The organism is Ralstonia sp. NFACC01, from assembly GCF_900115545.1.
GTDB lineage: Bacteria > Pseudomonadota > Gammaproteobacteria > Burkholderiales > Burkholderiaceae > Ralstonia > Ralstonia mojiangensis.
This window is the reverse complement of record NZ_FOWV01000011.1, coordinates 1-55,272: the sequence shown is the minus strand read 5'-3', so window position 1 is coordinate 55,272 and position 55,272 is coordinate 1. Positions and strand designations below refer to the sequence as shown.

Genomic DNA, 55,272 nt, shown 5'->3' with positions numbered 1-55,272 from the left:
GTAGTTCTCGACTCGCCACATGTCGATTGGCTTTGCCGAAACCGGCAACCGAATCGACTGGCCCGGCTTGAGAAGCACGGTCGTGCCACCCATGCCGAGTGTTACCTTGATGGTGTTATCGGCGCCGCCTGCGCTGCCGCTCAAGTAGTAGATGAACGTCCCTTGCGCCTCAACGATCTGTTGTTTGTTGGCTGGGATGTTGATGTCGTAGTACTGCATGCGTTACCCCTTGTGGACCATCACCACGGCCGCGATGGCGACCACCGTCATGCCCACCAGCAGGATTGCCCGGTTTGGGTCGTTCAGCTTTCCCGGCTGCGCTGCCAGCGCCTGCACGACCTGCAACGCCGATTGGTTCTGCGCCATGGCGCTCTCCACGGCGTTCTGCGTGTTCGCGAACAGGTCGCGCGCCAGGCTGTTGTTGCTTGAGTTCAGATCGCGGGTGAGCTGGATATTGCTGTCCAGCATGTGCGATCCAGCCTGCGTCAGTGCTTTCGACGCATCGAGCGCAGCCGTTCCCAGATCAACGCCCGCGCGTATTGCGCCTTGGTCGCTGTTCGTGATGAACACGCTCGACTGATCCGCGCTCACCACCGTTGAGCCACCGTCCGCCACGTTGCGGCGGTCCTGATAGCTGGTGTTCGTCGTCGTGTTTGTGGTGTTGGTCGACGCCGAAGACGACGACGACTCACCGCCCACATTGCACGGCGTATGGGGCAAGCCCATCGCCATCAACCTGATCTGTGCCGGCGTGCGAATCACAGTTCTTTCTCCAATTCCACGAAGCGCGGCACGAAGCCCGCTTCTGTCATTCGCTTGACCATGCCCGGGCGCATCGTGCGCAGGCCCAGCCGGTTTGCCCCGTGCTCGCGCGCGATCCGCTCACACTCCGGCAACGCCTGTTGCATCCCCTCGCCCGCACACGCGGTCACATACGCGCGCACGCCTTTTCGGTCCCGCCGAATGTCCATCGTCCACGCAAGCTTCAGCGCGCCGGCCGCATCGCGCACCGAGTAGACGTGCGTGCTGGCCATGGCGTCTTCCACCGTGTAGCCGCCGCCGCTGGTGTCGTGCTTGAACGCACGCGCCAGCAGCGCGGCCACCTCGGCAGAACGTTCGGCCGCGATGATCATTTGCGATGCATCAGGTAGACCGCGCCCAGGGCGATGCCGCCCAGGATCAGGATGGTGTTCATGTTCAGCCCCGCCCCCGTGGCCTTGCTGCTGCCCGTGGAGACGGTCCACCCCGACCCGTCAAAGCCTGATCGCGCGTTCGACGTTCCCGACGAATAGCCATCCGCGTGCGACGGGCCGGCAGGCGGCGTTTGTGCCGCCTTGCCAGCCGCGCCAATCGCGGCAGCTGCGAGCATTGGCCACATGTGTCAGTGCTCCAACATGTGGAACACGACGAGGCCGAGCAGCACCATCGCCGCCAGCGTCAGCGGCTTGGCGCTTGCCGGCGTCGTGCGCAGGCCGCCTGCGAAGGCACCCTGTTGGAACAAGCCGCCGTTGGTCGCCTCGTACTTCTTGTAGTCGTAGAAGTCTTTGCGCGCCTGATCCTGCTGCCACGTGCCAACGCCGAACTTGAGCACGTCCAGCACCTGTTGGCTGTAGTTGCCGTTCGCCCCGCCACTGGTATCCCAGGGTTGGTTGTTCGGTTGCGCGTTTGCCGGGTAGCTGTAGGTGCCATCGCTCTGCGGCCCCACAGACGAACCGGCATCTTGAAAAATGCCGCTCGTGTTGTCAGTCCCGGTGTACTGACTCCAATCGAAAGTTGGGTCCATCGCTCTCTCCCTGGTGGAAACCAGCGGCCGGCACGCGCCGGCCGCCCTGCTTTACATGTTGCCCAGCAGGTCCAGGGTTTCGATGACGGCCGTCACCGTGTCGGCGGCACTGAAGGTCGGGTTGAACTCCATCGACACCATGTCGGCCGTCTTGACCGCGTTGGTGTAGTTGTTGTCCGCGCATGGGTCGAACGTGTACAGGTTCGTTTGCTGCGTCTTCTTGTAGTCGGCTTGGTAATAGCCGAGCACCGACGTGAGGATGTTGTCGTGGATGACGATGCCGTTTTTCTTCACTTCCAGGGCGGTCATGTTGCCGCCGTGGGCGAAGTGAACCCGCTTGATCACCGCGCCACGGTTGGCGAGGTCGATCAGCTTGAAGGCGAACTTGCCGGCGCCGCCGAACGAGTTGGTGAACGGCAGATGCTTGGCCAGCACGCCCAGGGGTTGCGGCGGGCCGAGTTCGGCGTAGCTGTCCAGCGTCGGCGCGGTGGCACCGGCAATGGTCACTTCCACCGTGAGCGACGAGACGCCTTGCGCGGTGTTGATGTTTCCGATGTACTGCTCGCTCATCAGCTTGGCGTACGGTTCCGTGAAATCGAGCGTCAGGAAACCGGCGTTCGAGGACAGGCCGCGATATTGCTGGATCAGGTCCAGGCGCGAGCCGGTGCCTTGCATGATCACCTTGCCGTTCACCCGAACTTTGAAGTCCGTGATCATCGACTTGGTGAAGGAAGTGCCGCCCAGGGCCAGGATGATTTTGTTGTAGCTCATCCCGATGGGCAGGCTCACCGTCGCGACGCCGTTGGCGACCACGTTGGTGAAGGGCAGGTTTTTAACCAGCAGCATTTGTGCGTTCTCCTGAAGGGTTGCGGAAAGGGAAGCGCGCCGATTAGGCGAGCACGTCTTTCAGCAGCGGCACATTCAGGTTCTGCGCGATGGGCGCCACCACGATTTTGGTGACGGCCAGGAAAGCGACGAAGGTGATGTAGCTGTGAACGTATTGCTTCATGATGTCCTCTTGCGAGTTGGATACGAGATCGGCGCAGCCCCCCGCGCACAGGCCAAAACTTACGGTCGTACCCTCGCAAGGCGTTAGAACACTCCCCAATGGATAGCGCCCCATTGGGGAGGTCCCCAGGCACCCCACCTCCCTACCCCTTACCCCCTACTTTTTTTCGCGCTGGCGGCCCGGAAATTCCGGTTTTCACCACCTTTGCAACGTCTCCAATGTGCAACTCTCTGGCCGGTGGCTGGATGGCCCCCACAGACACCTCCCCAGTAGTCACCTTCCCAGTGGTCATGTCCCGCTCGATGTACTCCATCGGCTTGAGCGCCTGGATCAGTTCGACCGGCACACCCAGCACGTCCGCCATTACCTTCTGGTCGGTCGCGTAGTTCAGCCGTCCGCACCGGATGCGCGTCGCGTTGCCGAAGAAATCCTTATCCACGCGCGCCGGCCGCTGCGTGGTGCCATACACCACCAGCCCTTTGAGACGCCCGCGCAGGTTGACCAGCATCCAGCCCGGCTCGCCGCCGCTGGGCCGCGTCACGAAGGCCAGTTCTTCGGCCACCAACGCGATATGCCCGGCCGCGTGCGCCATCCGGCAGATGGCATCGAATTGCTGTCGCGCGACCTTCATGTCGGCCGACGGTCGGAACACGATCTGCACCTGCCCCCTGCCCGCCTCCATGAGCATGCGATGCACGTCCGCCAGGGTGTGCGTGACGGCGCCGTACATGTCGTATTCGTGCTGGGTGTCGAAGATGATCGACCGCGTGTGCCGCGCCGCCTTGAATTGGGCTTTCAGGGACGTGGATTTGCCGGCGCCCGACGCCCCGATGTAGGCCAGGATGTTCGGGCGCATGTCCGCGCCCTGGGTTGGGCGCACTTTCATTGGTAGAGCGCCATCTGCGGATGGACAGCGGCGGCCGGCGCGTCATCCGGTGCCTTCGGTGCCGGCAGGCCGGCAGCGTTGCGCGCGGCGGCCTGCTGCTGCGCTTCCGCAGCCTTCACCTTGTCCTCTGCCATCTGGGCGCCGATGATGCGGGCCGACTGATACAGCACCGGCCCGCACACCACCAGCGCGGTCAACTCGACCGGCATGGCGCCGAACGAGAAGCCGTATTTCTCCATGACGGGCGCCACCGACATGGCCATGCGCTGCTTGGTTTCCGTGCCCCACAGCGGCGCGCACGCGGGCGAGTAGCCGCAGATCATCGCGCCCAGCATGTCCACCATGCCGGCCGCCTCGGTGGCGTAGTCCGGCCCAGGCGGCGCCAGTTCCGGCGCTGTCGGGTCGCCGGGCGCAGCAACGCCAGCGGCAGCTTGATCGGCTTCGGCGGCGATGCCAGCAAGGCCCGCCAGTTCGTGATTTTGGTCTTCCATGGTCCACCTGTTGGGTTCGAGTTCCGCGCGGGGGGCGTGCGCTGGTCTCGAATCCTTCAGGCGGCCGTCAGAACAGGATGCGCCTGGGTGCGGGCGCCGGTGTCGGCGCGGGTGCCTTGGCTGGCGGCGCGGCCGGCGTTGGCGTGGGTTGCGGCGCTTGCGCCGTCTTCACCAGCGGTAGCGCGTCTCCCTCGCGGGCTGTCATCTGTGCGCGGATGATCCGCGCGGCCTCGGTGCCGTGCTTGGCGTAGGCGCTGAAGTCGCACCACTGGCACGACACGTTGAGCGTTCCTGTGTCAGCCTCGCGCACCGGGATATGCCGATGGCAACAGCGGCACTCCATGGTGCCGACTTGGTTTTTCGGTTTCGTCGCCATCAGTCGCGCTCGCTTCTGCCGGCCATGCCTTCGGCGTGCACGATGGCGGCCTGCATCGATGCGAGCGTGACGAACAACTGATCGAAGAAAAACTTGCCCTGCATGCGCACCACCAGCGGAATTTCCGCGTACTGCTCGCGCAGCTTCTTCAGTTCCTTTTCCATGTGACCCCCTTCTTTTGTTTTCCCGTCAGGGCAGCGCGCGCAGTTGGTCGGGCGGCACCAGAAACGACTTGGTGCCATCCTCCCGCACGCATTCCACCCAGATGGCGCCCGCTTGGCGCCCCGACACGTAGCCGACCCAGCCATCGATGAATCCGTAGAACTCATCTTTGGCCACGATCAGCACGCGCCGCCCGGTGTGGAACGGCGCCACGATCAGCGGCCCAGCAGCTTCAGTTGGGCTTCTTTGTAGGCGACGGTGGCGCCGTCGGCGTCCATCTTCACCGTGAGCTGCTTGTCGTCGCCCGTGCCCTTGGTGGCGATGACGAGACCGGCTGCGCCATTGCGCGGGTCGTTGGCGTCGGTAACTTGAACTTGGTCCCAGGGTTGCATTTGAACTACTCCATGCCGCAGGTTGGAGGCGTTTCCAGCGCGTGCGGCGGCGCGCTGGCCTCAATTTCTTCCAGCCAGAACGGTTTCCCGTCCTTGGCGCCCTTCCGGCGCGTACAGTTATTGACACGAGTCCGAGTGCTCGCGGCTGCGCCGCTGCGCGACACCTCCCGCCATTCGTAGCGTGTCGCCGGAACGAAAATCTGTGTCGTGCGCCAGTAGTCGCACATGCCATCTACGATGTGTGCGCGTCCCACGGCCTGCACGCCCTGCGGCACTTGACGCACGGCCATGCCGTAGCGCCCCTCTTCCATGCGCTCCACGAACTTGATGGCGATGCGCCGTCCCTCGCCGGCAACGCCGCCCATTGCGCGGGCGTAGTCGGCCCAGCTCGCGCCCTTCTCTTCCGTCTTCTGCGCGGCGGCCCAGGCTGCACGGATTTCCGGGCTTTCCTCTTCGGTCGGCAGGTCCGCTTCCTTCACGCGGCGCAGCTCGCGCCACACGCCGACCGGCGCGCCGCCGAACGCCTGAAACTGGCGAATGCCCCACGTTGCCGCCCAGGCTTCCACGCGCTCACTCGGCGTAATGACGTCATCGCCCAGGAAGTCCGCTTGCACCACGTAGCCCTCTGCCGTCTTGTGGTCGCCCACGGCGTGGCCGTCGATGTTCTTGGAGATGTACTTGGCGATGTAGCCCACCGCGCTGCCCTTGGCGCTGTCGATGTGCTCGAAACGGCAGCGGCGCAGCGATGCGCCGGCTTCCTCGGGGGAATCCTTCAGCGCGTGCTTGCGGATGACGGCACACACCACGTCGATGCGGTTGGAGAAAATCAGGCCGTGCCAGTGCGGGCACCCGTCATGGTGCGGCTCTGCAACGCGCAGGCCGAAGTACACAACGCCCAGGCGCTTGAGCTCCGCGCGGATGCGTGCCCACACGCGGCGCAGGTAGCCTTGGCCCTCGCGCGGGTCCGCGCCCTCATATTTGGCGTTGGGTTGCCACTTGTTGCCCATCTGCTTCACGGCATGGAACCGTGATGGGCATGTCTTGGTGAACATCACGCCGGCGAACTTCACATCTTCGGCCAGCTCTTCCATGCCCTTGAGGCGCGTCATCAATTCGCCGCGGCGAAGTGCCTTGTTGGCGATTGACTTGTCGGCCAGCTCCGCCAGCGTGAATCGCTGCCCGTGCTCGTTCTCGAGCGAGGTCCGCTCGAGCGTTTGGCGGTTGCGGCGGTTCTGCGCGAGGCGCCGGCGCACCGCGTCATTGCTGGCGTACGGGTCGCTGCGATAGTGGACGTAGTGCAGATGGATGTTCGAGCGCTCGAGCGCGCGAATGTGTTTCGTGCGCAGACGCCGGCGCCACCACAATTCGCATTTGACTCGAGCCACGCGATCCGCCGCCGCGCTGAAGTCGGGCAGCTCGACACCGTAGCGCTCGCACGTCGAAGCGCACACCACCAGCGCTTCCTCCAGCTCCAGGCCGTGCACCTTGAGTTGCACGTCGCCGGCGATGCGGCGCGCCTTCATGCAGATTTCGTAGTCTGTAGCGTCCGGGCGCACCGGCAGCGTGCTCGGTGCGTGCTCGTTCATGAACGCCGCGACTGCGCCAGCAGCGGCACCCAGGTCGAACATGTCTGGTCTGCCCGCGCGCTGCGCGCTTGCGCGGCCGGCCTTGTCTGCGGCCTTGAGCGCGCGGTTATACCAGCGCATCGGCACCCTGCCCCGCGCTTCCTTCATTTCTGGAAGCGCGGGGACCGCCTCTGCCGCGTCACGAAGGTATCCCCACATCAGGCGCACCGCCTGGCTGTCTCGCACAGCCATTCGGCCAGTGCTGGCGGCGTGTGCTCGCGCTCCGCCTTGGTAATCTCTGGCCTCCACCCACGGTCACCCTTACGCAGGCGCCCGCCGTCGCGGCGCCGCCCAGAGCTGGCAACGATGTGCGTTGCCTCGCCCAGGACAAGCGGAATTTCCGGCAGATCGGCCGGCGCGCACCCAACGATGTAGAGCCGCGTCGCCTTCTCTGCTCTGTGCCCCCACCAGTGTTGATGTATTGGCAGCGTCCATCCGCCCCAGGGGTCCCGCTCGCCTGGCTCGGGCAATCCCGCCTCACGCCACAACGTTGACCCTGCCGGATGCTCCAGCACGCCGCCAAACCGCCGCACCTGCTCCACAGCGAACAGGGCAAGCGCCTTTTCATCCGGTCGCGGATTGGCGAGCGCGCGCAGCACGCCCCAGGCGCGGCATGGCGGGTGCGCCACTACTGGCTTGCCGCCTGGCCAGCGCCGCGCGTCGCGATCTGCATCCCATACGTCGCAGTCCGGCAGCGTCTTGTAGATGCTGTCCGCGCGCGCGAAGAGAACCGCCACCTCGGCCGGCATCATCGTGCTGGGTTGATGCGCGGCTTGTGCCGCTTGAGGATGGCCAGCGCGTTTGCGATGGCCGCATCAGCCATGGCGCGCGACATTTCTGTCGGCGCTGCTGGCGTGGGGATCGATGCCGGCAGGTGTGCTGCTGCTGCGCCGTCGCGCGTGCTGCCCGGTCGGTAGCCTCGCGCCATGGTCACGCCCCCAGAAAATGGAAGAAACGCTCTGCCAGAACGGCCAGGGAGCGACGGCGGCGATAGTACGGGCCGTCGATGGTGAAACCGCCCAGAGCGGTGCGGTGGATGGGGGTCGGTTTCATCGAGCGGCCCCCTTCATGAAATTCGCTTCTACGGCCGCGCCTTGCTGCAGCTTCTCGACCGCCTCTTTGAAGATCACAGCCTGACGCATCGCGTCCACTTCTGTGATGCGCTCGTCTCCCAAGCCGTTGAAGCAGAACAGCGCGTACGTAATCGGCCCTGACACGCTGACATATCCCTGGTCCGGCTTCCCGCTGGCCCGGAACGTCGAAATTTGTAACTTCATGTGACTCCCCTTTGACGCTACCCCTGTTGCGCGAAGCCCCTTTCGGGGTGCGCACCGCCTGCCAGCGGATCAGGCCGGCCCTGGCGGGGTAGCGTCCAGGCGGCGGTGCGTCTGGGAACGGATCATAGTCATCACCCTGTGAACAGTCAACATGCAAAGAACGTTCGCTTACAGATGACGTTGCGCGTTCGTTGACCGTTGACTACGCTTCAGCCCGGGTAGACGTTTTTCTTAGGGGTAAATGTGATGAAAACCACTCTTGATTTTCTGGAGGCGGTAAGCCGAAAGCTTGGCGGCGCCTCCGACTACGCAGTCGCAAAGGCGCTGCGCATCTCACGCTCTGCCGTGAGCAAGTACCGGAACGGCCAAGGTAGCTTTGACGATGAAACGGCAATGCGGATCGCGGAAATCCTGGGCATTGACCCGGCCGCCGTTGCAGCAGCCTCACACGCTGAGCGCGCCAAATCGCCCGAAGTCCGGCAAATGTGGGCGTCGATTTTTGACCGCCTCGCCGTAAATTTTGAAGACCTGCTGAGCCTTGTGGGCCAGCGTCGGGGCACTGCCCTGGCGTAGTTCAGCAGGAAGGCCCGGGGGGGCAGTTTGTGTTATGTAAAATAATATAGATGCATCCTAGCGACACGACGGCGGGCCCTGGAACTCGGCGATTTCCCCAAAAAACCTTATGAGCACAGTTTGACGGCATGCCGTGCTGCCACCCACTCCTCATTTGTAGGCTCTACTGCCACGCGGATCCGGCTCGCTGAACTGGAAATGACTGCTGCGTGCGCTTGGTTGGCCTCGTCATCAAGGTTGGCGCCCAAGAAACCAAGTCCGCCCACAATGCGCTCGCGCAGTACGGCGTTGTGCTCGCCAATACCCGCAGTGAAGACCAGAAAATCCAGGCCGCCGAGTACGGCCACCAGGGCGCCGATCTCGCGGACGATCCGGCGCACGTAGAGCGCGAGCGCCGCTTGCGCGCGCGGGGTGTCACCCTCGTGCGCAATCAGGTCGCGCGGGTCGGAAGACAGCCCTGACACCCCCAGCAGGCCCGATTCGTGATACAGCACGTGCCCAACCTGCGTGGGGGAAAGATGCTCCGTTTCCATCATGTAGAGCACTGCACCCGGATCAAGCGCGCCACATCGCGTCCCCATCATTAGGCCATCGAGGGCGGAGAACCCCATCGTTGTGGCCGCGCTCTTCAGCCCGTGCATTGCACACAGGCTGGCGCCACTGCCCAGGTGCGCGACGATGGTTCGCCCGAGTGCGATGTCGCCATGCCGTTCCAGCAAAGCGATCGACATGTATTCGTACGACAACCCATGAAAGCCATAACGACGCAGACCGCGCTCCCATGCCGTGTACGGCAGCGGCAGCATCGTCTCTACCTGCGGCAGCGTGCGGTGGAACGCGGTATCGAAGCACGCGACTTGCGGCACATCGGGCAAGTCCGACAGCAGCGCCTCGATGGCCTCCAACGCAAACGGCTGATGCAGCGGCGCCAGAGGAATGTAGCTGCGCAGATCGGACAGCACATCGGCGTTCACGCGTACCGGCGCGAAATATTTGGAGCCGCCATGCACCACTCGATGCGCCACGGCCATCAGGCGGCGGCCGTCCAGCCTGTGTTCGACACGCCGGCGAATGTGCATGAGCGCGGCGTGATACGGCTGCGCGCTGTCTAGCGCTAGCGCCTGTGTCGGCGTGCCAGCCTCCGTCGCCGTGGGGTGATCAGTGCCAATCCCCTCCACTTTCCCGCTCCACATGGGCACACGCGGCAATGGGCGCAAGGTGGCATCGAACATTGCAAACTTGATGCTCGACGAGCCGCAGTTCAGTACGACGATGCAATCGGTCATGGCGGTAGATTGCGGTAGCGGTGGGCCAGCAACGTGGCAAGGGCGCACGACGCGATGCGCGATTCGCGCGAGTCGGCGCGGCTGGTCAAAACAATGGGCACGCGGGCGCCGAGCACAATGCCTGCGCTGGCTGCGCCTCCCAGGTATTCCAACTGTTTGGCGAGCATGTTGCCGCTTTCCAGATCGGGCACCACCAGCACATCGGCCTGCCCTGCCACTTCCGAAACAATGCCTTTGATGCGTGCGGCAGCGGCAGACACGGCATTGTCGAAAGCCAGTGGCCCGTCCAGCACTCCGCCCTCAATCTGGCCGCGGTCCGCCATCTTGCATAGCGCGGCCGCATCGAGCGTGGCAGGCATGCGCGGGTTCACCGTCTCGACCGCAGCAAGGATCGCTACCCGAGGCCGTTCAACGCCGATTGCATGGGCCAGGTCGATGGCGTTGCGGACGATGTCAGCCTTTTGATCCAGGGTCGGCGCGATATTGATGGCGGCATCCGTCACGATAAACGGGCGCGGATACGCGGGCGACTGCATCAGGAAGCAATGGCTGATCCGACGTTTAGTGCGTAGCCCGGCCTCCTCGCGCACCACCGCCGCCATCAACTCGTCGGTATGCAGGCTGCCTTTCATCAGCGCCTCTGCCCTGCCCTGCGTCACAAGCTCCACTGCGCGGGTTGCAGCGGCACTGCTGTGCGGCACGTCCTCGATCTCGATGCCACTGAGGTCAAGGCCGGCTTCGGCGGCTACGCGCATCAGCTTGGCCTTCGGCGCGACAAGGCAAGGCACGATCAGGCCTTCGGCGCGCGCGTCCAGCACGGCAGACAGGCTCAGCGCATCGCACGGGTGGACAACGGCCATCCGGATCGCACCAAGAGGCCGCACATGGTCGAGCAGCCGATGGATGCCATCACTGCCGGTGGTGATACGCACATCCGGCAGCGTGGTACGCGGACGCTCGATCCGCTCGGTGGGCGCGATGACCTCGGCCTCGCCCGTGATGGCCACCGTGCCGCTGTCGTTTGTGCAACTGCATGCCAGCTTGATCCGCTTTCTTTCCGCCTCCTTGCTGACCACCGTCACGCGGATGGTCAAGGTGTCGCCAATGCGCACCGGTGCGAGGAACCGCAGCGTCTGTCCAAGGTAGATCGTTCCAGGCCCCGGCAAACGCGTGCCGAGCAAAGCGGAAATAAGCGCTCCGCCCAGCATGCCGTGGGCAATCACACCGTGAAAGCGCGTAGACGCGGCAAACTCAGGGTCCAGGTGCTGCGGGTTGACGTCTCCCGACAGCACGGCGAAGAGCTGGATATCCTCGGCAGTGAGCGTGCGCAGAATGGCAGCCGTGTCGCCAATGGCAATTTCGTCAAAGGTGCGATTGCGCACCACACTCAGATCGCCGGCCGGCAGCAACGCCGGCGGTACAGGCAGATGATCGGGGCCCATGTGTGTTCGTCAGGAAGCTTTGTGAAGCTGACCGTTGCCCTTGCCGGGCGTACGGACAGGATTTGAGCGCTCGGTTGCAGAGCGGAGCCATGCATCGCCCGGCACGCCCCAAGCCGATAGCATGCCCTGCAGCGCTGTATGGACCGGCATGGCGTTGCCGGTCGTGCTCAATGCGCGTACGGAAGCCTGTTGCCATTCCAGCATGACGCGCTGGTAATCCGCCACCAAGCTCGACTGGTTCGAGATGGCCGTCTGCAGCACGCCTTGCAGCACATCCATGGTGCGCTGGCTGGCCTGCCAAAATGCGTTGGGCAGCAGTGCTGCAAACGCGTTCCAGTCCTCGACGCTTTGCAGATCGGCCAGCGCAGACTCGGTGCGGGCAACGTCCTGTGCCAGCAGCTCGGCGCCCAGTGCATACCAGTGCTGCCGTGTTGTCTTGAGCAGACCCAACGTCTGCAGCCCGAATGCGATCTGCGCCTTTTGGAGCGCGAGAGGCACGTTGGCGGGTGTATCCATGTTGGCTCCTTATGCCATCTGGCTGATGGTTTGGCGAAAGCGCGTCAATGATGCGACAAACAGCACGGTGCCGATGACGCAGATGGCCAGACATTGCGGCCACACGACCTCGAGCCCCGCACCGCGATAAAGAATGGCTTGCGACGCCGATACAAAATGTGTGGTCGGCGCGGCCAGCATGATGTCCTGCACCACGCTGGGCATGCTTTCGCGCGGGGTGGTGCCGCCCGAGAGCAACTGCAGTGGCAGCAGCACCAGGACCAACAGCATGCCGAACTGCGGCATGGACCGCGCCACCGTCGCAAGAAAGATCCCCATGGAGGTCGTGGCAAACAGATGCAGCGTAGCCACCAGCATGAACAGCAGGATCGAGCCTTCGATCGGTACATGCAGCGCGCCCTGCACCACGCACACCAGTGCAACAAGCGCGGCCAGTACCACCACCAGCCCCATCGACCACACCTTGGACACCATGATCTCGAATGGCGTGACTGGCATCACCAGCAGGTGCTCGATCGTGCCGTGCTCGCGTTCGCGGATGAGTGCGGCGCCGGTAAGGATGATCGACAGCATGGTGACGTTGTTGATGATCTCCATCAACGAGCCGAACCACGTCTGCTCCAGGTTGGGGTTGAAGCGCGTGCGCAGCACTAGGTCGACCGGTGTGGCGGGCGCGGCGCGGTGGCGCTGCAGGAAGGTGCTCACCTCGCCCGAGACGATCTGCTGGATGTAGCCGTTGCCGGTAAAGGCCTGGCTCATCCGCGTGGCGTCGATGTTGAGCTGGATGGACGGTGCGCGTCCGGCCAGCACATCGCGCTGGAAGTTGGGCGGGATATCGAGCACGAACGTATAGCGGCCGCTGTCCATGCCTGGGTCCACCTCCGTGAGCGGAATCAACGCAGGCGTGCGGAAATGCGGAGGATAGAAGCTTGAGACAATGCGCGCCGACAGCGGCGAGCTGTCTTCATCAACAATGGCGATCGAGGCGTTGTGCAGGCTCTCTGGCATGGCGGTTGCCGCCACGTAGATCGACAGGGTGAAGGTGTAGACGATCAGCACCAGCATCATCGGGTCGCGCGCCAGGCTTCGCAGCTCCTTGATACCAAGGCGGAAGATGTTATTCAGGCGGGCGGTGCGTCGATCGACTTGAAGGTTTGGCATGGCGGGGCTCTCCTATCGATCCTGCTTGCGCAGCATCAGCAAGGTGGCGCCCAGGATGACCGGCACTGCCGCCAGGAGCGGCCAGAAGGCGCTGCCCAACGCCCCCATGTCCAGCGCCTTGCTGAAGACGCCCCGGCTGATGGTCAGGAAATGCGTGGCGGGATATACGCGCCCGATCATGGCCCCCGCTCCTTCCAGCGACGACACGGGATTGAGCAGCCCTGCAAATTGCACGCACGGAATGATCGTGCCGATCATGGTGACGAACATGGCCGCGATCTGGCTTTGCGTGAAGGTGGACGCAAACAGCCCGAAACCCGTCGAACACGTCACGAAGATCAGCGCCCCCAACGCGAGCGTCGCAAAGCTGCCCTTGATCGGCACACCGAACACCGTCACTGCCAGCAGCGCCAGCAAGAGGAAGTTCAGCATGGCGAGCACGATATACGGCAACTGCTTTCCAAGCACGAACTCCGCGCGAGTGACCGGTGTCACGTAGAAATTAATGATGGAGCCCAACTCCTTTTCGCGCACCACCGACAACGCCGCCAGCATGGCTGGAATCATCATCAGCAGCATCGGAATCACGGCGGGCACCATGGCAGGCAGGCTTCTCACGTCGGGGTTGTAGCGATAGCGCGTTTCGATGCTGCTGGGCGCCGCCAGACGCACCCCCAGCCGGTGCACCGCAGTATCCGCAAGCCAAAGCTGGTGGATGGCCTGCACGTAACCGCGCACGGTTTCGGCGCGGGTGGGCATGGCACCGTCCACCCAGGCACCGATCTGCACGGCCGTGCCGCGTTTTACGTCGCGCGCAAAGCCAGGCGGGATTTCAATCGCCAGCGACAACTCGCCGTTGCGCATGCGGCGATCCAACTCAGCGTAGTCGCGAATTGGGGGTTTTTCGATGAAATAACGCGAGCCCGCCAGGTTGAGCGTGTAGTCGCGCGAGAGCACAGTCTGGTCGCGATCCAGCACGGCGTAGGTCAGGTTCTCCACGTCCAGGCTGATGCCGTATCCGATGATGAACATGAGGATGGCCGTGCCCAGCAGCGCCAGCGTGGCCCGCACGCGGTCGCGGCGCAGCTCCAGCGCCTCGCGCTGCGAATAGCTCAATGCGCGCGCAAGACTGAAGCGGCGGCGGGCGGGCATGCCGGCGGGTGCGCTGGCCGCCGCCGCGCGCACCGGCAGCGGCGCAGCAACCTCGCCGGTGCCCGAAGACGCTTCGGCAGCCTCCTGCAGATAGGCAACGAACGCCTGCTCCAGCGTCTGCGTGCCGCGAGCGCGCACCAGCGCCGCGGGCGCATCACTTACCAGCACCCGGCCGGCGTGCATGAGCGAGATGCGGTCGCATCGCTCGGCCTCGTTCATGAAGTGCGTGGAGATGAAGATGGTCACCCGATCCCGCCGTGCGAGGTCGATCATCAGGCGCCAGAACATATCGCGCGCGACCGGGTCCACCCCCGAGGTCGGCTCATCTAGAATCAGCAGCTCCGGCTTGTGCACCATCGCCACCGCGAGCGACAAACGCTGCCGCATGCCCAGCGGCAAGCTCTGAGGCAGGCTGTCGGACACCTCCTGCAGCCCGAAGCGGGTCAGCATCTCAGCCGCACGCGACTGCACCTCGGCTTCGGGCACCTGGAACAGGCGCGCATGCAGCACGAGGTTCTGACGCACGGTCAGCTCGCCATACAGCGAGAACGCCTGCGACATGTAGCCCACGCGCCGGCGTGTGTCGATGTCTTTCGGGTCCACCGGATGGCCAAACAGCCACGCCTGACCCTCGCTGGCAGGCAGCAGGCCGGTGAGCATCTTCATGGTGGTCGATTTGCCGCAGCCGTTCGAACCGAGAAAGCCGAAGATCTCTCCACGACGGATGCGGAAGTCGACGTGGTCGACTGCGACAAAGTCACCAAAACGCATGGTCAGGCCGTTCGCTTGCACCGCAATATCGTCTTCTGCACCGGCCACCAGGGGCGGCACGACCACGGCGTGATGCCCCTGCCGGCGCGTCAGCGGCAGCAGTGCAATGAAGGCGGCCTCAAGGGAATCGGTACCCGCACGGCTGCGCAGACCAGCCGGTGTGCCGGTGGCGAGCACCTGCCCCGCGTCCATGGCGACCAGCCAGTCGAAGCGTTCGGCCTCTTCCATGTAGGCGGTGGCCACGATCACGCTCATGCCCGGGCGCGTGGCGCGAATACTGCCAATCAAGTCCCAGAACTGCCTGCGCGAGAGCGGGTCGACGCCCGTGGTCGGCTCGTCCAGGATCAATAGGTCCGGGTCGTGGATCAGCGCGCAGCACAACGCCAGCTTCTGCTTCATGCCACCCGACAGCTTGCCGGCAGGCCGTGAGAGAAACGCCCGCAGGCCGGTGCTGGCCGTGAGGGCATCAATGCGGCGGCGGCGCTCCGCTGCATCGTGGCCGAACAGGCGCCCGAAGAACTGCAGGTTCTCCTCGATCGACAGCGTGGGGTACAGATTGCGCCCCAACCCTTGCGGCATGTAAGCAATGCGTGGGCCGACCGCGGCGCGCGCGCGATGGTCGGCCATGTCGCTGCCCAGCACATGTACTGCGCCGTCCTGCAGGGCACGCGCGCCGGCCACCAATGACAGCAGGCTGGACTTGCCCACGCCATCCGGACCGATCAATCCGACCATGCAGCCGGCGGGAAGGTCGAGCGTGACGCCGTCCAGCGCCAGCGTCTTGCGGTAGCGCAGGCTCACGCCGGCAAGGCTCGCGACCGGCGCCGCGAGGTGCACCTCATGCAAGGGGGATGGGTCAGCAGACCGCGTCACTGCGGAACCTTGATCGCCAGGGTGGCCGGCCATTCGGCCTGCGTGTCGAGCTTGAGCCACGCCATGCCGGGCAGACCGGTCTTCACCAGCTTCAAGTGCTTACGCAGCAGATCGCGATCGATCTGCGCCTTCACGCGGAACATCAGCTTCTGCCGCTCGCTGGCCGTCTCCACGGTCTTGGGCGTGAATTGCGCGGTGCTGGCCACAAAGGACACGCGCGCCGGAATCACGTATTGCGGCGCAGCGTCCAGCACGATACGCACCTCGCTGCCCATGGCGATGCGGCCTGCGTCCGTCTCTGGCACGAAAAAGGTCATGTAGACGTCGGACAGATCCACGAGGTTGAGCAGCCGCCCGCCGCCGGCCAGCACCTCACCGGGCTGGGCGATGCGGTATTGCACACGGGCGTCGCGCGGGGCCGTCAAGGCGCTGTCGTCAATATCGGCCTTGATGCGCAATACGGTTGCGTCTGCTGCCTTGACGGTGGAACCGGCGCCGGCCACCTGCGTATGAGCGGCCAACACGGCCGCCTGCGCGGCCTCGGCTTGCGCGCGGGCCGCCACAAGCGCGGCCTTGGCGCTGCGCACGCGGGCGCGGTCGTCGTCCAACTCCTGCATTGACAAAGCGCCTTCGTGCGACAGCGTTTCCGAACGCGCCAGCCGGCGCTGCGCGGCATCAAGGTCGCTTTCACGCAGGGCGATTTGCGCGAGAGCCGCTTGCCTATCGGCTTCTCGCACGGCCACCTGGGCCTGCGCACTCGCCACGGCAGAGACCGCTTGTTGCTGCCGTGCCTGGGCCTCGTCACGTTGCGCTTCCAGTGTCTGCACCTGCATGTGCGCAAGCGGCTGGCCGGCCGTCACGAAGTCGCCCTCGTCCACCAGAATGTCCTGCACGCGGCCAGGCAGCTTGGTGGCCACGTCGATTTCTGTGGCCTCGATGCGGCCATTGCCGCTCGCAAAGCCCTTGCCGGGGCCCTCTTGCCGCAAAGCCTTCCACGCGAACGCTCCGCCGGCCATCACCAGGGCGGCCGCCAGCAGCGCAATCCATCGTTGTCGGGGAGTCGTAGTCATGGTGTTGTTCCGCCCGATACGCCCGATACGCGCGGGGGCGGCGTCAGGCTCAGGTGAGGTTGCAGATCAGATTCGGATTCGACGGCCTGCGTGCCACCACCCAGTGCGGCATACAGGCCAACGCGGCTAGAGAGAAGCGCACGGCGTACCTGCACCAGTTGCTGCTGCGCGGCCAGTAGGTCGCGCTGGGCGTCGAGCACCTCCAGGAAGGTCGATGCTCCAGCGTCGAAACGTAGTTGCGACAGCCGCGCGCGTTCGCTCTGTGCCGCCAGTGCGGCCTTCGCAATGTCGAGTTGGTCGGCCAGCCACTTGCGTGCAGAAAGCGCGTCGGACACGTCGCGGAATGCGCTCTGCACGGTCTTCTCGTAACCAGCCACGGCAAGGTCTCGGCGGGCTTCTGCCAGGTCGAGGTTGCTGCGCAGCTTTCCACCTTCAAAGAGCGGGAGGCTGATACTCGGCGCAAATACCCAGGCGCGTGTGCCGGGCGCAAACAGGTTACCCAGTTCCGGACCCAGCGTGCCGTAAGCGCCGGTCAGCGCCACGCGGGGAAAGAACGCGGCCCGTGCCGCGCCGATGCTGGCGTGCGCAGCACGCAGCCGGTGCTCCGCGGCGGCAATGTCCGGGCGCTGCGTCAGCAGGTCGGAAGGCAGGCCTGCGCGCAGTTCGGCCAGCATGCGGTGCTCGTCAAATGGCTCGGAGACCGGCGGCAGGTCGATTGGTTTGCCGACAAGAAAGGCCAAGCCGTGCGCCTGCGCGTCGCGCGCCTGCTGCAATTGCGTTAGCAGCGCCTGCGCCTGGGTCAGCAGGGTCTCGACCTGTGTTTGGTTCAATCTTGACGTCGCGCCCACCGCCACGCGGCGCGAGAAGATGCGCAGTGTTTCGGTCCGGCTATCCACGGTTTGTTGCGCCAGCGCGATGCGCTCGTCGAGTTCACGCAGCACCAGATAGCTGTCGGCCACCTGCGCGATCAACCCAAGCGCTACCGCACGGCGTGCGGCGTCGGAAGCCACATAGCTTTCCAATGCGGCCTCGTTGAGGTTGCGTACGCGTCCCCAGAAATCGATCTCCCAACTGGAGACACCGGCCCCCACCTGGTACTGGGTGACACGCATCGGCATGCCGAACGGGCTCACGTCCGCCGGAATGCTCAAGCGGCTGACGCCGGCCTGCGCATTGAGGTGCGGAAATATCTCCGCGCGCTGGATGCCAAACGCAGCACGCGCCTCTTCCACACGCAGCACGGCAGTGCGCAGGTCGCGGTTATTTTCCAGCGCCTGCTTGATCAACGCCTGCAGGCGCGTGTCCGTAAAGTACGCCTGCCAGCCGGTCGCTGATGCTGACAGGCCATCCCGGCCATCGTCGGCGTCGTAGTGCTGGGCCACGGGCAACGCGGGCGCCTCGTAAGGCGGCGCCATCGAGATGCAACCCGACAGTGCCAGCACAGTGACGGTGACTACCATGGCGGCCATACGCGTGTCGGCGTAGCTGCCACACGCCCGGAGCTGCTTCTGCACACGCATTTATTTCTCCAGAACGTAGGCGCCCGGCGCGTCCGCCAGTGGCGGCAGTGCCGGGGCGCCCATCTTCGGTGGCTTCACCGGTGCGGGGCCCGATGCATGCGCGATCAGCCATGCATGCCACGCCGGCCACCACGAACCGTCGGTAATGGGTGCCGATGCCAACCAATCATCCGGCGCCACTGATACCTCGCCGACGTTACGTGTCTGCATCTGGAACCGCCGATGCGAGTTGGCCGGCGGGCTGACAATGCCGGCGTTGTGGCCGCCGGTGGTCAATACGAACGTCAGCTCCGCCTCGGTCAGGTGATGCAGCTTGTGGACCGAGCGCCATGGCGCTACGTGGTCGGTCAACGTGCCCACCACGAAGATGGGCAGGTCGATGTCGTTGAGGGCCACCGGCTTTCCGTTGACGAGGTAGCGGCCCTCGCTCAGGTCGTCATTCAGGAACAGATGCCGGAGATACTGGCTGTGCATCCGCGCGGGCATGCGCGTGGCATCGGCGTTCCAGGCCATCAGATCGTTCATCGGTGCGCGGTCGCCCAGCAGGTATTCACCCACGACACGTGACCACAGCAAGTCGTACGAGCGCAGCATCTGGAAGGCTCCGGCCATCTGGCTGGCGCGTAGATAGCCGGTTTGTTCCATCTGCGCTTCCAACAGACTGACCTGTGCCTCGTCGATGAACAGGCCGAGTTCGCCCGGCTCGCAAAAGTCTGTCTGCGCGGCAAAGAGCGTCATGGATGCCAACCGTGCATCGCCATCGCGCGCCATGGCAGCCGCTGCAATGGCCAATAACGTGCCGCCAAGGCAGTAACCGGTGGCGTGGACGCGCTGGCCCGGCACGATGGCATTGACGGCATCGAGCGCGGCAAAGACACCGAGCTTGAGGTAATCGTCCATGTCGAGGGCGCGATCAGCCTCGTCGGGGTTTTTCCAGGAGATGCAGAACACCGTATGGCCCTGCTCTACCAGATAACGGATCAGCGAGTTCTGCGGTGACAGATCCAGGATGTAGTACTTCATGATCCATGCCGGCACGATCAGGATGGGCTCGGCTTGGACCTTGCTCGTGGCCGGCGCGTACTGGATCAGCTCGATCAGGCGGTTGCGCAGGACCACCTTGCCGGGCGTGATTGCCACGTCGTGGCCCACCATAAAACGTTCGGTGCCGGCGGCCGGCGCGCCGCTCATGGAGCGCTCCAGATCGTCAAGCGCATTGAGTGCGCCGCGCACGAGATTGGTACCGTGCTGTTCAAAGGTCCGACGCAGGACAATGGGGTTGGTTGCCAGTTGGTTGCCCGGCGACATCATGTCGAGCCATTGACGCGCAGCAAAGGCAACGACGTCCTCGTGATGCTTGGCGACACCCCAGACGCCGCGCGTGGCCGCCTCCCACCATTGTTCCGTCAACAGGAAAGACTGGTGCAGCACGTTGAACGGCCACAAACGCCACTCGTCAGCCAAGAAACGTCGGTCATGGGCCGGCGGCTGGACGCAAAGACACACGTCCTGCGGGCCGGACGCCAAGCAGTTCCGGATGTAAGCCTCGAGTTGCTCAGCCTGCGTCAGTGCCAAGCGGAACAGATCCAGACACTTGCCTGGCGAAACAGCCAGATGCAGTGCCCAATCCATCAATGCCAGTTGCATTGATGCAAGCGACAGCGAATTCGATGTACGCGCAAGGGCGGCGTGAAACGGCAGATCAATCAGCTCTGCAGTTGGTGAAGACGGCACGGGGGCGGTGCGCATGGTTGGGGGCGTCAAACGATTGCGGATATGCAACCCATTAGATGCCAGCGGCTGCGGGCCGGACTTGACGCACCTCAAACCAAGACAAGAGTGCGGACTCTACGTAATTTCAAAGAAATGACATCTGCGGTTGGCTGCCAGTCGTTGCAGAGCCTTGGCCCGCGACTTACGGGCCTAAATGGGTGTGTTAGAGTCCGGCGGGGAAAACGTGACGATCTGCAAGATCAGCCCCATATCTGCATCGATCTCAGCGTTGTACCCGCGAATCTGTTGCACCAACAGGATGCATTGGGCGCTTGGCGTGGGCGTCGCCCGAAAAACGACATCGCGCAGAGGCCAACCCCACGAGACGAGATGCAATCCCCACCTCTCGGGCCCAATCAGGTAAAGGCCGCGCAATCTTCCAGGAATGGCGCGGCAAAGCCATTTGTGATTGATGTATTGATCTAGATTTACATAGGCGCACACGCGGCGCCGGTCTACCTGCCTCGTTATCGAGACGCAACGAAAAATCCATTCAGAGAAAACCGTGTTCACTTGCATCAACCAGAGCTGCGGCACGCAGTGGGAACTGTCCGATGTCGTCATCAAGGACGAGGGCCAAGGGCTGCTGTTCCGTTGTGCGCTATGCGGCGCCCGCAACTATGTCGAACGCTTCGAGGCTGACGACGGCACCGTCGTCTACGAACAACTCGAAGGCAAGCCGTCCAAGTGAATCAGCGCAACAACATGACCATTGAACCGACCGCCACGCCCTTCAGCACCCTAGCGCTCGCCCCGGCCGTGCTCGCGAATCTGGCGCAGCTTGGCTACACCGACATGACGCCGATCCAGGCTGCAAGCCTGCCCATCGCGCTGGCTGGCCACGACCTGATTGCGCAGGCAAAGACGGGTAGCGGCAAAACCGCAGCGTTTGCGCTGGCCCTGCTCGCACGGCTTGACGCGCGCAGCTTCGACGTGCAGGCGATGGTTCTCTGCCCGACGCGCGAGCTTGCCGATCAGGTGGCACAGGAGATCCGCCGCCTGGCACGCGCTGAAGAAAACGTGAAGGTCTTGACGCTCTGCGGCGGCACGCCGATGCGTCCGCAGGCGGCAAGCCTTGAGCATGGCGCGCATGTCATCGTCGGCACGCCGGGGCGCATCATGGACCATCTGGAGCGCGGCAATCTCGCGCTCGGCGCGCTGAAAACGCTCGTGCTTGACGAAGCAGACCGCATGCTCGACATGGGCTTCTTCGATGACATCGCGACGGTCGTGCGCCAATGCCCGGCCGATCGCCAGACGCTGCTGTTCTCGGCAACGTACCCGGAAGGTATTGCGAAGCTGAGTCAGCGCATTCTGCGCAATCCGAAGGAAGTAAAACTCGAAGAGCGCCACGACGACAGCAAGATTCGCCAGCGCTTCTACGAGGTGACGGACAACAAGCGGTTGCATGCGGTCGGGCTGCTGCTCAAGCACTATCGGCCTGTGAGCACGCTCGCCTTCTGCAACACGAAGCAGCAATGCCGTGACCTGCTCGACGTGTTGCGCGCGGAGGGCATCCACGCGCTGGCGCTGCATGGCGAACTCGAGCAGCGTGAGCGCGATCAGGTATTGATTCAGTTCGCGAACCGCAGTTGCTCGGTGCTCGTCGCGACCGACGTTGCCGCGCGCGGGCTCGACATCGCACAGCTCGAAGCGGTGATCAACGTTGACGTGACGCCCGACCCCGAAGTACACGTGCATCGCATTGGCCGCACGGGCCGCGCCGACGAGAACGGCTGGGCGTTGAGCCTCGCGAGCATGGACGAGATGGGCCGTGTCGGCAACATCGAACAGGCGCTCGGGCGCGAGGTCGAATGGCACCAGCTCGACGAGCTTGATACCGGCAATGACGCTCCGCTGCTGCCGCCAATGGAAACGCTGCAGATTCTCGGCGGACGCAAAGAGAAGATCCGACCCGGCGATGTGCTCGGTGCTCTGACAGGCGACGCCGGCTTTCGGGGCGACCAGATCGGCAAGATCAACGTGACCGAGTTCTCGACCTACGTCGCGGTCGAGCGCGGCATCGCGCGCGAGGCGCTGCGCAAGCTCAATGCCGGCACGCTGAAGGGCAAGAAGGTCAGGGTTCGGCTGATGGATGAATGACCGCCTGCCCCGCGCAGCGACTGATTGCTGCGCGTAGGGAGAGCGCGATTCAACCCAGCGCGGCTGCGGCAACGCCCGCCGCTGCACAAAACGCCACCACAATCAGCGGTGGCGTTTTCCATCGCGTCAGCAGCAGGAACGCAATCGCCGCGACGACAAAATCGCTCCATGACCGCACGGCGCTCGTCCAGACCGGCGTGTAAAGGGCAAATGCCAGCAATCCAACCACTGCGGCATTCACACCCGCCAACAGCGCCGCCATGGAAGGACGCGCGCGCAACGCTTGCCAGTAAGGCAACGCCGCGATGACCAGCAGCAGGCCCGGCAGAAAGATGCCCACCGTAGCAAGCGCAGCACCGGCCCAATGATTGAGCCCCGGCGCGATCGTCCAGCCGAGGAAAGCGGCGAAGGTGAATAACGGCCCGGGCACCGCCTGCGCGGCACCGTAGCCTGCCAGAAAATCGTTCGACGCGACCCAACCAGTCGCCACTGTCTGCTGCTCCAGCAGGGGCAGCACGACGTGCCCGCCCCCAAATACCAACGCGCCTGACCGATAGAACGCGTCGAACACTTTCGCGGGCATCCATGGATGAAGGTTTGCCACAACCGGAAGCCCGAACAACAGGGTGCAGAACAGCACCAGGCTGACGCTGCTGGCAGCGTGAGACACGCGAAATGCGGTTCCCTGCCCGGCCCTCGGCCCCTCACTCACCGGACGCGACAATCGGCATAACAACAAGCCCAGCACGGCGCCGAGCACGATCACGACCAGTTGCGCGTAAACGGTCGCCAACGCGCTGAGCACGGCAATGCTGACCAGCGCGATACCTGCGCGCTGCCAGTCAGGACAGAGCTTGCGCGCCATATCCCACACGGCCTGCGCCACCACCGCAACGGCAACCAGCTTCAAACCGTGGATCAGCCCCGCGCCAATCGGGCCGCTGAGGCTCGGCGCGAGCATCGCAAAGACCAGCAGCAACAAGACGGAAGGCAGCGTAAAGCCGCACCATGCCGCCAACCCGCCACGCCATCCCGCCCGGAGCAGCCCGACGGAGAATCCCACCTGGCTGCTGGCAGGCCCGGGCAGAAACTGGCATAGGCCAACGAGGTCTGTGAACGTTGCGTCGTCCAGCCAGCGGCGGCGCTCTACGAACTCGCGCCGGAAGTAGCCGATATGCGCGACAGGGCCGCCGAAACTGGTGAGGCCCAGCTTGAGAAAGACCGCCAGCACTTCCATGGCAGAGCCCGCTTGGTGCAGGCGGGACGGTGTGGCGGATGCGGTCATTTACGGGCGAGATCGACGTTTGGGAAACGCGTATTAGAACATTGCCGCCGTGACATAGAAGGCAACTAAAGTGGCAGGATAGGCATTGCCGTCACCGTCATTGGACGCTTCCGCGTATCCCATCATGCACTTCGCTCAGACCATTGGCGTGCAACGCCATGTGTTCAACGATCTCAAGACGCTCCTGGCCAAAGCCAGCCCGGCGCGCTCGGGCGACTATCTGGCGGGTCTGGCCGCGGCCAGCGAGGGCGAACGCATGGCCGCGCGCATGGCGTTGGCGGATGTGCCGCTGTCGGTATTTCTCAACGAAGCGCTGGTGCCTTATGAAGACGACGAGGTCACGCGCCTGATTCTTGACCGGCATGACGCGCAGGCCTTCCAGCCGATTGCCTCGCTCACGGTGGGCGAGTTTCGCAACTGGCTGCTCCTGCATGAGACGGACAGCCAGACACTGGCAAGCGTCGCGCCTGGTATCACGCCCGAAATGGCTGCCGCGGTCAGCAAGCTGATGCGCAATCAGGATCTGATTTCCGTGGCCCGCAAGTGCCGCGTGGTCACACGCTTTCGCAACACCATCGGCTTGCCCGGCCGGTTGTCGGTCCGGCTGCAACCCAACCACCCGACGGACGACCCCAAAGGTATTGCCGCATCGATCATCGATGGCCTGCTCTATGGCTGCGGCGACGCGACCATCGGCATCAACCCTGCGGGCGATAACCTCGGCGCCATCGTCTCGCTGCTGCAATTGGTTGACGAACTGCGCAACCGCTACGCCATTCCCACGCAGTCGTGCGTGCTGACCCACGTGACGAACACACTGCGCGCCATTGACCAGGGCGCGCCGGTGGACCTGGTGTTTCAGTCCGTGGCCGGCAGCGAGCAGGCCAACGCGGGATTCGGCATCAGCCTTGCCTTGCTGGCAGAAGCGCATGACGCCGCGCAGGGCCTGGCGCGCGGCACGGTCGGCAACAACGTGATGTATTTCGAGACCGGCCAGGGCAGCGCGTTGTCGGCCAATGCGCATCACGGCGTCGATCAGCAAACCATGGAGGCGCGTGCCTATGCGGTGGCGCGGGCGTTCTCGCCGTTGCTGGTCAACACGGTGGTCGGTTTTATCGGTCCGGAGTATCTCTACGACGGCAAGCAGATCATCCGCGCCGGATTGGAAGATCACTTCTGCGGCAAGCTGATGGGCCTGCCGATGGGCTGCGACGTCTGCTACACCAACCACGCCGAAGCCGATCAGGACGACATGGATACGCTGCTCACCCTGTTTGGCGTGGCGGGCATCCACTTCATCATGGGCGTGCCGGGCGCCGACGACATCATGCTCAATTACCAGAGCACATCGTTTCATGACGCACTCTATCTGCGCGACACGCTGGGCCTGCGGCCGGCGCCGGAGTTTGAGGCGTGGCTGCAAAGCATGGGTATTGTCGACGCCGCTGGGCGCCTGCAAGACGCCACGGCGCGGCAGCCGCTGCTGCAGTTGGCCCATGCGCTGTGAACCCCGTTGGATATCCGCACATGCCGAAACACACGCTCGTTCAGCCGAATTCGTGGACACACCTGCGTGCCTTTACCGACGCACGCATTGCGTTGGGTCGGGCCGGCAACAGCCAGACGACCGACGCCGTGCTCGCGTTTGGCGTGGCGCACGCCCAGGCGCGCGATGCCGTGCATTTGCCGCTCAATCGTGCAGCTTTAGCGGTCGCGCTTGGGCAGGCGGGCTTCACGGCCCTGGCGGTGCACAGCGCGGCAGCCGATCGGGCCCAGTATCTGCGCCGCCCCGATCTCGGCCGCCGGCTTGACGAAGCCAGCCGCGCAGAACTCGGCGCGCTGCGGCCAGCGGAGCCATTCGACGTTGTCTTCGTGATTGCCGATGGGCTCTCCGCATTGGCCGTGCAAAGCCATGCCGTGCCGCTGCTATGCAGCGTGCGTGAGCGTCTGCCGGCCGGCTGGTCGATCGGGCCGGTCGCCATCGCCGAGCAATCCCGGGTTGCGCTGGGGGATGAGATCGGTGCGTTGCTTCGCGCACGACAGGTCGTAATGCTGATCGGTGAGCGGCCGGGGTTGAGTTCGCCTGACAGCCTAGGCATTTACCTGACCTACGCGCCGCGCGTTGGCCGGTCCGATGCTGAGCGCAATTGCATCTCGAATGTGCGGCCGGCAGGCTTGGCCTATGACCAGGCAGCGAGCCGACTGGTGTTCCTGCTCAACGGCGCAGTGGCGCTCGGCCGCAGCGGCGTGGACTTGAAAGACGACACGCCCTCCGTCGCTCCGGGTACAGCCCGACTTGCCGAACGTCACAACCCATGACACACTCCCTCCCGCTGCCCACACCGGCAGCACGCAGGCGCGGCTGACGCACCAACGACAGCTGCAACACGCCGCAGGAGAGACCGGGCTCAACGCACACACGCGCAACGCCCGGCGCCGATGGAGCAACCACCCCGGAAACTCTCAGGCAAAAGGACTGTGGCGTCGACTGCGAATCTGGAGAGAGGCGTGTACGCGTGCGCCCACCGAAGGGGAAGGCGCCACCACTGCTGGCGCCCAAGCTCTCAGGTCCCAAGACAGATGGGGTGAGCCGACCGGATCGTCCGGTCATGACATCACTCCATAGGGACCGCCATGACGCACATCGTCATCGTCGGCGCCGGCATATCCGGCGTCACCACTGCTTACACGCTCTCGCAACTCGGCTATCAGGTCACGGTGCTCGACCGCCACTTGTATCCGGCCATGGAAACCTCGTTCGCCAACGGCGGGCAGCTTTCCGCCAGCAACGCTGAAGTCTGGAACAGCACCGGCACGCTGCTCAAGGGCATCAAATGGATGCTGCGCAACGACGCCCCGCTCCTGCTCAATCCCAAGCCGTCCTGGCATAAGTATTCGTGGATCGGCGAGTTCGTGGCCAGCATCGCGCACTACCGCCGCAACACCATCGAGACCACACGCATGGCCATCGAGGCACGCAAGCATCTGTTTGCGATGGCCGAACGGGAGCAGATTGATTTTGATCTGCAGAAGCGCGGCATTCTGCACGTCTATCACGACAAGGCGAGCTTTGCGGCCGCAGGCAAGGCCAACGCCCTGCTCATCGCCGGGGGGCTTGAGCGCCACGCCGTGAGCCCGGAAGACATTGCCGCCATCGAGCCCACACTGCGGGGCAACTACTACGGCGGTTATTTCACCGAGTCCGACGCCACCGGCGACATCCACAAGTTCACGCGCGGCCTCGCGCAGGCCTGCGAAAAGCGCGGCGTGCGCTTCATGCACGGCGTGGACGTGCGCGATGTGCAAACCACAGAGCACGGCGTTCGTCTCCTGCTGCAAACCACGCTGGATGACCGCCTTTCCACCAGCGAGGCGAACGTCGTGCAGGACCTTGCCGCCGACGCGATGGTCGTCTGCGCGGGCGTGGGCAGCCGGCATATCGCACAAATGGTTGGCGATCGCATCAACGTGTATCCGGTCAAGGGGTATTCCATCACGGTGCACCTGGACGACGAAGCCAGCGTGCAAGGCGCGCCATGGGTCAGCCTGCTCGATGAGAGCGCGAAGATTGTGACCAGCCGACTTGGCACCGGCCGCTTCCGCGTGGCCGGCACGGCGGAGTTCAACGGTTACAACCGTGATATCCGTGCGGATCGCATCGAGCCCCTGGTGGCCTGGACGCGCCGCAACTTCGCGATTGGTACGTCGCGCGTGGTGCCGTGGGCCGGCTTGCGTCCGATGATGCCGGACATGATGCCGCGCGTCGGCCGCGGGCGGCATGGGCGCGTGTTCTACAACACCGGCCATGGGCACCTGGGCTGGACGCTTTCCGGCGCCACCGCCGCGATGTTGGGCGACGTGATCGCGCGAGATTGCCCGGTGCATTGATCGCAGCATGAAAAAAGCCCGCCAGTGTCCCGGCGGGCTTTTTTCATTGTGAGAACGATCCCAGCGATCAGAACTTGTGCCGCACGCCCAGCATGACGCCCAGGCGCGAGTTGTTGCCATACGTGTTGCCCGAGTTGTTGAACGCCGCCGCGCTGTTCAGTGCAACCCACGCGCCCTGCAGGCGGGTGTAGTCAACTTCGGCGTAGACGTCGGTGCGTTTGCTGAAGGCGTAGTCGAGCATGCCGGCGGTGGTCAGGCGCTTGCCGCTGGCATCCAGGTGCTTCATCCAGTCGTACTGCACGGTGCCGATGAAACTCAGTGCGCCGGAGAGCGGCACCTTCGCGCCCACATAGGCGGCCTGGTTCTTGTAGTCGGCCACGTCGAGGCGGCTGTTTGTATAGCCCAGGTACCACGTGGCAATCGAGGTATCGAGCTTGCCGCCAAAGCCCCAGACCGTCTGCTTGCTGGCCTGCGCGGCCGGCACCGCGCCGAAGAACGCTGATGACACATCGCGCGTGACTTGGTACACCGCGCCCACTTCAGCCGAGCCCATGCTGTAGACGATCGAGCCGGCGCCGGCCGAACTCTTGCTGAAGCTGCCCGCAGCCTCGCCAAAGGTCCAGGCGCCCGCAAGCTGCAGCCCGCCGAACGACTTGATGTATTTGACCGTGTTGTCGTAGCGCAGGCCGGTGTAGTTGCCGCCCTGATAGCCAACGATGGAGTTGTTGGCAAACGCCATCGCCTCGTACGAAGACAAGACCTCGTGCGCCAGCGTGTATTGCCGACCGAGGTAAAGCTTGCCGTAGTCGCCTTCCAGGCCGACCACCGCGGTGCGTCCGAACAGGCGCCCGCCCTGCTGGCTGCCGCCGGTATCGGGGAAGAAGCCCGATTCCAGGATGAACATGGCCTTGGTGCCACCGCCCAGATCTTCCGTGCCGCGCAGTCCCCATCGGCTGCCGGTCAGCACACCGTCCATCATCTGCAGATTGCTGTTGCCCGCTGCGTTTTCGTGCGTGCTGTAGCGGATGGTGGTGTCGATCAGCCCGTAGAGCGTGACGCCGCCGGCGGTTTGCGCTGCCGCTGGCAGGCTCGTGGCTCCGAGCACCAGTGCGGCAATCATTGTCTTGTTCATGGCTCCCTTGTCTCCTCTTTGTGTGATGGGTATGAGTGTGCGACGGCCGCACGTGCAGCCGTGGTGTTGCGTAGATAGCGCCCACGGCCGCACAACCGTGAGTGCAAAAATTCTCGTGTCTCAGTGGTCAGCCGAAGTGGTGGCGCCGCGGCTCAGTTGTGCCTGCACAGCCATGCGCACGGCAGCATTTGCTGCGCCGTAGCCGAGGTAGCCGTTGCGCTGGACAAGCTCGAAGAAGAAGCGCTCGCGAAAGGGTTCGGTGTAGGCGTGCAGAAAATCGCCGTGCGGGTCGCGGTCGTAGAGAAGACCATCGTCGTGCAGGCGGTTGAGCAATGCGTCATCCAGCCCAAGTCGGGCGGCAACGTCGTCGTAATAGTTCTCGGGAACGTGCTGCAGGCGGGCCGCGCCACGGTCGATGGCCTCGATGGTCTCGAACAGTCGCTCAGTACGGAATGCAATGTGATGCACCCCCGAGCCCGCGTAGGCGGTGATGAACCTGCCCGTGGCCGTGCGCCCGCTTTCCGATACGTTGAGTGGAATCCGCACGTTGCGGTCCGGACTCACCATCGCCCGGCTTTTCACGAGGCCGTACGGGTCGGCAATCTCCTGTACGGCTTCGGCGTGCATGCCGAAGATGGCCCGGTAGAACAGCACGAAGCTGTCGAGCCTGTGCGCGGGCAGCGCCTGCGCAACGTGGTCGATCGATGCCCACCCGGCTGCATCGTCTTGCACGTCTGGATGCAAGACAAAATCGCTTTCGTAGATGCTGCGATCGGCCTCACGATCGTCGATCAGATAGAGCAGCGTGCCATCGGGCGCGCGCAGCGCGGGAATGCTGCGCTCAGTCGGCCCCACGGGCCCGCGCCATTCCTGGGCGCATAACTCACGTGCGCGTGCCATGGCGCGCTCGGCATCGTCTACTTTCAGGCCGATCGCACAGACAGACGGCCCGTGCAACTGGAAGTGTTCCGACGCTGCGCTGTCCTGCTCCATATTCAAGATCACGTTGACGCCGCCCTGCCGATACAGGTCAACCGCCTTGGAGCGATGGTGCCCCGCAAGGATGAAACCCAGCGCACGCAGGCGCGTTTCAAGTTCCCGTCCTGCCGCAGCATCCACGGCAAACTCCAGGAAATCCACGCCTCCAAATTGCGCTGGCGCCGGCAGTTCCGCACCACCAGCTTCGGACTCCAGCCAGCGCAGCGAACGCATGCCGTCCAGCGCCGTTAGTCGTGCGGGCGCAGAGCGGAATTCGTCATTGAAGACCTCAAGCGACAACGGCCCGGTATAGCCCGCAGCAAGCAGGTCGCGCGCAAACTCCGTCACAGCAAGGTCACCCTGCCCCGGGAAGTTACGGTGATGCCGGCTCCAGGACAGTACGTCCATCGACAATTTCGGGGCGTCTGCAAATTGCACAAAGAAGAGCTTGTCCGCCGGCACATCGTGGAGGCCATCCAGCGAGTCGCCCAGCGAGAGCGTGTGGAAGCTGTCGAGAATCAGCCCCAACGCCGGGTGGTCAGCCTGTCGCACGATCTGCCACGCCTGCCGCCAGGTCCGCGTATGCCGCGCCCAGGCCAGCGCCTCATACCCCACGCGCAGCCCGCGCCGTGCCGCCGCTTCTGCCATCTGGCGCAGATCGTCTGCCGCGAGCGCCGGATCGTCGATAGCGATGTCCTGCACGTTGCTGCAGACGAGTACCATCTCGACGCCCAGCTCGGCCATCACGTCAAACTTGCGCTCGGCCCGCGCCAAGTTTCGCGCGAACAACTCTCGCGGCATGGCTTCGAAATCGCGGAACGGCTGATACAGCATGATCGCCAGCCCTAGGTCTGCCGCCATTTGCCGCACGCGCGCCGGCGATCCATCGAAATTCAGCAAATCGTTCTCGAAGATCTCAACACCGTCAAAGCCTGCGGCGGCGGCGGCCTCCAGCTTTTCAGGCAGCGTGCCGGACAGGCACACCGTGGCGATGCATTTGGGGCGACGTGCTGGGTGAAGCGAGTTCATGGCGATACGGTGGTCGGGCGTCAAGCAATGCCCGCAGCGTAGGAGCCCCCCCACATGCCGACAAGCGGCATTCGCGCAACAGCGTTCGATGATCGTACAATCGTGCGCACATATCGCTCGTTTTTAGGGTTATCGCCATGACGAAGGAATCGCTCGACAGGCGCGACTGGATCGCCGGATTGGAAAAAGGGCTCGCCATCCTGGAGGCGTTCGACCACGAGCACCCCCGGCTGACGCCCACCCAGGCCGCCGAGTTGACCGGCCTCACCCGCACAGCCGCGCGCCGCTACCTCCTGACGCTCGAACACCTCGGCTACCTCACCAGTGAAGGCACGCTGTTCAGCCTGACGCCGCGCGTGCTGAAGGTGGGCTGGTCGTACTTCGATTCAGCACGTCTGCCGCGCACGGTACAGCCCTTCCTGCAGCAGGTGACCGCCGCCGTGGGCGAGGTGGCGTACCTCAGCGTGCTGGATGATTGGGAGCTCGTCTTCATCTCGCGCACCAGCACCAGCCGGGTCATGAGTACCGGATTCGTGCTGGGTGCGCGCGTGCCGGCGCCGCTCGCCTCGGCCGGCGTGATGATGCTGGCCGCGCAACCCGAGCAGAAGGTCAAGGCATGGCTGGAAACCTGTGTGCTGACGCCCTATACGCCTTACACGATCCTGCAGCGGGACCGCCTGTTCGATGAAATCCGCAAGGCTGGTCGGCAGGACTACGCCGTGGTCGAACAGCAATTGCAGATTGGCGTGCGCGGTGTGGCGGTACCGCTGCGGGATCGACACGGCAACGTGATCGCCGCACTGAGCGTGAACATGCAGGTCGGTGAAGAAACCACGGAGCACGCTTTGCAGCGGGTGCTGCAGGTGCTGCAGGACACCGCGCTTTCGATCATGCGTGTGCTGTAGCGCCTTCCGCCCCGGGAGATAGACAGACTCGGAGAAACCCTCGGGTCGTACGTTATTCGCACCATTCCGTGCGATTATCGAACGTTTTCAATCCACAGTCGCTTGTGCCCCGCCATGGCGGCGGACTACGCTGCGTTGCGTGTACAGACGGTCCTTCATCGAACGAATCGCACGATAGACCGCACAGATAAAACCGGAGACAACCATGACCGCAGCCCCTGCCCACGAGCCCCTGGGCAAGCACCAGTCGAAGAAAGCCGCCGCCAGCGGCTGGATCGGCTCGGCGCTCGAGTACTACGACTTCTTTATCTACGCCACCGCCGCGGCGCTGATCTTTCCACAGATATTCTTCCCCAAGGGCGACCCGAAGACGGCCATCATCGCCTCACTGGCCACATATGGCGTGGGTTATATCGCACGGCCGATCGGTGCGTTCGTGCTGGGCCATCTGGGCGACACGCACGGGCGCAAGAACGTGCTGCTCTGGTGCATGTTCCTCATGGGTTTTTCGACGATTGCCGTGGGCCTGTTGCCGACGTACGACCAAGTTGGGCTGTTGGCGCCCACGTTGCTGGTCATCATGCGGCTCATCCAGGGTTTTGCCGTGGCCGGTGAAATTTCGGGCGCCAGTTCCATGATCCTGGAGCACGCCCCATTTGGCCGGCGCGGGTTCTTCGCGAGCTTTACGCTGCAAGGCGTGCAGGCCGGGCAGATCCTGGCCGCTGCCGTGTTTCTGCCGCTGGCGCACTACATGCCCGCCGACCAGTTCAACGCCTGGGGCTGGCGCATTCCGTTCGTTCTGAGCTTCGTCGTCATCATCGCCGGCTACGTCATCCGCCGCGAAGTGCACGAAACCCCCGCTTTTACCGCTGAGCAACAGCAGCAAGGCCGCCCACGCTCGCCCGTGATCGACGCCTTCAAATACAGCACGCCAGACATGCTGCGCGTGGTCTGCATGGCGCTGATGAACGTGATTCCGGTGGTGGCGACCATCTTTGGCGCCGCCTATGCGGTGCAGCCGGCTTACGGCATCGGCTTTGCCAAAGACATCTACCTGTGGATTCCGGTGGTGGGCAACATCGTTGCCGTGCTGGTCATTCCGTATGTTGGCGACCTGTCCGACCGCATCGGCCGCAAGCCACCGATCGTGATCGGTTCGCTGCTCGCCGGGGCGCTTGCTTTTGCCTACCTGTACGCCATCAGCATCAAGAACGTGCCGCTTGCCTTCGTCATCTCGATTCTGATGTGGGGCGTGGTCTACCAAGGCTACAACGCGGTGTTCCCGAGCTTCTATCCGGAGTTGTTCCCGACGCGCACCCGTGTGTCGGCCATGGCGATTTCGCAGAACATCGGTACCGCCATCACTGCCATGCTGCCGGCCCTCTTCACCGCCGTGGCGCCGCCAGGAGCCACCAACATCTGGCTGACCGTGGGCGCCATTGCCTTTGGCGTCACGGTGATTGCCGCCGTGGCCGCCATGACCGCACGCGAGACCTACCGCATCCATATGGACGACCTGGGCAAGCCAGCCGCCCAACCCGTCGACAAGGCTGAATATGCCCGCCAGCGGGCCGGAGCCTTGGCCGCCTGAAACCCGCACGCCTGAACCATGATTTCTGGAAAAACTACCCTCATCGCCCACATCGGCTACCCGACGGAGACGTTCAAGTCGCCGATGATCTACAACCCCTGGTTCGAGCAAAAAGGCATCGACGCCGTTGTGGTGCCCATGGGGGTCAAGGCAGAGGATTACGCGCAAAGCTTCCAGTCGATCTGCCGCTTCACCAACCTGCGTGGCGCGCTGATCACGATGCCGCACAAGGTCACCACGGTGAATCTGGTCGATGAGGTCACGCCGGCCGTGCGCATCGCGGGGGCTTGCAACGCGGTGCTCAAGCGCGATGACGGCACGTTGCTGGGCGACCAGTTCGATGGTGCAGGCTTCGTGCGCGGCGTGCTTCGCAAGGGGCGCCAACTGGAAGGGGCGCGTGTGCTGCTTTCAGGGGCCGGCGGTGTCGGCTCAGCGATTGCCGCGTCGCTGGCCGCTGCGGGTGTGGGCGAACTTGCTTTGTATGACACCCGCGCAGAATCGGCGGAATCGCTGGGCCGACGTCTGCGCGAGCATTACCCCGCGCTGGTGGTGCGCACCGGTTCGAATGATCCGGACGGCTTCGATGTGGTGGTCAACGCCACGCCGGTGGGCATGAAAGAAGACGATCCGCTGCCCTTCGACGTGGCACGCATCGCGCCGAGCTGCTTTGTTGGCGAGGTGGTGATGAAATCCGAGTACACGCCGTTGCTGCGCGCGGCGCTCGACAAGGGCTGCGATGTCCAGGTCGGCACCGACATGCTGTTCGAGATGATTCCCGCGTACCTGGAGTTCTTCGGTTTCGGCACCGCCACCGCAGATGAGTTGCGGCGCAGCGCAGCCATTGCATACTGAGCTGATGACGCGTCGCCCTTTGAGCTTTGCCCTGCTGCTGCCGCTATTGCTGTCGGCACAGCCGGTTGCGACCGACAGTTATCTCCCCGCCCTTCCCGCCATTGCCCAGACGCTGGGCTCGGCCAGCACGAGCCTCACGGTCTTCGCGCTGGCCTTTGGCATTGGACAACTGCCGATGGGCAGCCTTGCCGATCGTTTTGGCCGTCGTCAGGTGCTGCTGATCGGGCTCGCGTGCTATGCCGTGGCTGCACTGGCCGGCGCGCTGGCGGTAACCGCTTCCATGTTGACCGCTGCACGCGCCCTGCAGGGGTTCTCGATGGCCGCCATCCTGGTGTGCGCACGCGCAGCCGTACGTGATCTGCACCCGGCACGCGATGGTCCGCACGTCATGGCGCGTGGCCTCACGGGGCTGGGTTTCGTTGCGTTGGTGGCACCGATTCTGGGTGCCTTTGTCGCGCAACACGCGGGTTGGCGCTGGGTGCTGGCGGGCATGAGCTTCTATGCAATCGTTCTATGGGTGATGTGCTGGCACGGCTTTGCCGAAACCCGGCAAGAGACACAGAGCCAGGCAGGCAGCGTGCGCGAGATCTTCGCCAGCGCGGATTTTCGCGTCTGGGGGTTGCTGGCAGCCACGACCTACGCCGGCATCTTCTGCTTCCTGCTGCTTTCGCCGATGGTCTATATCGCCTATCTCGGCCTGTCTCCCGAGCTTTATGGCTGGATACCGGCCGGCGGATCGCTCGTCTATATCCTCAGTACAACGGGCTGCCGGCGCCTGCTGCGCCGGCAGAGCCTCGTGCGGACGGTGCAGCAAGGCGCAACGCTCAGCCTGCTCGGCGCGGGCATCCAGGGCTTGGGCTGCTGGCTGCTTCCCGGGCAAGCGTGGCCGCTGCTGCTCGGACACGGCATCTATTGCATGGGCCACGGCATTCATCAGCCTTGCGGCCAGGCAGGTGCGGTGGGCGAGCTGCCGCATCTTGCGGGGCGCGCGGTGTCATGGTCAGGCTTCATCATGATGCTGGCGGCCTTCTGCCTGGGGCAGACCGCGGCCGCCTTTGACGATACATCGCACAGCCTTGGCGCCTGGCCCATGGTGGTGCCGATGATGCTTGCCGGCGCCGTGTTGGCGTCCATCGCTTTCCTTTGGCTACCGAAGCTGCAGAGCCAGCCGGATCCACAAAGGGCTGCCGCATAGCGACTGTGGGATGCGCATTGCCACCCGCGTGGTACACAATGCGGTGTCTGCATTCTTAGCTTCAGCCACAGGAGTCTCACCATGAGCCGCAACGCCGACCTGCCATTCAAGACCGCCGGCTTGGAGTTCATCGAGTTCGCCACGCAAGCGCCGGCTGCGCTTGGCCAGGTGTTTGCATCGCTCGGCTTCAAGGCCATCGCGCGGCACGTAAGCAAGGACGTCACGCTGTATCGGCAAGGCGACATGAACTTCCTCGTCAACGCCGAAGCCGATTCCTTCGCGCACCGCTGGGCTGAGGAATATGGCGTGGGTATCTGCGCCATCGGCATCCGTGTTGACGACGCCCAGCACGCCTACGACCGCGCCGTCGAACTGGGTGCATGGCCGGCCGAGGCCGAGCCCATCGGGCCGAGCGAGCTGGTGATCCCCGCCATCCAGGGCGTGGGCGATACGCACCTGCATTTTGTCGATCGCTGGCGCGGCAAGCACGGTGCCAGGGGCGGCCTGGGCGACATCTCCATCTACGACATCGACTTTCGCCCGCTGGACGCAGAGACCGCGCATGAGGACTGGCACCACGCTGGCGTTGGGCTGGCACGCGTCGACCACCTGACGCAGACCGTCGGCGCGGGCCGCCTGCAGGATTGGATCGACTTCTACCGCAACCAGCTCGGCTTCAGCGAAATCCACGAATTGCATGCCAACTGGCACGTCGCGGCGGATTCCCGCGTGATGGTGTCGTCGTGCGGCATGATCCGTATCCCGCTCTATGAAGAAGGCACGCACCGCGCGCACCTCATGCACGCCTACCTGCCCGACCACCCCGGCGAAGGCGTGCAACACATTGCGCTGGCCACCGACGACATCTTGCGCACAGCCGCCGCGCTGGCCGCCAACGGCCTCACCTTTGTCGAGCCCCCGGCGCACTACTACGACACCGTCGACGCACGCCTGCCCGGTCACGGATTGGACCTGGCAGCCTTGCGCCGATACGGCATTCTGGTCGACGGCGAGATCGTCGACGGCGTGCCCAAACTGTTCCTGCAAACGTTCATCAAGCGCCATCCTGGCGAGATCTTCTTCGAGATCGTGCAGCGGCGCGGGCACCACGGCTTTGGCGAAGGCAATCTGCCGGTGTTGACTGCGGCGGCCTGAGCCGGAAAACGTCGCCAAGAAAAAAGCCCGCCGAAACTTGGTGGGCTTTTTTCGTACTGCGGGTGGTGCAATGCCGATCAATAACCGGCTGCCAGCCCCGTGTTGCGACGCGGGTCATTCGCGCCATAGAAGCGGTTGTTGCCGACCGGCTTGCCACCCAGCGACGGTGCGCCGACGATGATCGCAGCCAAGTGGTTGGCCGGCTGCGGCGCCCCCAGGTTGTGGCCCATCGACGTCAGGAGCTTGCGCGTATCTTCCGACAGCGCGTACGGCTCCACGTTGGTCACGTCCGGCAGCCATTGCTGGTGGAAGCGCGGCATGTCGACGGCTTCCTGCACGTTCATGCCGTAGTCGATCGCGTTGATCATGGTCAGCATGACGGCCGTGATGATGCGGCTGCCGCCCGGCGTGCCTACCACCATGACAGGCTTGCCATCCTTGGTAACGATGGTCGGGCTCATCGACGACAGCGGACGCTTGCCCGGGGCAATCGAGTTGGCCTCGCCCTGCACCAAGCCGTACAGGTTCGGCACGCCGACCTTGGCCGTGAAGTCGTCCATCTCGTCGTTCAGGATCACGCCCGTCTTGGCGGCCGTGACTTTCGCACCAAACCAGTCGTTGAGCGTGTACGTGACCGACACCGCATTGCCGTACTTGTCGGCAATCGAGTAGTGCGTCGTGTTGCTGCCTTCATGCGGCTCGACGCCCGGCTTGATGTCCTTCGACACGCCCGCCTTCTTCGGGTCGATCACGGCACGGATCTTGGCCGCGTAGTCCTTGCTCAGCAGGCGGTCCAGCGGGTTCTTCACGAAGTCCGGGTCGCCCAGGTAGCTGTTGCGGTCTACATAGGCGTGGCGCATGGCTTCGATCTGGTAGTGCGTGGCCTGCGCGGAATGCCAGCCCAGGTCCTTGAGCGGATAGCCTTCCAGGATGTTCAGCATTTCGCAGATGATCACGCCGCCCGAACTCGGGGGCGGTGCCGACACCACGTGATAACCGCGGTAGTCGCACTCGACCGGCGCCAGTTCGCGCGTCTTGTAGCTGACGAGGTCCTCTTGCGTGATCAGGCCACCGCCCGCCTTGCTCGACGCAGCAATGGCCTGCCCGACCCAGCCCTTGTAGAAACCGTCGGTGCCCTTGTTGCTGATCTCGCGCAGCGTCTTGGCCAGATCGCGCTGGACAAGCTTCTCGCCCACCTGGAACGGCTGGCCCTTGTTCAGGAAGATCGCGCCCGATGCGGCGTCTTCCTGGAAGTCCTTGGTGGACGTATGCAGCATGTCGACGTCGCCCTGATCGAGGACGAAGCCCTTGTCGGCGAGCGTGATGGCCGGCGCGATCAGTGCTGCGCGTTGCATGGTGCCGTACTTCTGGCGCGCATACTCCATGCCGGACACGGTGCCCGGCACACCCACGGCCAAGTGCCCCTTGGTGGACGCACCCTTGATGACGTTGCCGTCCTTGTCCAGATACATGTTGGCGGTGGCGGCCTTCGGCGCGACTTCACGGAAGTCGAGGAAGGTCTTGCGGCCATCGGCCAGTTGGATTGTCATGAAACCACCGCCGCCCAGGTTGCCGGCTGCCGGATAGACCACGGCCAGCGCGTAACCCACGGCCACTGCGGCGTCCACCGCATTGCCGCCGCGCTTCAGCACTTCCACACCGACCTTGCTGGCCAGATGCTGTGCCGCAACGACCATGCCGTTTTCTGCGGCCACGGGTGCGACGGATGCCGCGTGTACGACGGTCGTGATGCTGATCGATGCGATTGCGGCGGCGATCCACCGCATGCCTGTTCTTGGATTCTGCATAGGAGCTCCTTTGGTACCTTCAAGGACGCCGGTCGTGCCAGCGTACGTGTTATGGCGCGCGAACCTTATCAGGCCAAGCGCTGGGGCACTATAGCCTCATCCCCGTATTGACGCATTGTGCGGGCGGTGGAACGGCGTGCACCGCTAGCCCAGCGGCACCTCGAGCCCGACCTTCACGCGGTTGAGCACCACGGCCGTGCGGTACCACCGGATGTTGTCGTTGTCGTCGAACAGGCGACGCCCAAGGGCTTCGTACTCCGTCATCGTGGCCACGTTCAGGATGAGGACGAAATCAGCCTCGCCCGTCACGTAGTAGCACTGCTGCACCTCAGGGCCGGAGAGTGCCTTCTTGAGCGCGGCCATCGCCGCGGTATTGGTGCGCTCGGCATGCACTTCAACGATCACGGTGATGGGTTTGGCCACCCGCTCGGGGTCCACCACCGCCACGTTGCCGACAATAACGCCCGCTTCCTCCATCCGCTTGATGCGCCGCTGCACCGCGGCCGTCGATAGATTGACCTGCTCCCCGATCACGCGCAGCGGCGTGGTGTAGCACCGCTGCACGGCATTGAGAATGGCGATGTCGAATGCGTCGAGTTCGAGCGATTTCTGTGGGGCCATAACGGACGGGGAGCGAGAAATTTTTGCGTCTGGCTGGGCAGAATAGCTGAAATTGCTCTGCTGACGTGACATAGGATTTCACGGTCCACATGTTCACAGAGGGCCATCCCATGCATTGGCAATCCCAGCTCGTCAACCCCGAAACGCTCGCCCCTGGCGGTTTCCGGTCATTGGTCACCCCGGTCTACCGTGGTTCAACTGTGTTGTTCGACAACGCCGCGCAGGTCGTGGACGACTGGCGCCATGCGCAACACGGCTACACCTACGGCCTCTACGGCACACCGACGGCCATTGAACTCGGCGCGCGGATTGCGCAACTGGAACGCGCACGCCACAGCTTTATCGTCCCGGGCGGGCAGGCTGCCATCGCGCTCGTCTACCTGGCCTGCTGCGGCGCGGGCAGCCACGCGCTGGTGCCGTTCAGCGCGTATGGACCCAACCGCAGCATGGCCGCCGGCTTGCTCAAACGGATGGGCATCGAAGTCGAAACTTATGACCCGCTCATCGGCGCGGGCATCGGCGGCCTCATCCGCTCAAACACCGCGCTTGTTTGGACCGAAAGCCCTGGCTCGGTCACGATGGAAGTGCAGGACGTGCCGGCAATCGTGGCAGCGGCGCACGCGCGCGGCGTGCCGGTGGCGCTCGATAACACGTACACGGCCGGCGTGTATTTCGATGCCTTTGCGCACGGCGTCGACATCAGCATGCAGGCGCTGACGAAGTACGTGGGCGGGCACAGCGACCTGTTGCTCGGCTCGGTCTCGGTCAATTCCGAAGCGATGTTCGAGCGCGTGGGCAGCGCGTTTGCCGACCTTGGCATGGGCGCCTCGCCAGACGATTGCAGTCTGGCCCTGCGTGGCCTGCAAACGCTGGGGCTGCGGCTGGAGCGCCTGCAAGCCTCCACGCTGGCGGTGGCGCGCTGGCTTCATCTGCAGGATTGCGTTGCCACCGTGCTCCATCCGGCGCTGCCGTCATGCCCCGGCCACGAACTCTGGAAGCGCGACTTTACCGGCGCAACCAGCGTGTTTTCGGTGGTATTCCAGGAAAGCGTCTCGGCCGAGCAGGTCAACGCGTTCATCGATGCGCTGCGCATGTTCCGGATCGGCATGAGCTGGGGCGGCACGAGCAGCCTGGTGATGCCATATCCTGATCTGGCGCGGCCGAATCGCCACTACCGCGGCCGTCTGGTGCGGCTCAATGTCGGGCTGGAAGCGCCAGAAGACCTGATTGCCGATCTGCGGCAAGCCATGGCGCATGCAGCCATCCAGGAGCCCGCTGTTGTCGCATAACCGCCAGCACGTCAGTCAGCCGGTGCAAACGGCGGCGCACGCCGCTTGACCGGCTGCGTCTTGACGATGGCTGTGTTGGTCTCGGCGTGATACGCCACGCGATCGAGAATCTGGTCGAGCTGATCGATCGAGCGCACATACAGCCGGGCGATGAAACAGTCCTCGCCCGTGACCTTGTCGCATTCGCCGATCTCGGGAATCTCTTCGATCAGCTTCTGCACGATATGCAGCTTGCCCGGCATGGGCCGCACGCGCACGATGGCCTGCAGCGTGTAGCCCAGCGCCGCCGGGTCAATGTCGACGGTGTAATGCCGGATCACGCCGCGCTCCTCCAGCCGCCGCAGGCGCTCCGACACGCTGGGGGATGACAACCCCACCTGCTCGGCGAGTTGCTTGAGCGAGATGCGGGAATCGGTCAGCAGGACATCAAGGATGCGTTGATCCAGGGCGTCAATCATGTTCATTGCATTCCGCCTCCAATTCGGTTATTTCGCCTTACTTCATAAAAAAGAACACCGATTTTGCCTTAGAAAAGCAATGGAAGTCAGCCAATCTGCGTGCGATCCTTGTTGCATTCAACGCTCAAGGTGGTTCGCATGAACGATAAGACGCGCGGCACGGTTGAGATGACCGCCGCCATGGTCATCTCCGGGACGATCGGCTGGTTCGTCGTCCGCTCCGGCCAGCCCGTGGCAGACGTTGTGTTCTGGCGCTGCGTGTTCGGCGCGCTGACGCTGCTGGGAGTGTGCGCCGGCCTGGGGCTGCTGCGCGGCGCCATCACGTGGCGGCGTGCGGCCATTGCCGCACTGGGCGGCGTGGCAATCGTCATCAATTGGCTGCTGCTGTTCGCGGCGTATCCGCGCGCATCCATCTCGATTGCCACGGCGGTCTACAACACGCAGCCCTTCATGCTGGTCGGGCTGGGCGCGCTGTTTCTGTCAGAAAAGCTCACGGCGGCCAAGCTCACTTGGCTGGCCATCGCCTTTATCGGCGTCGTCCTGATTGTTCAGGTGGGGCCTGCGGCCAGCGTGGGCACCGATTACCTGACGGGCATTGCGATGGCGCTGGGCGCGGCGTTTGCCTATGCGGTGGCCGCGCTCCTGATCAAGAAGCTGGCCGGTACGCCGCCGCATCTGATTGCCCTCATCCAGGTGTGCGTGGGCGTGCTGATGCTGGCGCCGCTGGCCAATCTGCGGCATCTGCCGGCTGATGCGCACACCTGGGGGATGCTGATCACGCTGGGCGTGGTGCATACGGGGTTGATGTACATCCTGCTGTATGGCGCCATCCAGCGGCTGCCGACGCATCTGACCGGATCGTTGTCATTCATCTATCCGATTGTTGCCATCGTGGTGGATATCGTTGCGTTCGGGCATCGGCTGCAACTGGCGCAGTTTTTGGGCGCGGGGGCGATCCTGCTGGCGGCGGCGGGCATGAACCTGGGGTGGTCGCCGTATCGGTGGTTGCGGGCACAGAGCGATTCGCCAGCGGCCAAATAAGGCACTACACGCAATAGGCCTCCACATTTGCCACACGAATGAGCAGCCCAACTGCTGTTATTCTTGTGCGTTTTCCGCTGGCGCCCGGCGCGCCCTGCGCCTGCCTCTCTCTCCCTTTGGCAGCCAGCGGACAGAAACCCCAAACATACGTACAAGATGAAGGAAGGTCACCCGCCGGAGCCGGGTCGCGAAACCGCGATCGCCTGGATCCTGGAACAAATGCAAACCTACGACCTGTCTGTCGAAGATTTGCAGGCGCATGGCTGCTTTGACGCGCCACCGCCGCCGCCCGCACCATCCGCCCCCATCGGCCCGGTCTACATGAGCGCCGACGGCCAGCACTGGGACGGCATGGGCGACATGCCCGACTGGCTGAAGCGCGCCGTCAACGCAGGACAGAGCATCGAGCATTTCCGCGTGGGCTGAACGCAAGCGATGCAGGTACGCCGGTTGCGTGGTTGTGTGCAAGCGCTGCCGGTTTGTTGATCTGTGGGCTGATGCCCAGCATGACCGGCCGGCGCTCCAACTCAACGGAGGACGTCATCATGCCGGAACGCAAAACCGTAGAACGTGCGCGCGCCGACAAGCGCCACGGCAAAGCCGCCTCGACCCAGGCGGGCAACTTCGTGAAGGAAGAGATGGATCACATCCGCGAAGGCAGGCACGGTGCGAAAAACACCAAGCAGGCCATTGCGATTGGTCTATCGAAGGCACGCCATTCTGGCGTTGCCGTCAAGCCGCCGGGGGAAGGCAAGGCGTCGGCCGCCACGCGCAAGAAGGCGGAACATGACGTCAAGGCCGGCAGCAAGGCAAGTAACAAGACCGGCAGCCACGCCAGTGCCAGCAAGGAATCCACGGCCAAGCGCAGCAAAACCACCACGCGCACGCTGAAGAAGGAAGGCCATTCGGCGGCTTCCAAGTCGTCGCTGTCCAAGCAGGCGCATAGCGCGGCCTCCAAGCGTTCGAGCAGTGAGCGCTCGGCGGCGGCCAAGAAGGGCGCTGCCACCAAGGGCGCAGCCGGCCGATCCGCCGCCGCCAAGAAGGCGGCGCGCACGCGCGCGGCGCACGCCAGGTAAATCTTTCCTGTTCAGCCTGAAGGCGGCCCATTGGGGTCGCCTTTTTTTATTGGCGGTTTGCTTCAAAAAAAAAAATCGAAAAATTTCTGTTCTCCGTGTCAGGAACGCCCACGTGCGCCGACGAAGGTGCACGGAACACATCTGCGCGATGCCGCAGTGCACCGTACGGCGAGGGATTTGGCCCTGTCCGCCGTTCAACGACACCTGCCACTCAAGGAGAACACAAATGAAACAACACGCCATGATCGCCGCCGCTCTGGGTAGCCTGCTTGCGCTGGGCGCTCTGTCGACACCGGTGCAGGCCGCTGATGCCGCCGGCAAGGAAAAGTGCTACGGCGTCGCCAAGGCCGGCCAGAACGATTGCGCCAGCCCGGGCAGCGCCCACGCCTGCGCTGGCCAATCGAAGATGGACAAGGACCCAATGTCGTGGAAGTACGTGCCGGCCGGCACCTGCGCGCAGATGGGCGGCACGATGCAGGCCCCGTCCAAGTAACGCGCGACGCCGGGTGACCGCCATGCAGACCGCTCTGCCAACCTGCGCCGGCGCAGGCCTGCGCGCACCGCACTTTCCCGTCGTGTTGCACGGGGAAGCCCGCTTCCCCTGGGTGGAAGTGCACAGCGAGAACTATCTGTATGGCGGCCCCGCCCGCGCAGCGCTGCTGGCCGCGCGAGAGCGCCAGCCGGTGAGCCTGCACGGCGTGGGCATGGGGCTGGGCAATGCGGATGGACTGGACGTCGAGCACGTACGCGCCATCGCCATGCTGGCCGATGCGGTGGCGCCAGCCGCCATTTCCGAGCACCTGTGCTTCAACCGCAGTGGCGCGCAGGTCGTCAACGACCTGCTGCCGCTGCCCTATTCCCGCGAATCGCTCGACATCGTGTGCGCCAACGTCATGCGCGCACAGGACATCCTCAAGCGTCCGCTGCTGATCGAGAACATTGCCGCGTACATCGACTGCCGCACGCTGGTCGATGCCGACGACGCCGTCTCCGAAGGTGCATTCCTGACCGCTCTCGCCAGGCGTACGGGCTGCGGCATCTTGCTGGACCTGAACAACCTGTACGTGAACAGCGTCAACCACGGCGTGACCGTTGAATCGGTACTGGCCGATATCGACCCTGCGCTGGTCGGCGAGATTCACCTGGCGGGCTTCAGCGTAGAAGACGGCATGCTGATCGACACGCACAGCGCGCCCGTCCACGCGCCCGTCTGGGCACTGTACGACGCATGGATCGCCAAGCATGGTGCACGCCCGACACTGATCGAATGGGATGCCGAACTGCCGCCCGTGCAGGTGTTGCTGGACGAAGCGGCACGCGCCCAAGCGACGCTCGATCGCCACGCCAACGCACCCATGCAGGAGCCACGCCATGCGACTGCCTGATTGGGAAACGCACCTCATCGGCGCACTGACCAACCCTGCAAGCCACGAAAATGCGCGCGGCATTGCCATTTACCGCAATGCGCGTCTGGCCATTCTGCGCACTGCACTGGCGGGGGCCTACCCCGTCTGCCGCGCGCTCGTCGGCGAGGACTGCTTTGATGCACTCGTGCGCGACACGCTTGCCGTGCAGGCGTCCACATCACCGAACCTGCATCGCTACGGAAATGCGCTGCCGGACGTCATTGCGCAATCGCCCTTGGCGCACAGCGTGCCCTATCTGGCCGATGTCGCGCGCCTGGAATGGTGCGTGCACTGGGCGCATTACGCCCCGGACGCGCACGTTGAAGCGGCGGACGCCACGCTGCTCGCACAGCCGGCAGACACCATCCGCGCCGGGCTGATCGAGGGGGCGCAGTGGGTGGCGTCGCAGTGGCCCGTGGTGTCGATCTGGCGCGCCCACCAGCCCGGCGAAACCATCGCGCTCAATGCAATCGACCTGGGCGTGGGCGAAGCCGCAGCGATTGCCGTGCGCGGGCATCGCGTTGCCGTGCTCGATCTCGATCCCCCAAGCGCTACGTTCCTCGCCGCTTGCAAAGCGGAGACCTCGCTTCAGGCCGCGCTCGAAACCACGTTGGCCGAGCGGCCGGATTTTGATCTGACTGCATGCCTGTCCGGCCTCTATCGCTCGGGGCTGCTCGCACTGTCTGCCTGCTCAACAACCTCGTCTACTGGAGACACGCCATGAACACCCTGACTACGACTTTTGCCCCGCTTACGCGCCTGCGCGCGTCGTTCGATCGGCTTGCCGGTCCGCAAAGCACGCTGTGTTCGGTCATCCTATTGATCGCCCGGGCGTATCTCTTTTACGTGTTCTTCCGCTCCGGCCTGACCAAGCTGCACGACTGGGACACCACGGTGCTGCTCTTCACCGAGGAATACAAAGTGCCGCTGTTGCCGCCCGCACTGGCAGCAGCGCTCGGCACGTTCGGCGAACTGGTTTTCCCTTCTCTGATGCTGGCCGGCATCGTGCCGCGGCTGGCGGCTGCCGGGCTGTTCTTCGTCAACGTGGTGGCGGCGGTGTCGTACTGGGCCAATCTGTCGGCATCGGCCATCGAATTTCATTTTGTGTGGGGCGTGCTGATTGCGCTCGTGGCAACGGTGGGACCGGGTTGGCTGGCGGCGCAGACGCTCTGGCAGCGCCGCACGCGTTAAGCAGATTGGGTGGGCGGCGGGCTTATGATGTTGGCTTGTCGCCCTCTCTTCAGGAGCATCGATGCGCTTCCCTCAGTTGTCCGTCGCAGCCTCGGTCGGTGTGTTGGCCGCAATTGGCGCCGCAGCATTGCTTACGGCTTGCGCGTGGGGCGATAGCCCGAACAGCGCCGGCGCGCACATGCTCGACGATTCGCTGCTCTCGTACCAGGTCAAGGCGGCGCTGGATCAGGACACCGCGCTCAGCACACGCCAGATCCGCATCCGCTCCACCCCTGATGGCAAGGTCACGCTGACCGGCTGGGTCGATACTCCCGAAATGGCCCGGCGCGCCGGCGACGACGTCAAACGCTTTGTTGACTCGGCCAAGCTCGACAATCAGTTGCGCGTGCTGTCGCGCATGCAGGTGCTCGGCGGCGGCCCGTACATCCCGGCCGGCTTGCCGCCCGAGGCACCGGCCAGCGCCCCGGCCGCGCGCTAAACCACGCAAGCGGTTACGCCGCCCGCGCGCCTGCTCGCCCGGGCACGCGACCCACCGGCAGCGATTGCAGCAGCCCAAAGCCAATCTCCGCGATCAGGAAGGGCACCACCAGCAGCGTTGCGCCCAATGCCAGCGCGTATGCCTGCCACGCCGCAAATAGGCCGCGCGCCACAGCGTCGTACCGGCCGAGCGCCACACTCGCCTGTCGGATACGCAGTACCGACCACACGCACACTACCGATCCCATCAGATTGGCCATCAGCAGATGCGTCGGCTCAAATGCCGGTAAGCTGCCGATGCCCAGCGCGTGCGCCAATGCGCTCAGCGCTTGATGCAACAGCGCAAACGTCCATGGCGTGGCAAACGGTGCGGTCACGATCAGGTCATACCAGGCACTGGCTCGCACAATACGCAGGAAGGTCGATTCGGAAACCATGGTGAAACTCCAAAAGGGAAGTGAAGGAGTCGCCACGCTAAAGCTTGGTGTACGCTCCAAGGTCAAGCCCCCTCGACCGCATCCCCCCGTCCAAACCACCATGCCTGCTGCTCTCCCCGCTCCCATTTCCAATGCGCATACCGGCGACCTGTCCATCGGCGACCTGGCCGCGGCCACAGGCGTCTCGCGGGATGGCCTGCGCTTTTACGAGGCACGTGGACTGATCCGTGCGCGACGCCGGAGCAACGGTTACCGCGCCTATCCGCCCGAAATCGTGGAACTGGTGCAATACGTCCGCACGGCCCAGCAGCTAGGTTTCACACTGGCGGAAATTAAAGAAGGCATGGCCCACGTGTGGCAGCAACCTGACACCGATGCCGCCGTCACTGCGTTGCTGCGCGAGAAACTCGCCACGATCGATGCCCGCATCGCAAGCCTCCAAGCCATGCGCAATGCACTTGCGACCCGCGTCGGCATGGCATGCCCGCTTGCACCGGCCTGAGACGATCGTCATGTCCTGTCATATAACTGTCGCAGACTGCCGCCGCAGGGCGCGTTTTTGCGCGTTTTCTAACGCCCTGACGGCTGGCTGAGTCGTGAAAGGCGCTTGAAAGTTCGCGTCGGTAAAAACGCTCCCGTCTCAAGGGGAGTCTGCTGCAGTGAAACATCGGGGTGCGTTCCATTCACGGGCGAGGGCCGTGCTATGCGCGGTGGCCTGCCTGCCATTTGCCGCTGCCTGGGCAGCCACGTCGGCACCGGCTGCGGCTAGCATGCCCGTCGCCACCATGCCGCCGATCAAGCCTTCCGTGCCGGGCGTGACGGGCGCCGGCTTCAACCTGGTCGAACTGTTGCAGGAGTTGAAAGGCAACAACCCGCAACTGATCCAGGCGCGCCATAACTATCTGTCGGCCAAATCGATACCACCGCAGCTTGCGTCGCCCAACAACCCGCAGCTCGGCTACATCTGGAACAGCATTCCCAAGGGATTCCCGCTGGCGGTCAACCGCGCAGGCGGCAGCCAGTACAACCTGACGCAGCAGATTCCGTTTCCGGGCAAGAAAGCGTTGGCCGCCGAGATTGCCGATCGCCAGGCGGAATCGCTGAACGCGCAAAACGACGCGCTGTACCTGCAGCTCTACGCGCAGCTTTCCACCACGTACTACCAGGCGATCGCGCTGCAGAAACAAATCGACGTACAGAAGCTGACCATCACGCGCCTCGAGCAGGTCAAGCAGATCACGCGTGTGCGGTACGCCAACAACGCCGCCGCCTACGCCGACTTCCTCAACGCGCAGGTCATGCAAAGCAGCGCGCAGAATGACCTGTTTGCCGCGCAACGCCAGTACGACACCACGCTGCAGACCCTCAACACGCTCATCGGCAAGGAGCCGAGCTTCCCGCTTGTGCTGCGCGCTGACGACGAGTCCGTGCACCTGCCGGAGGAACCGCTGCCCGAGCTGGAAAACCAGGCGCTGCGCGAGCACCCGTCGATCAAGGCATCGGCCGAGCTGATGGACGCGGCGCGCAAGAGCGTGACGCTGGCGCGCAAGGCTTACCTGCCCGACTTCCAGGTCATCGCCACCGTCACCACGGACAACCCGCCGTATGGCGTGCGCCCCAACAGCTACCAGATCGAGCTGGACGTGATCATCCCGTTCTGGTTTCTGACCAAGGAGAAGTACGGCGTGAACCAGGCGGTGGAAAGCCAGATTGCCACCGAGGCGAATGATGTGTCGGTGCGCCAGCAGACGTTACTGGCCGTCGATACCGCCTACAACACGTTGCGCCAGACCCTTGCGCAGCTCGATTTCAACAAGCAGCGGCAACTGCCCCAGGCGCTGGCGGCCTATCGCGTGACGATGACCAACTACGCCAGCAACAACGCCGATTTCAACGACCTGCTCACCGCCCAGGGCGCGCTTAAGAACGCCGAACTGTCGGTCGCCCAGGCACAGGCCACGGCCTTGCAGGCCTATCACGCGCTGCTCGCGGCCACGGGTCGCTCGCCGGTTCAAGCTCAATAACATCATGAAGAAGTTCTCTCCCGTTGTTGCAGTCCTCGCCTTGGCCGCAGCTCTGGCTGTTGGTGTGGTGGTCGGACGCAAATGGCCCGCCGCCGCGCCCGCCGAGACCGCAAAACCCGCTGCCACCGCTGCATCCGCTCCTGCGGCCACGGCGCGCGCGAAGCCGGATTCCGTGGAAATTCCGGCCGGCGGCTTCGACCCGCAGCAGGTGAAGGTTGCGCAGGTCAGTCAGCTTTCAGTGCCGGTGGAGCTGTCCACGCCCGGCAAGCTCGCCTATAACGCCGAGCGCACCAAGCTGGCATCGGCGCGCGTGGCTGGGCGGCTGGACCAGATTCTCCTGTTCGAAGGTGCGCTGGTGCGCGAGGGGCAGCCGATTGCGCAGCTCTACTCGCCAGACTTCATCTCGGCACAGAAGGAATATCTGCTGGCGCTGAATACCGCCCGCCAGCTCAAGGGTTCCAACATGAAGGATCTGCAGGACGATGCAGACGCCACCGTACAGTCCGCGGCAGGCCGCCTGCACGTGCTGGGCATGTCCGATGCCGATGTCGCGCAGATCGCCAAGCGCGGTACCCCCGCTGAACACCTGACACTGCGCGCGCCCATCTCAGGCACGATCGTCAAGCGCAACATGGACCCAGGCGCCTTCCTGAACGTGGGCGACTCGTTCATGAGCATCGTCGATACGCGTGTGCTGTGGTTCACGGGCAATGTGTATGAGAACGACATTGCCAGCGTGCGCATCGGCCAGCCGATCTCGCTGCATACGTCGGCGTATCCGGACCGCGAGTTCACTGGCCGCGTGAGCTTTATCGCCCCGAACATCGACCCGGCCACGCACACCCTGACGGTGCGCTGCGACGTGCCCAACACCGATGGCCTGCTGCGCCCCGAGATGTACGCCACAGCGCGCATCCAGACCGGCAGCGGCCAGGCCACGGTGGTGCCGAAGGCCGCCCTGGTGAAAGACCACGGCAGCTACTTCGTGATTGTTCAGAGCGATGCCACGCACTTCAAGCGCGTGGAAGTGCACGGCAAAGACACCGGCACCGACGGCAACTTTGCCGTGACGGCCGGACTTGAGGCTTCGTCGCAGGTGGTCGTGCGCGGCGCCGCGCTGCTCAACGAGATGATCGTCAAGGCGGGGGCGTAGGCATGGGCTTCAACCCCATCGCGGGCATCCTCAAGCGGCGGCTGCTGATTGTCTTCCTGGCGATCGCGCTGCTGGTGGCGGGCGTGCTGTCGTTCCGAGAGTTGCCGCTGCAGGCGTATCCGGGCGTGGCGCCGCTGTCGGTGCAGGCCATCACGCAATGGCCGGGCCGCAGCACGACCGAAGTCGAACAGCAGATCACCATCCCGATTGAAAATGCGCTGGCCGGCGTGCCGGATGTGCAGTCGTTCCGCTCGGTATCGCTGTTCGGGCTGTCGGTGGTGACGCTCAAGTTCAAGGAAGGCACCGACAGCTTCAAGGCGCGGCAGAACTTCTCGCAATATGTGGCGGCAGCCAATCTGCCGACTGGCGTGCAGCCGTCGCTGAGTCCGGACTCCGACGCCACAGGTGAGATCATGCGTTTTCGCCTGGTGGGCAACGGCGTAGACCTCACCACGCTCAAGAGCTATCAGGACTACGACATCACCAAAGAGCTGAAGCACGTGCAGGGCGTGGCGGATGTCAGCTCCTTCGGCGGCAAGGTGAAGGAGTATCACATCGTGCCGTCGCCGGCGAAGCTGCAGTCGTACGGCATCACGCTGTCACAGCTCATCGCGGCCATCAGCAACGCGAACAACAACACCGGCGGCAACCTGCTGCGCGACGGCGAGCAGCAGTTCGTCGTGCGCGGCGTGGGCCTGCTGCAGACGGTAGATGACATCCGCAACGTGGTGGTAGCCGCCAACAACGGCGTGCCAGTGCGCGTGCGCGATATTGCCGAAGTGGAAGTCGGCAACGTGCAGCGTCTGGGCCAGGTGCAATACAACGATCAGCCCGACGTGGTGGAAGGCATCGTGCTGCTCAAGCGCGACGCCAACGCCAGCGAGGTGCTGGCCAAGGTGCGCGAGAAGGTAGCGGAGCTAAACAACGGCATCCTGCCCAAGAGCATTCAGATCAAGCCGTTCTACGACCGCCAGGTGCTGCTCGACATCACCATGGGCACGGTCGAACACACGCTGGTGGTGGGGATTTCGCTGGTGCTCGCCGTGCTGTTCGTCTTCCTGGGCAACTTCCGGGCGGCGGCTGTGGTGGCGGCAGTGATTCCGCTGGCGCTGTGCGTGTCATTCATCAGCATGGAGCACTTCCATGTGCCGGCCAACCTGATCTCGCTTGGGGCGATCGACTTTGGGGTGATTGTCGATGCCGCCGTCATCGTGATGGAAAACATCATGCGGCATCTGGAAGAAGGCGCCGAGAAGCTCGACGATGCCATCGTCAAGGCCACCAGCGAAGTGCAGCGCGCGATGATCTTCTCCACGGGCATCATCATCGTGGCGTATTCGCCGCTGTTCTTCATCGGTGGCGTGGAAGGCATCATCTTCAAGCCGATGGCGTTCACGATGGGCTTTGCCTTGATGGCGTCGATCGTGCTGAGCCTGACCTTCGTGCCGGCCACCACGTCGTTCGTGTTCGGCAAGACGCTGCATCCGCATTCGCCGGCGTTTATCACGGCGATTCTCCGTTGGTACAAGCCGTTGCTGCGCAAGCTCATTGCGCGCCCGATGGCCGTCTTTGCCACGGCCATCACGGCGCTCGTTCTGACGTTGTATAGCGCCACGTTCCTCGGTACCGAGTTCCTCCCCACGCTGGAGGAAAACAACCTGTGGCTGCGCATTACGTTGCCCAACACGGTCGACCTGGACTACTCATCGTCAGTGGCCAACGACCTGCGCGCGTACTTCGTCAAACAGCCGGAGATCAATCAGGTTTCGGTGCAGATCGGCCGCCCCGATGACGGCACCGATTCCACCGGCGTGTTCAACCAGGAATACGGCCTGTACTTCGCGCCACCTGACCAATGGCCCGCCGGCATGACGAAGGCGAAACTGGTCGAGCGTCTGTCCAAGCGCCTGGAGAAGATTCCGGGCATCGAATACAACTTCTCGCAATACATCCAGGACAACGTGGATGAAGCGCTCTCGGGCGTGAAGGGCGAGAACTCGGTCAAGCTGTTCGGCAATGACCTGAATGTGCTCGAAGCCAAGGCCAATGAAATCCAGGCGCAGCTCAAGAAGGTCTCGGGCCTGGTGGACGTGGGCATCTTCCGCGAGCTGGGTCAACCGACGCTGAATGTTTCGATCGACCGCCAGGCGGCTGCGCGCTTCAACATCAACGTGAGCGATGTGCAGAACCTGGTGCAGTACGCCATTGGCGGGGCGCCTGTCACGCAAATCCTGGAGGGCGAGAAATCGTTCGGCCTGGCGGTGCGGCTGAACCAGCAGGCACGTGCGTCGTACGACGCCATCCGCGAACTGCTGATCGATACGCCCGACGGCCAGCACGTTCCGCTGTCGATGATCGCCAAGGTGGAAATGACCGACGGCCCGTTCTTCATCTACCGCGAACTGGGCAAACGCTACATCGCCATCAAGTTCGGCGTGCGCGGCCGTGACCTGGGCAGCGCGGTGGACGAAGCACAGCGCACGGTGGGCGACAACGTGCAGTTGCCCGAGGGCTACACCGTCAAGTGGGATGGCCAGTTCAACGAGATGAAGGTCGCCCAGAGCAAGCTGATGGTGATCGTGCCGTTGACCATCCTTGTGATCTTCCTGCTGCTCTACAGCACGTTCGGCAATTTCAAGGATGCGCTGATGGTGGTGCTGAATGTGCCGTTTGCCGCCATCGGCGGGCTGCTGGCGCTGCATATCGCGCACGAAACGCTGTCGATTTCGGCGGGGATCGGCTTCCTGTCGTTGTTCGGCATCGCCATCCAGGACGGGGTGATTCTGATCTCGTACGTCAATCGGCTGGCGCAATCCGAAAACGTGCGGGAAGCCACCGTCGACGGCGCCGCACTGCGCCTGCGCCCTGTGATCATGACGGCCATGCTGGCGGGCCTGGGCTTGTTGCCGGCGGCGCTGTCGCACAGCATCGGCTCGGAAGCGCAGCGCCCGCTGGCGCTGGTCATCGTGGGCGGCATGGTCACCACGACGATTCTTACGCTGCTGGTGCTGCCGGTGGTCTTCACGTGGGCGCACCGTCATCGCCGGCCGCCCTCGCGTGATGCGGACGTCAATCCGACAGCGGCCATGCTGCCTTAAGCCGCGTGCGTTGAAAGCGCAACGGGCGCATCGCTTTGCCAGCGGTGCGCCCGTTTTCATTTGGGCTCACACCAGAATCGGACCAATCTCATGGTGACGCGTAGCCAAGGCGAGCAGAGTGCGCCTCTGGTTCTCATCGCACGCATCGCCACCATGCTCCCCACGTCCAACGTCCCCCCCAGCGTCGCCGCCCAGTTTCCGCCGCAGGTCGTCGCCACACTCATCGAGCTGTTTGGCAATGATCTGCAGCAATGGCGTTTTATCGTCGATCTATTTTGCGAGACGGCAGAACAGGATCTCGCCAACCTGGAGAATGCCGTCCACGGCGGCGAAGATACGCAGATCGTTGAAGCGGCGCATCGCATCGTCGGTTCCGCACGCATGCTGGGGCATCAGCCGATTGGCGATGCTGCCCGCCGCATCGAGCGCGCTGCGCAGAGCATTGGGCCATATCCGCAGCGGGCGGAGGAAATGCAATCCGCCCTCACCTGCCTGCGCGCGTTGGCCGATGAATTCCGCCAGCAAGCAATCGCCTGCCCGTGGCCAAACGCAGCGGTTAGGAGCTGACGGCGCACCACACTCCGGCGGTCATTGGTTGAACAGCAACGCCACCTTTCCACCCGGGAATTTATGTTTTCAGACACATAAATTAAGCAATTAGGCTGTACGTTGCGTAATCCGCAATACAACGGGTGATTACAACTATTGATCTAGAACACGCTGCCCCACTATCTTTCGCGGGCAACGTCGGCGCACTCCAACTGCAGTCGACTGGCACGCACCGGCCATGACCGGCGCGGCCGCAACGTTTCACAACATACGTCACAACACGGGCTCAACTTATCCGGGGGGATTCGATGTCCGAAGCAGTCCTGCATCCATTTTTTTCGCGCGAGCGCACCGTCGCCGCGGTTGGTTTCAACCGCTGGCTGGTTCCGCCTGCCGCACTGGCCATCCATCTGTGCATTGGCATGGCCTACGGTTTCTCCGTCTTCTGGCTGCCGCTTGGCCGCGCGTTGGGCATCACCAAGCCGCTCACCTGCGGCGCCGATGTCTCGCTGATCGCCGAGCTCTTCACCACCACCTGCGACTGGCGCGTCTCCAGCCTTGGCTGGATGTTTACGCTGTTTTTCGTGTTCCTGGGCGCATCCGCTGCGATGTGGGGCGGCTGGCTTGAGCGGGTTGGCCCGCGCAAGGCTGGCGTCGTGTCGGCCGTGTGCTGGTGCGGCGGCTTGCTGATTTCCGCGCTTGGCATCCAGATGCACCAACTGTGGCTGCTCTGGGTGGGCTCGGGCGTGATCGGCGGCATCGGCCTGGGGCTGGGCTACATCTCACCCGTGTCGACGCTGATCAAGTGGTTTCCGGACAAGCGCGGCATGGCGACCGGCATGGCCATCATGGGCTTCGGCGGCGGCGCGATGATCGGCGCCCCGCTGGCTGACCGCCTGATGAAGCTGTTTGCCACGCCCGAATCGGTTGGCGTGTCGCAAACGTTTATTGTGCTGGCCGGCATCTACTTCGTGTTCATGATGGCCGGTGCGCTGGGTTACCGCGTGCCGCCCACGGGCTGGAAACCGGCCGGCTGGACACCCTCGCCCACCAAGGCGAAAGACACGATGGTCACGCAACGCCACGTGCACGCAAACGAAGCGCTGAAGACGCCGCAGTTCTGGCTGATCTGGGCCGTGCTGTGCCTGAACGTGTCGGCCGGTATTGGTGTGCTGGGCATGGCTTCGCCGCTGCTGCAGGAAGTGTTTGGCGGCAAGCTGCTGGGCGTGACGACGTCGTTCATGGACCTGACCGCCACGCAGAAGGGCCAGATCGCGGCCATCGCTGCGGGCTTCACGGGTCTGCTGAGCCTGTTCAACATCGGCGGGCGTTTCTTCTGGGCATCGCTGTCGGATCGCCTGGGCCGCAAGATGACGTACGCCGTCTTCTTCGTGCTCGGCTTCGTACTGTACGCATCGATTCCGTGGACCTCGCACACGGGCAATATCGCGCTGTTCGCACTGGCCTTCTGCGTGATCCTGTCGATGTACGGCGGTGGTTTTGCTACCGTGCCGGCGTATCTGGCTGACATGTTCGGCACGCAAATGGTGGGTGCCATCCACGGCCGCCTGCTCACGGCATGGTCGACGGCCGGCATTCTGGGCCCGGTGCTGGTCAACTACCTGCGCGAATACCAGATCGCCCATGGCGTGGAACGCGCAGCCGTGTACGACATCACGATGATGATCCTGGCCGGCCTGCTGATCCTCGGCTTCATCTGCAACCTGCTGGTGCGCCCGGTCAACGCAAAGCACTTCATGACCGAGGCGCAACTCGAGGAGCAACGTCACGCAGCGGCAACCAAGAGCCCGACGCCGTCGGTGATCGCGCCGGAAACGTCGCTGGAATGGAAGGCGCATCCGGGCTCAGCCGTGGCCGTGGTGCTGGCTTGGGCCGCCGTGGGCCTGCCGTTGGGCTGGGGGGTTTGGATTACACTCCAAAAAGCTGCCGTTCTGTTCTCCTGACACGTGATTTAACGCCGCCCCGCCACCCATGAAGCACCAGAAGATCGAGTTCTACCGTCACCCGGCCGGTGGCTGGGGCGCGCTTAAAAGCGTTGCGCATCAATTGCTGTCGCAGGGCATCGCGGCCAAGGGCGCCAAGACGATGCTGTCGGCCAACCAGCCCGACGGCTTCGACTGCCCCGGCTGCGCCTGGCCTGATCGCGACCACGCCTCCACCTTCGAGTTCTGCGAGAACGGCGTCAAAGCCGTAGCTGCAGAAGCGACGTCGCGCCGCACCACGCCGGAGTTCTTCGCACAGCACACCGTGAGGGAGTTGGCCGACTGGTCCGACTACGCACTCGAAGACCAGGGGCGCCTCACGCACCCGATGGTGTACGACGCGGCCAGCGACAAGTACGTACCGATCGAATGGGATGCCGCCTTCGCGCT

The 55,272-nt window shown here is 64.0% G+C and carries 58 protein-coding genes, 1 pseudogene and 1 riboswitch (1 of these 60 only partly in view); of the genes and pseudogenes, 27 read left to right on the top strand and 32 right to left on the bottom strand.

Going from position 1 to position 55,272, the window contains the following annotated elements; genetic code table 11:
• From BM136_RS22660 to BM136_RS22595, 17 genes are all read right to left on the bottom strand, one after another.
• Positions 1-219, bottom strand: partial view of a hypothetical protein gene (locus BM136_RS22660; protein WP_092976035.1) — the start only. Its footprint begins 540 nt before the window's first position; only the first 219 of its 759 coding nucleotides appear in the window; it begins with the start codon at positions 217-219; the stop codon falls past the left edge of the window.
• A 3-nt stretch (positions 220-222) separates the two neighbouring features.
• On the bottom strand, positions 223-762 hold the full coding sequence (locus BM136_RS22655) for a hypothetical protein (protein WP_092976032.1): 540 nt from the start codon (positions 760-762) through the stop codon (positions 223-225).
• Positions 759-1,133 (bottom strand): hypothetical protein, encoded by a 375-nt coding sequence (locus BM136_RS22650; protein WP_092976028.1) that lies wholly within the window; start codon positions 1,131-1,133, stop codon positions 759-761. Before BM136_RS22650 ends, BM136_RS22655 begins: the two co-directional genes overlap by 4 nt.
• Entirely contained in the window at positions 1,130-1,378 is a 249-nt protein-coding gene (locus tag BM136_RS22645) for a hypothetical protein (protein ID WP_139219393.1), read from the bottom strand. The genes BM136_RS22650 and BM136_RS22645 overlap by 4 nt, the downstream gene beginning before the upstream one ends.
• A 3-nt stretch (positions 1,379-1,381) precedes the next feature.
• Entirely contained in the window at positions 1,382-1,783 is a 402-nt protein-coding gene (locus BM136_RS22640) for a hypothetical protein (RefSeq protein ID WP_092976022.1), read from the bottom strand.
• 51 nt (positions 1,784-1,834) lie between these two features.
• Positions 1,835-2,629: a major capsid protein P2 gene (locus BM136_RS22635; RefSeq protein WP_092976019.1), complete on the bottom strand. Its 795-nt coding sequence runs from the start codon at positions 2,627-2,629 to the stop codon at positions 1,835-1,837.
• Between the two features lie 305 nt (positions 2,630-2,934).
• Complete coding sequence (locus BM136_RS22630; RefSeq protein WP_092976014.1) at positions 2,935-3,678, bottom strand: hypothetical protein; 744 nt, start codon at positions 3,676-3,678, stop codon at positions 2,935-2,937.
• Positions 3,675-4,169, bottom strand: a complete 495-nt coding sequence (locus tag BM136_RS22625) for a hypothetical protein (protein WP_065855200.1) — start codon at positions 4,167-4,169, stop codon at positions 3,675-3,677. The genes BM136_RS22630 and BM136_RS22625 overlap by 4 nt, the downstream gene beginning before the upstream one ends.
• Before the next feature lie 67 nt (positions 4,170-4,236).
• Positions 4,237-4,545 (bottom strand): hypothetical protein, encoded by a 309-nt coding sequence (locus BM136_RS22620; protein WP_092976010.1) that lies wholly within the window; start codon positions 4,543-4,545, stop codon positions 4,237-4,239.
• Complete coding sequence (locus BM136_RS25455; RefSeq protein ID WP_175537200.1) at positions 4,545-4,709, bottom strand: hypothetical protein; 165 nt, start codon at positions 4,707-4,709, stop codon at positions 4,545-4,547. The genes BM136_RS22620 and BM136_RS25455 overlap by 1 nt, the downstream gene beginning before the upstream one ends.
• Before the next feature lie 25 nt (positions 4,710-4,734).
• A complete protein-coding gene (locus BM136_RS22615; protein ID WP_092976007.1) occupies positions 4,735-4,920 on the bottom strand; it encodes a hypothetical protein in 186 nt (61 codons plus the stop codon).
• A 2-nt stretch (positions 4,921-4,922) separates the two neighbouring features.
• Positions 4,923-5,099, bottom strand: coding sequence for a hypothetical protein (locus tag BM136_RS25450; protein ID WP_175537199.1), 177 nt, complete (start codon positions 5,097-5,099; stop codon positions 4,923-4,925).
• Positions 5,100-5,104: 5 nt separating this feature from the next.
• On the bottom strand, positions 5,105-6,916 hold the full coding sequence (locus tag BM136_RS22610) for a replication endonuclease (RefSeq protein ID WP_254775736.1): 1,812 nt from the start codon (positions 6,914-6,916) through the stop codon (positions 5,105-5,107).
• Positions 6,883-7,476 carry a hypothetical protein gene (locus tag BM136_RS22605; RefSeq protein ID WP_175537198.1) on the bottom strand — a complete coding sequence of 198 codons (594 nt, stop codon included), beginning with the start codon at positions 7,474-7,476 and terminating at the stop codon, positions 6,883-6,885. Before BM136_RS22605 ends, BM136_RS22610 begins: the two co-directional genes overlap by 34 nt.
• On the bottom strand, positions 7,473-7,652 hold the full coding sequence (locus tag BM136_RS22600) for a hypothetical protein (RefSeq protein ID WP_092976004.1): 180 nt from the start codon (positions 7,650-7,652) through the stop codon (positions 7,473-7,475). Before BM136_RS22600 ends, BM136_RS22605 begins: the two co-directional genes overlap by 4 nt.
• 2 nt (positions 7,653-7,654) lie before the next feature.
• Positions 7,655-7,777 (bottom strand): hypothetical protein, encoded by a 123-nt coding sequence (locus BM136_RS25715; RefSeq protein WP_302848173.1) that lies wholly within the window; start codon positions 7,775-7,777, stop codon positions 7,655-7,657.
• Positions 7,774-8,001, bottom strand: a complete 228-nt coding sequence (locus tag BM136_RS22595; RefSeq protein ID WP_092976001.1) for a hypothetical protein — start codon at positions 7,999-8,001, stop codon at positions 7,774-7,776. Before BM136_RS22595 ends, BM136_RS25715 begins: the two co-directional genes overlap by 4 nt.
• Positions 8,002-8,247: 246 nt before the next feature.
• Between BM136_RS22595 and BM136_RS22590 the strand changes: the two genes are divergently transcribed.
• Positions 8,248-8,574 carry a helix-turn-helix domain-containing protein gene (locus BM136_RS22590; RefSeq protein WP_092975997.1) on the top strand — a complete coding sequence of 109 codons (327 nt, stop codon included), beginning with the start codon at positions 8,248-8,250 and terminating at the stop codon, positions 8,572-8,574.
• Between the two features lie 107 nt (positions 8,575-8,681).
• Here the strand turns inward: BM136_RS22590 and BM136_RS22585 are convergent, their stop codons facing one another.
• Genes BM136_RS22585 through BM136_RS22550 form a run of 8 tightly spaced genes read right to left on the bottom strand, consistent with a single transcriptional unit; the run spans position 8,682 to position 20,114 of the window.
• A complete protein-coding gene (locus BM136_RS22585; RefSeq protein WP_092975995.1) occupies positions 8,682-9,860 on the bottom strand; it encodes an acetate/propionate family kinase in 1,179 nt (392 codons plus the stop codon).
• Positions 9,857-11,302: a bifunctional enoyl-CoA hydratase/phosphate acetyltransferase gene (locus BM136_RS22580; protein WP_092975992.1), complete on the bottom strand. Its 1,446-nt coding sequence runs from the start codon at positions 11,300-11,302 to the stop codon at positions 9,857-9,859. Before BM136_RS22580 ends, BM136_RS22585 begins: the two co-directional genes overlap by 4 nt.
• Positions 11,303-11,311: 9 nt before the next feature.
• Entirely contained in the window at positions 11,312-11,818 is a 507-nt protein-coding gene (locus tag BM136_RS22575; protein ID WP_092975989.1) for a hypothetical protein, read from the bottom strand.
• Between the two features lie 9 nt (positions 11,819-11,827).
• A complete protein-coding gene (locus BM136_RS22570; RefSeq protein WP_092975986.1) occupies positions 11,828-12,979 on the bottom strand; it encodes an ABC transporter permease in 1,152 nt (383 codons plus the stop codon).
• A 12-nt stretch (positions 12,980-12,991) separates the two neighbouring features.
• Positions 12,992-15,808, bottom strand: coding sequence for a ribosome-associated ATPase/putative transporter RbbA (gene rbbA, locus BM136_RS22565; protein WP_092975983.1), 2,817 nt, complete (start codon positions 15,806-15,808; stop codon positions 12,992-12,994).
• The gene (locus tag BM136_RS22560; RefSeq protein WP_092975980.1) at positions 15,772-16,845 is read right to left on the bottom strand and encodes an HlyD family secretion protein; all 1,074 of its coding nucleotides are present in this window, start codon (positions 16,843-16,845) and stop codon (positions 15,772-15,774) included. Before BM136_RS22560 ends, rbbA begins: the two co-directional genes overlap by 37 nt.
• Entirely contained in the window at positions 16,842-18,314 is a 1,473-nt protein-coding gene (locus tag BM136_RS22555) for an efflux transporter outer membrane subunit (protein ID WP_175537205.1), read from the bottom strand. The genes BM136_RS22560 and BM136_RS22555 overlap by 4 nt, the downstream gene beginning before the upstream one ends.
• A 51-nt stretch (positions 18,315-18,365) precedes the next feature.
• Complete coding sequence (locus BM136_RS22550) at positions 18,366-20,114, bottom strand: PHA/PHB synthase family protein (RefSeq protein WP_092975974.1); 1,749 nt, start codon at positions 20,112-20,114, stop codon at positions 18,366-18,368.
• A gap of 529 nt (positions 20,115-20,643) precedes the next feature.
• Here BM136_RS22550 and BM136_RS22545 point away from each other — a divergent pair.
• The gene (locus tag BM136_RS22545) at positions 20,644-20,829 is read left to right on the top strand and encodes a hypothetical protein (protein ID WP_092975971.1); all 186 of its coding nucleotides are present in this window, start codon (positions 20,644-20,646) and stop codon (positions 20,827-20,829) included.
• Between the two features lie 14 nt (positions 20,830-20,843).
• On the top strand, positions 20,844-22,241 hold the full coding sequence (dbpA, locus tag BM136_RS22540) for an ATP-dependent RNA helicase DbpA (protein WP_092976137.1): 1,398 nt from the start codon (positions 20,844-20,846) through the stop codon (positions 22,239-22,241).
• 49 nt (positions 22,242-22,290) lie between these two features.
• Here dbpA and chrA read toward each other — a convergent pair whose 3' ends face one another.
• Positions 22,291-23,526, bottom strand: a complete 1,236-nt coding sequence (chrA, locus tag BM136_RS22535) for a chromate efflux transporter (RefSeq protein WP_092975968.1) — start codon at positions 23,524-23,526, stop codon at positions 22,291-22,293.
• A 124-nt stretch (positions 23,527-23,650) separates the two neighbouring features.
• On the opposite strand from chrA, the gene BM136_RS22530 reads away from it, so the two are divergent.
• The 3 genes from BM136_RS22530 (at position 23,651) to BM136_RS22520 (ending at position 27,414) form a co-directional block, all read left to right on the top strand.
• Complete coding sequence (locus BM136_RS22530) at positions 23,651-25,033, top strand: ethanolamine ammonia-lyase subunit EutB (RefSeq protein WP_092976134.1); 1,383 nt, start codon at positions 23,651-23,653, stop codon at positions 25,031-25,033.
• 20 nt (positions 25,034-25,053) lie between these two features.
• A complete protein-coding gene (eutC, locus tag BM136_RS22525) occupies positions 25,054-25,845 on the top strand; it encodes an ethanolamine ammonia-lyase subunit EutC (RefSeq protein WP_092975965.1) in 792 nt (263 codons plus the stop codon).
• A gap of 64 nt (positions 25,846-25,909) precedes the next feature.
• Positions 25,910-26,015, top strand: a riboswitch (glycine riboswitch).
• Positions 26,016-26,160: 145 nt separating this feature from the next.
• Entirely contained in the window at positions 26,161-27,414 is a 1,254-nt protein-coding gene (locus tag BM136_RS22520) for a D-amino acid dehydrogenase (RefSeq protein WP_092975962.1), read from the top strand.
• Between the two features lie 67 nt (positions 27,415-27,481).
• On the opposite strand, the gene BM136_RS22515 is transcribed toward BM136_RS22520, so the two are convergent.
• Together BM136_RS22515 and BM136_RS22510 are read right to left on the bottom strand one after the other, a co-directional pair.
• The gene (locus BM136_RS22515; protein ID WP_092975959.1) at positions 27,482-28,546 is read right to left on the bottom strand and encodes a porin; all 1,065 of its coding nucleotides are present in this window, start codon (positions 28,544-28,546) and stop codon (positions 27,482-27,484) included.
• 120 nt (positions 28,547-28,666) lie between these two features.
• On the bottom strand, positions 28,667-30,553 hold the full coding sequence (locus tag BM136_RS22510; protein WP_092975956.1) for a bifunctional sugar phosphate isomerase/epimerase/4-hydroxyphenylpyruvate dioxygenase family protein: 1,887 nt from the start codon (positions 30,551-30,553) through the stop codon (positions 28,667-28,669).
• A 137-nt stretch (positions 30,554-30,690) separates the two neighbouring features.
• On the opposite strand from BM136_RS22510, the gene BM136_RS22505 reads away from it, so the two are divergent.
• The 5 genes from BM136_RS22505 (at position 30,691) to BM136_RS22485 (ending at position 36,251) form a co-directional block, all read left to right on the top strand.
• Positions 30,691-31,458: an IclR family transcriptional regulator domain-containing protein gene (locus tag BM136_RS22505; protein WP_092975953.1), complete on the top strand. Its 768-nt coding sequence runs from the start codon at positions 30,691-30,693 to the stop codon at positions 31,456-31,458.
• Between the two features lie 205 nt (positions 31,459-31,663).
• Positions 31,664-33,049 carry an MFS transporter gene (locus tag BM136_RS22500; protein WP_092975950.1) on the top strand — a complete coding sequence of 462 codons (1,386 nt, stop codon included), beginning with the start codon at positions 31,664-31,666 and terminating at the stop codon, positions 33,047-33,049.
• 18 nt (positions 33,050-33,067) lie between these two features.
• Positions 33,068-33,901, top strand: a complete 834-nt coding sequence (locus tag BM136_RS22495) for a shikimate dehydrogenase family protein (RefSeq protein WP_092975947.1) — start codon at positions 33,068-33,070, stop codon at positions 33,899-33,901.
• A gap of 4 nt (positions 33,902-33,905) precedes the next feature.
• On the top strand, positions 33,906-35,096 hold the full coding sequence (locus BM136_RS22490) for an MFS transporter (RefSeq protein WP_092975944.1): 1,191 nt from the start codon (positions 33,906-33,908) through the stop codon (positions 35,094-35,096).
• Positions 35,097-35,177: 81 nt separating this feature from the next.
• Positions 35,178-36,251, top strand: coding sequence for a 4-hydroxyphenylpyruvate dioxygenase family protein (locus tag BM136_RS22485; protein WP_092975941.1), 1,074 nt, complete (start codon positions 35,178-35,180; stop codon positions 36,249-36,251).
• 77 nt (positions 36,252-36,328) lie between these two features.
• On the opposite strand, the gene ggt is transcribed toward BM136_RS22485, so the two are convergent.
• Positions 36,329-38,059 carry a gamma-glutamyltransferase gene (gene ggt, locus BM136_RS22480; RefSeq protein WP_175537197.1) on the bottom strand — a complete coding sequence of 577 codons (1,731 nt, stop codon included), beginning with the start codon at positions 38,057-38,059 and terminating at the stop codon, positions 36,329-36,331.
• Positions 38,060-38,203: 144 nt separating this feature from the next.
• Positions 38,204-38,680, bottom strand: coding sequence for an Lrp/AsnC family transcriptional regulator (locus tag BM136_RS22475; protein WP_092975935.1), 477 nt, complete (start codon positions 38,678-38,680; stop codon positions 38,204-38,206).
• A 110-nt stretch (positions 38,681-38,790) separates the two neighbouring features.
• Here BM136_RS22475 and BM136_RS22470 point away from each other — a divergent pair, with 110 nt between their 5' ends.
• Positions 38,791-39,969: a cystathionine beta-lyase gene (locus tag BM136_RS22470; protein ID WP_092976131.1), complete on the top strand. Its 1,179-nt coding sequence runs from the start codon at positions 38,791-38,793 to the stop codon at positions 39,967-39,969.
• Positions 39,970-39,980: 11 nt separating this feature from the next.
• Here the strand turns inward: BM136_RS22470 and BM136_RS22465 are convergent, their stop codons facing one another.
• The gene (locus BM136_RS22465) at positions 39,981-40,427 is read right to left on the bottom strand and encodes a winged helix-turn-helix transcriptional regulator (protein WP_368073451.1); all 447 of its coding nucleotides are present in this window, start codon (positions 40,425-40,427) and stop codon (positions 39,981-39,983) included.
• A gap of 138 nt (positions 40,428-40,565) precedes the next feature.
• On the opposite strand from BM136_RS22465, the gene BM136_RS22460 reads away from it, so the two are divergent.
• The 8 genes from BM136_RS22460 (at position 40,566) to BM136_RS22425 (ending at position 45,619) form a co-directional block, all read left to right on the top strand.
• The gene (locus tag BM136_RS22460) at positions 40,566-41,468 is read left to right on the top strand and encodes a DMT family transporter (protein WP_092976128.1); all 903 of its coding nucleotides are present in this window, start codon (positions 40,566-40,568) and stop codon (positions 41,466-41,468) included.
• A gap of 156 nt (positions 41,469-41,624) precedes the next feature.
• Positions 41,625-41,894, top strand: coding sequence for an H-NS family nucleoid-associated regulatory protein (locus BM136_RS22455; protein ID WP_045203842.1), 270 nt, complete (start codon positions 41,625-41,627; stop codon positions 41,892-41,894).
• Positions 41,895-42,013: 119 nt separating this feature from the next.
• Positions 42,014-42,544 (top strand): DNA-binding protein, encoded by a 531-nt coding sequence (locus BM136_RS22450; protein WP_092976125.1) that lies wholly within the window; start codon positions 42,014-42,016, stop codon positions 42,542-42,544.
• 226 nt (positions 42,545-42,770) lie between these two features.
• Positions 42,771-43,037 carry a BufA1 family periplasmic bufferin-type metallophore gene (locus BM136_RS22445; protein ID WP_024978729.1) on the top strand — a complete coding sequence of 89 codons (267 nt, stop codon included), beginning with the start codon at positions 42,771-42,773 and terminating at the stop codon, positions 43,035-43,037.
• A gap of 22 nt (positions 43,038-43,059) precedes the next feature.
• Positions 43,060-43,929 carry an MNIO family bufferin maturase gene (locus BM136_RS22440; protein ID WP_092976122.1) on the top strand — a complete coding sequence of 290 codons (870 nt, stop codon included), beginning with the start codon at positions 43,060-43,062 and terminating at the stop codon, positions 43,927-43,929.
• Positions 43,916-44,674 (top strand): HvfC/BufC N-terminal domain-containing protein, encoded by a 759-nt coding sequence (locus BM136_RS22435; RefSeq protein WP_092975929.1) that lies wholly within the window; start codon positions 43,916-43,918, stop codon positions 44,672-44,674. Before BM136_RS22440 ends, BM136_RS22435 begins: the two co-directional genes overlap by 14 nt.
• Complete coding sequence (locus BM136_RS22430) at positions 44,671-45,141, top strand: DoxX family protein (protein ID WP_027679013.1); 471 nt, start codon at positions 44,671-44,673, stop codon at positions 45,139-45,141. The genes BM136_RS22435 and BM136_RS22430 overlap by 4 nt, the downstream gene beginning before the upstream one ends.
• 61 nt (positions 45,142-45,202) lie before the next feature.
• Positions 45,203-45,619, top strand: coding sequence for a BON domain-containing protein (locus BM136_RS22425; protein ID WP_027679014.1), 417 nt, complete (start codon positions 45,203-45,205; stop codon positions 45,617-45,619).
• A 13-nt stretch (positions 45,620-45,632) separates the two neighbouring features.
• On the opposite strand, the gene BM136_RS22420 is transcribed toward BM136_RS22425, so the two are convergent.
• Positions 45,633-46,055 (bottom strand): hypothetical protein, encoded by a 423-nt coding sequence (locus tag BM136_RS22420; RefSeq protein ID WP_092975926.1) that lies wholly within the window; start codon positions 46,053-46,055, stop codon positions 45,633-45,635.
• A gap of 100 nt (positions 46,056-46,155) precedes the next feature.
• On the opposite strand from BM136_RS22420, the gene BM136_RS22415 reads away from it, so the two are divergent.
• The 7 genes and pseudogenes from BM136_RS22415 to BM136_RS22385 all read left to right on the top strand — a co-directional run.
• Complete coding sequence (locus BM136_RS22415; protein WP_092975923.1) at positions 46,156-46,557, top strand: MerR family transcriptional regulator; 402 nt, start codon at positions 46,156-46,158, stop codon at positions 46,555-46,557.
• A 268-nt stretch (positions 46,558-46,825) separates the two neighbouring features.
• Positions 46,826-48,079 (top strand): TolC family protein, encoded by a 1,254-nt coding sequence (locus tag BM136_RS22410; protein WP_092975920.1) that lies wholly within the window; start codon positions 46,826-46,828, stop codon positions 48,077-48,079.
• 4 nt (positions 48,080-48,083) lie between these two features.
• Positions 48,084-49,232, top strand: coding sequence for an efflux RND transporter periplasmic adaptor subunit (locus tag BM136_RS22405; protein ID WP_092975917.1), 1,149 nt, complete (start codon positions 48,084-48,086; stop codon positions 49,230-49,232).
• 2 nt (positions 49,233-49,234) lie between these two features.
• On the top strand, positions 49,235-52,330 hold the full coding sequence (locus BM136_RS22400) for an efflux RND transporter permease subunit (RefSeq protein WP_092975914.1): 3,096 nt from the start codon (positions 49,235-49,237) through the stop codon (positions 52,328-52,330).
• 90 nt (positions 52,331-52,420) lie between these two features.
• Positions 52,421-52,897, top strand: coding sequence for an Hpt domain-containing protein (locus BM136_RS22395; protein WP_092975911.1), 477 nt, complete (start codon positions 52,421-52,423; stop codon positions 52,895-52,897).
• 290 nt (positions 52,898-53,187) lie between these two features.
• Positions 53,188-54,843, top strand: coding sequence for an OFA family MFS transporter (locus BM136_RS22390; RefSeq protein ID WP_092975908.1), 1,656 nt, complete (start codon positions 53,188-53,190; stop codon positions 54,841-54,843).
• Between the two features lie 28 nt (positions 54,844-54,871).
• Positions 54,872-55,272, top strand: a pseudogene (locus tag BM136_RS22385) (CbbBc protein); the annotation flags it as partial.

Coding starts and splice junctions, on each gene's coding strand:
- BM136_RS22530 (WP_092976134.1), top strand. CDS start 23,651: ATGCACTTCGCTCAGACCATTGGCGTGCAACGCCATGTGTTCAACGAT.
- BM136_RS22590 (WP_092975997.1), top strand. CDS start 8,248: ATGAAAACCACTCTTGATTTTCTGGAGGCGGTAAGCCGAAAGCTTGGC.
- BM136_RS22495 (WP_092975947.1), top strand. CDS start 33,068: ATGATTTCTGGAAAAACTACCCTCATCGCCCACATCGGCTACCCGACG.
- BM136_RS22405 (WP_092975917.1), top strand. CDS start 48,084: ATGAAGAAGTTCTCTCCCGTTGTTGCAGTCCTCGCCTTGGCCGCAGCT.
- rbbA (WP_092975983.1), bottom strand. CDS start 15,808: ATGGCCGGCCACCCTGGCGATCAAGGTTCCGCAGTGACGCGGTCTGCT.
- BM136_RS22580 (WP_092975992.1), bottom strand. CDS start 11,302: ATGGGCCCCGATCATCTGCCTGTACCGCCGGCGTTGCTGCCGGCCGGC.
- BM136_RS22560 (WP_092975980.1), bottom strand. CDS start 16,845: ATGACTACGACTCCCCGACAACGATGGATTGCGCTGCTGGCGGCCGCC.
- BM136_RS25715 (WP_302848173.1), bottom strand. CDS start 7,777: ATGAAACCGACCCCCATCCACCGCACCGCTCTGGGCGGTTTCACCATC.
- BM136_RS22600 (WP_092976004.1), bottom strand. CDS start 7,652: ATGGCGCGAGGCTACCGACCGGGCAGCACGCGCGACGGCGCAGCAGCA.
- BM136_RS22620 (WP_092976010.1), bottom strand. CDS start 4,545: ATGGCGACGAAACCGAAAAACCAAGTCGGCACCATGGAGTGCCGCTGT.
- BM136_RS22505 (WP_092975953.1), top strand. CDS start 30,691: ATGACGAAGGAATCGCTCGACAGGCGCGACTGGATCGCCGGATTGGAA.
- BM136_RS22460 (WP_092976128.1), top strand. CDS start 40,566: ATGAACGATAAGACGCGCGGCACGGTTGAGATGACCGCCGCCATGGTC.
- BM136_RS22415 (WP_092975923.1), top strand. CDS start 46,156: ATGCCTGCTGCTCTCCCCGCTCCCATTTCCAATGCGCATACCGGCGAC.
- BM136_RS22605 (WP_175537198.1), bottom strand. CDS start 7,476: ATGATGCCGGCCGAGGTGGCGGTTCTCTTCGCGCGCGCGGACAGCATC.
- BM136_RS22400 (WP_092975914.1), top strand. CDS start 49,235: ATGGGCTTCAACCCCATCGCGGGCATCCTCAAGCGGCGGCTGCTGATT.
- BM136_RS22455 (WP_045203842.1), top strand. CDS start 41,625: ATGAAGGAAGGTCACCCGCCGGAGCCGGGTCGCGAAACCGCGATCGCC.
- BM136_RS22595 (WP_092976001.1), bottom strand. CDS start 8,001: ATGAAGTTACAAATTTCGACGTTCCGGGCCAGCGGGAAGCCGGACCAG.
- eutC (WP_092975965.1), top strand. CDS start 25,054: ATGCCGAAACACACGCTCGTTCAGCCGAATTCGTGGACACACCTGCGT.
- dbpA (WP_092976137.1), top strand. CDS start 20,844: ATGACCATTGAACCGACCGCCACGCCCTTCAGCACCCTAGCGCTCGCC.
- BM136_RS22390 (WP_092975908.1), top strand. CDS start 53,188: ATGTCCGAAGCAGTCCTGCATCCATTTTTTTCGCGCGAGCGCACCGTC.
- BM136_RS22570 (WP_092975986.1), bottom strand. CDS start 12,979: ATGCCAAACCTTCAAGTCGATCGACGCACCGCCCGCCTGAATAACATC.
- BM136_RS22465 (WP_368073451.1), bottom strand. CDS start 40,427: ATGATTGACGCCCTGGATCAACGCATCCTTGATGTCCTGCTGACCGAT.
- BM136_RS22550 (WP_092975974.1), bottom strand. CDS start 20,114: ATGCGCACCGCCCCCGTGCCGTCTTCACCAACTGCAGAGCTGATTGAT.
- BM136_RS22630 (WP_092976014.1), bottom strand. CDS start 3,678: ATGAAAGTGCGCCCAACCCAGGGCGCGGACATGCGCCCGAACATCCTG.
- BM136_RS22640 (WP_092976022.1), bottom strand. CDS start 1,783: ATGGACCCAACTTTCGATTGGAGTCAGTACACCGGGACTGACAACACG.
- BM136_RS22575 (WP_092975989.1), bottom strand. CDS start 11,818: ATGGATACACCCGCCAACGTGCCTCTCGCGCTCCAAAAGGCGCAGATC.
- BM136_RS22510 (WP_092975956.1), bottom strand. CDS start 30,553: ATGAACTCGCTTCACCCAGCACGTCGCCCCAAATGCATCGCCACGGTG.
- BM136_RS22490 (WP_092975944.1), top strand. CDS start 33,906: ATGACGCGTCGCCCTTTGAGCTTTGCCCTGCTGCTGCCGCTATTGCTG.
- ggt (WP_175537197.1), bottom strand. CDS start 38,059: ATGCAGAATCCAAGAACAGGCATGCGGTGGATCGCCGCCGCAATCGCA.
- BM136_RS22645 (WP_139219393.1), bottom strand. CDS start 1,378: ATGTGGCCAATGCTCGCAGCTGCCGCGATTGGCGCGGCTGGCAAGGCG.
- BM136_RS22450 (WP_092976125.1), top strand. CDS start 42,014: ATGCCGGAACGCAAAACCGTAGAACGTGCGCGCGCCGACAAGCGCCAC.
- BM136_RS22475 (WP_092975935.1), bottom strand. CDS start 38,680: ATGGCCCCACAGAAATCGCTCGAACTCGACGCATTCGACATCGCCATT.
- BM136_RS22440 (WP_092976122.1), top strand. CDS start 43,060: ATGCAGACCGCTCTGCCAACCTGCGCCGGCGCAGGCCTGCGCGCACCG.
- BM136_RS22610 (WP_254775736.1), bottom strand. CDS start 6,916: ATGGCTGTGCGAGACAGCCAGGCGGTGCGCCTGATGTGGGGATACCTT.
- BM136_RS22445 (WP_024978729.1), top strand. CDS start 42,771: ATGAAACAACACGCCATGATCGCCGCCGCTCTGGGTAGCCTGCTTGCG.
- BM136_RS25450 (WP_175537199.1), bottom strand. CDS start 5,099: ATGCAACCCTGGGACCAAGTTCAAGTTACCGACGCCAACGACCCGCGC.
- BM136_RS22500 (WP_092975950.1), top strand. CDS start 31,664: ATGACCGCAGCCCCTGCCCACGAGCCCCTGGGCAAGCACCAGTCGAAG.
- BM136_RS25455 (WP_175537200.1), bottom strand. CDS start 4,709: ATGGAAAAGGAACTGAAGAAGCTGCGCGAGCAGTACGCGGAAATTCCG.
- BM136_RS22515 (WP_092975959.1), bottom strand. CDS start 28,546: ATGAACAAGACAATGATTGCCGCACTGGTGCTCGGAGCCACGAGCCTG.
- BM136_RS22435 (WP_092975929.1), top strand. CDS start 43,916: ATGCGACTGCCTGATTGGGAAACGCACCTCATCGGCGCACTGACCAAC.
- BM136_RS22420 (WP_092975926.1), bottom strand. CDS start 46,055: ATGGTTTCCGAATCGACCTTCCTGCGTATTGTGCGAGCCAGTGCCTGG.
- BM136_RS22520 (WP_092975962.1), top strand. CDS start 26,161: ATGACGCACATCGTCATCGTCGGCGCCGGCATATCCGGCGTCACCACT.
- chrA (WP_092975968.1), bottom strand. CDS start 23,526: ATGACCGCATCCGCCACACCGTCCCGCCTGCACCAAGCGGGCTCTGCC.
- BM136_RS22395 (WP_092975911.1), top strand. CDS start 52,421: ATGGTGACGCGTAGCCAAGGCGAGCAGAGTGCGCCTCTGGTTCTCATC.
- BM136_RS22410 (WP_092975920.1), top strand. CDS start 46,826: ATGCCCGTCGCCACCATGCCGCCGATCAAGCCTTCCGTGCCGGGCGTG.
- BM136_RS22635 (WP_092976019.1), bottom strand. CDS start 2,629: ATGCTGCTGGTTAAAAACCTGCCCTTCACCAACGTGGTCGCCAACGGC.
- BM136_RS22430 (WP_027679013.1), top strand. CDS start 44,671: ATGAACACCCTGACTACGACTTTTGCCCCGCTTACGCGCCTGCGCGCG.
- BM136_RS22585 (WP_092975995.1), bottom strand. CDS start 9,860: ATGACCGATTGCATCGTCGTACTGAACTGCGGCTCGTCGAGCATCAAG.
- BM136_RS22650 (WP_092976028.1), bottom strand. CDS start 1,133: ATGATCATCGCGGCCGAACGTTCTGCCGAGGTGGCCGCGCTGCTGGCG.
- BM136_RS22470 (WP_092976131.1), top strand. CDS start 38,791: ATGCATTGGCAATCCCAGCTCGTCAACCCCGAAACGCTCGCCCCTGGC.
- BM136_RS22555 (WP_175537205.1), bottom strand. CDS start 18,314: ATGGCCGCCATGGTAGTCACCGTCACTGTGCTGGCACTGTCGGGTTGC.
- BM136_RS22625 (WP_065855200.1), bottom strand. CDS start 4,169: ATGGAAGACCAAAATCACGAACTGGCGGGCCTTGCTGGCATCGCCGCC.
- BM136_RS22485 (WP_092975941.1), top strand. CDS start 35,178: ATGAGCCGCAACGCCGACCTGCCATTCAAGACCGCCGGCTTGGAGTTC.
- BM136_RS22425 (WP_027679014.1), top strand. CDS start 45,203: ATGCGCTTCCCTCAGTTGTCCGTCGCAGCCTCGGTCGGTGTGTTGGCC.